Source organism: Algihabitans albus, assembly GCF_003572205.1.
Lineage (GTDB): Bacteria > Pseudomonadota > Alphaproteobacteria > Kiloniellales > DSM-21159 > Algihabitans > Algihabitans albus.
Window position 1 is genome coordinate 1 of sequence record NZ_QXNY01000007.1, and the last position, 55,845, is coordinate 55,845.

50 protein-coding genes, 2 pseudogenes and 1 riboswitch (1 of these 53 only partly in view) are annotated in these 55,845 nt (G+C 68.3%); of the genes and pseudogenes, 31 read left to right on the forward strand and 21 right to left on the reverse strand.

What is annotated here, in order from left to right:
* The 4 genes from DBZ32_RS19280 to DBZ32_RS19295 all read left to right on the forward strand — a co-directional run.
* A partial coding sequence (locus DBZ32_RS19280) for a NosD domain-containing protein (RefSeq protein ID WP_328587496.1) occupies positions 1-2,312 on the forward strand: 2,312 nt, incomplete at its 5' end.
* Between the two features lie 151 nt (positions 2,313-2,463).
* The gene (locus DBZ32_RS19285; protein WP_162906855.1) at positions 2,464-3,864 is read left to right on the forward strand and encodes a TolC family outer membrane protein; all 1,401 of its coding nucleotides are present in this window, start codon (positions 2,464-2,466) and stop codon (positions 3,862-3,864) included.
* A 91-nt stretch (positions 3,865-3,955) separates the two neighbouring features.
* Positions 3,956-6,253 carry a type I secretion system permease/ATPase gene (locus tag DBZ32_RS19290; protein ID WP_208539327.1) on the forward strand — a complete coding sequence of 766 codons (2,298 nt, stop codon included), beginning with the start codon at positions 3,956-3,958 and terminating at the stop codon, positions 6,251-6,253.
* 6 nt (positions 6,254-6,259) lie between these two features.
* Positions 6,260-7,576, forward strand: a complete 1,317-nt coding sequence (locus DBZ32_RS19295; RefSeq protein ID WP_119168903.1) for an HlyD family type I secretion periplasmic adaptor subunit — start codon at positions 6,260-6,262, stop codon at positions 7,574-7,576.
* Between the two features lie 16 nt (positions 7,577-7,592).
* Here DBZ32_RS19295 and DBZ32_RS19300 read toward each other — a convergent pair whose 3' ends face one another.
* Positions 7,593-8,567, reverse strand: coding sequence for a glycosyltransferase family 2 protein (locus DBZ32_RS19300; RefSeq protein WP_119168904.1), 975 nt, complete (start codon positions 8,565-8,567; stop codon positions 7,593-7,595).
* 110 nt (positions 8,568-8,677) lie between these two features.
* Complete coding sequence (locus DBZ32_RS19305) at positions 8,678-10,078, reverse strand: right-handed parallel beta-helix repeat-containing protein (protein WP_119168905.1); 1,401 nt, start codon at positions 10,076-10,078, stop codon at positions 8,678-8,680.
* Between the two features lie 232 nt (positions 10,079-10,310).
* Between DBZ32_RS19305 and DBZ32_RS19310 the strand changes: the two genes are divergently transcribed.
* On the forward strand, positions 10,311-11,267 hold the full coding sequence (locus DBZ32_RS19310; protein WP_162906856.1) for a S1 family peptidase: 957 nt from the start codon (positions 10,311-10,313) through the stop codon (positions 11,265-11,267).
* Between the two features lie 102 nt (positions 11,268-11,369).
* On the opposite strand, the gene glnT is transcribed toward DBZ32_RS19310, so the two are convergent.
* The 6 genes from glnT to DBZ32_RS19340 all read right to left on the reverse strand — a co-directional run bounded on the left by glnT (position 11,370) and on the right by DBZ32_RS19340 (position 17,324).
* Positions 11,370-12,671, reverse strand: a complete 1,302-nt coding sequence (gene glnT, locus DBZ32_RS19315) for a type III glutamate--ammonia ligase (RefSeq protein WP_119168906.1) — start codon at positions 12,669-12,671, stop codon at positions 11,370-11,372.
* Between the two features lie 57 nt (positions 12,672-12,728).
* Positions 12,729-14,060, reverse strand: a complete 1,332-nt coding sequence (locus tag DBZ32_RS19320) for an FMN-binding glutamate synthase family protein (RefSeq protein ID WP_119168907.1) — start codon at positions 14,058-14,060, stop codon at positions 12,729-12,731.
* 17 nt (positions 14,061-14,077) lie between these two features.
* A complete protein-coding gene (locus DBZ32_RS19325) occupies positions 14,078-14,776 on the reverse strand; it encodes a protein glxC (RefSeq protein WP_119168908.1) in 699 nt (232 codons plus the stop codon).
* Positions 14,773-15,690, reverse strand: coding sequence for a class II glutamine amidotransferase (locus tag DBZ32_RS19330; protein WP_119168909.1), 918 nt, complete (start codon positions 15,688-15,690; stop codon positions 14,773-14,775). The genes DBZ32_RS19325 and DBZ32_RS19330 overlap by 4 nt, the downstream gene beginning before the upstream one ends.
* A 103-nt stretch (positions 15,691-15,793) precedes the next feature.
* On the reverse strand, positions 15,794-16,426 hold the full coding sequence (locus DBZ32_RS19335) for a helix-turn-helix domain-containing protein (RefSeq protein ID WP_119168910.1): 633 nt from the start codon (positions 16,424-16,426) through the stop codon (positions 15,794-15,796).
* Positions 16,427-16,541: 115 nt separating this feature from the next.
* On the reverse strand, positions 16,542-17,324 hold the full coding sequence (locus DBZ32_RS19340; protein WP_208539328.1) for a GntR family transcriptional regulator: 783 nt from the start codon (positions 17,322-17,324) through the stop codon (positions 16,542-16,544).
* Between the two features lie 159 nt (positions 17,325-17,483).
* Here DBZ32_RS19340 and DBZ32_RS19345 point away from each other — a divergent pair, with 159 nt between their 5' ends.
* From DBZ32_RS19345 to DBZ32_RS19370, 6 genes are read left to right on the forward strand one after another with little or no spacing between them, the layout of a single operon-like run.
* Positions 17,484-19,070, forward strand: a complete 1,587-nt coding sequence (locus tag DBZ32_RS19345) for an ABC transporter substrate-binding protein (protein WP_119168912.1) — start codon at positions 17,484-17,486, stop codon at positions 19,068-19,070.
* 10 nt (positions 19,071-19,080) lie between these two features.
* The gene (locus DBZ32_RS19350; RefSeq protein WP_235830279.1) at positions 19,081-20,109 is read left to right on the forward strand and encodes an ABC transporter ATP-binding protein; all 1,029 of its coding nucleotides are present in this window, start codon (positions 19,081-19,083) and stop codon (positions 20,107-20,109) included.
* Complete coding sequence (locus DBZ32_RS19355; protein ID WP_119168913.1) at positions 20,102-21,109, forward strand: ABC transporter ATP-binding protein; 1,008 nt, start codon at positions 20,102-20,104, stop codon at positions 21,107-21,109. Before DBZ32_RS19350 ends, DBZ32_RS19355 begins: the two co-directional genes overlap by 8 nt.
* Positions 21,106-22,032 carry an ABC transporter permease gene (locus DBZ32_RS19360; protein ID WP_235830280.1) on the forward strand — a complete coding sequence of 309 codons (927 nt, stop codon included), beginning with the start codon at positions 21,106-21,108 and terminating at the stop codon, positions 22,030-22,032. Before DBZ32_RS19355 ends, DBZ32_RS19360 begins: the two co-directional genes overlap by 4 nt.
* Positions 22,029-22,922: an ABC transporter permease gene (locus DBZ32_RS19365; protein ID WP_119168914.1), complete on the forward strand. Its 894-nt coding sequence runs from the start codon at positions 22,029-22,031 to the stop codon at positions 22,920-22,922. Before DBZ32_RS19360 ends, DBZ32_RS19365 begins: the two co-directional genes overlap by 4 nt.
* 50 nt (positions 22,923-22,972) lie before the next feature.
* The gene (locus DBZ32_RS19370; protein WP_162906858.1) at positions 22,973-24,484 is read left to right on the forward strand and encodes an alkaline phosphatase family protein; all 1,512 of its coding nucleotides are present in this window, start codon (positions 22,973-22,975) and stop codon (positions 24,482-24,484) included.
* Between the two features lie 17 nt (positions 24,485-24,501).
* Here the strand turns inward: DBZ32_RS19370 and DBZ32_RS19375 are convergent, their stop codons facing one another.
* Complete coding sequence (locus tag DBZ32_RS19375; RefSeq protein ID WP_162906859.1) at positions 24,502-25,992, reverse strand: DUF1254 domain-containing protein; 1,491 nt, start codon at positions 25,990-25,992, stop codon at positions 24,502-24,504.
* A 312-nt stretch (positions 25,993-26,304) separates the two neighbouring features.
* Between DBZ32_RS19375 and DBZ32_RS19380 the strand changes: the two genes are divergently transcribed.
* The 8 genes from DBZ32_RS19380 to DBZ32_RS19415 all read left to right on the forward strand — a co-directional run bounded on the left by DBZ32_RS19380 (position 26,305) and on the right by DBZ32_RS19415 (position 35,272).
* Positions 26,305-27,189 (forward strand): alpha/beta fold hydrolase, encoded by an 885-nt coding sequence (locus tag DBZ32_RS19380; protein ID WP_119168917.1) that lies wholly within the window; start codon positions 26,305-26,307, stop codon positions 27,187-27,189.
* On the forward strand, positions 27,189-28,250 hold the full coding sequence (locus DBZ32_RS19385) for a tartrate dehydrogenase (protein WP_119168918.1): 1,062 nt from the start codon (positions 27,189-27,191) through the stop codon (positions 28,248-28,250). Before DBZ32_RS19380 ends, DBZ32_RS19385 begins: the two co-directional genes overlap by 1 nt.
* A 52-nt stretch (positions 28,251-28,302) precedes the next feature.
* Positions 28,303-28,507: riboswitch (cobalamin riboswitch) on the forward strand.
* Between the two features lie 191 nt (positions 28,508-28,698).
* Entirely contained in the window at positions 28,699-30,690 is a 1,992-nt protein-coding gene (locus DBZ32_RS19390; protein WP_119168919.1) for a TonB-dependent receptor plug domain-containing protein, read from the forward strand.
* Positions 30,691-30,698: 8 nt separating this feature from the next.
* On the forward strand, positions 30,699-31,583 hold the full coding sequence (locus DBZ32_RS19395) for an ABC transporter substrate-binding protein (RefSeq protein ID WP_119168920.1): 885 nt from the start codon (positions 30,699-30,701) through the stop codon (positions 31,581-31,583).
* Positions 31,580-32,611: a FecCD family ABC transporter permease gene (locus tag DBZ32_RS19400; RefSeq protein WP_407923509.1), complete on the forward strand. Its 1,032-nt coding sequence runs from the start codon at positions 31,580-31,582 to the stop codon at positions 32,609-32,611. The genes DBZ32_RS19395 and DBZ32_RS19400 overlap by 4 nt, the downstream gene beginning before the upstream one ends.
* Positions 32,608-33,411 carry an ABC transporter ATP-binding protein gene (locus tag DBZ32_RS19405; RefSeq protein WP_119168921.1) on the forward strand — a complete coding sequence of 268 codons (804 nt, stop codon included), beginning with the start codon at positions 32,608-32,610 and terminating at the stop codon, positions 33,409-33,411. Before DBZ32_RS19400 ends, DBZ32_RS19405 begins: the two co-directional genes overlap by 4 nt.
* Positions 33,408-34,289, forward strand: a complete 882-nt coding sequence (locus tag DBZ32_RS19410) for an energy transducer TonB (protein ID WP_162906860.1) — start codon at positions 33,408-33,410, stop codon at positions 34,287-34,289. The genes DBZ32_RS19405 and DBZ32_RS19410 overlap by 4 nt, the downstream gene beginning before the upstream one ends.
* Positions 34,286-35,272 (forward strand): DUF6925 family protein, encoded by a 987-nt coding sequence (locus DBZ32_RS19415; protein WP_119168923.1) that lies wholly within the window; start codon positions 34,286-34,288, stop codon positions 35,270-35,272. Before DBZ32_RS19410 ends, DBZ32_RS19415 begins: the two co-directional genes overlap by 4 nt.
* Here DBZ32_RS19415 and DBZ32_RS19420 read toward each other — a convergent pair.
* Together DBZ32_RS19420 and DBZ32_RS22705 are read right to left on the reverse strand one after the other, a co-directional pair.
* Entirely contained in the window at positions 35,259-35,990 is a 732-nt protein-coding gene (locus DBZ32_RS19420) for a hypothetical protein (protein WP_119168924.1), read from the reverse strand. The genes DBZ32_RS19415 and DBZ32_RS19420 overlap by 14 nt on opposite strands.
* Positions 35,991-36,032: 42 nt before the next feature.
* Positions 36,033-36,164 carry a hypothetical protein gene (locus DBZ32_RS22705; protein ID WP_268877962.1) on the reverse strand — a complete coding sequence of 44 codons (132 nt, stop codon included), beginning with the start codon at positions 36,162-36,164 and terminating at the stop codon, positions 36,033-36,035.
* Positions 36,165-36,199: 35 nt separating this feature from the next.
* On the opposite strand from DBZ32_RS22705, the gene DBZ32_RS19425 reads away from it, so the two are divergent.
* From DBZ32_RS19425 to DBZ32_RS22895, 3 genes and pseudogenes are all read left to right on the forward strand, one after another.
* Positions 36,200-37,441: an iron-containing alcohol dehydrogenase gene (locus tag DBZ32_RS19425; protein WP_119168925.1), complete on the forward strand. Its 1,242-nt coding sequence runs from the start codon at positions 36,200-36,202 to the stop codon at positions 37,439-37,441.
* Between the two features lie 189 nt (positions 37,442-37,630).
* A complete protein-coding gene (locus DBZ32_RS19430) occupies positions 37,631-38,317 on the forward strand; it encodes a PAS domain-containing protein (RefSeq protein ID WP_162906861.1) in 687 nt (228 codons plus the stop codon).
* A gap of 152 nt (positions 38,318-38,469) precedes the next feature.
* Positions 38,470-38,661, forward strand: a pseudogene (locus DBZ32_RS22895) (carboxymuconolactone decarboxylase family protein); the annotation flags it as partial.
* Positions 38,662-38,775: 114 nt separating this feature from the next.
* Here the strand turns inward: DBZ32_RS22895 and DBZ32_RS22900 are convergent.
* Together DBZ32_RS22900 and DBZ32_RS19440 are read right to left on the reverse strand one after the other, a co-directional pair.
* A pseudogene (locus DBZ32_RS22900) lies at positions 38,776-39,315 on the reverse strand (DUF808 family protein); the annotation flags it as partial.
* Between the two features lie 61 nt (positions 39,316-39,376).
* The gene (locus DBZ32_RS19440; protein ID WP_119168927.1) at positions 39,377-39,970 is read right to left on the reverse strand and encodes a LysE family translocator; all 594 of its coding nucleotides are present in this window, start codon (positions 39,968-39,970) and stop codon (positions 39,377-39,379) included.
* Between the two features lie 60 nt (positions 39,971-40,030).
* Here DBZ32_RS19440 and DBZ32_RS19445 point away from each other — a divergent pair, with 60 nt between their 5' ends.
* Positions 40,031-40,873, forward strand: coding sequence for an AraC family transcriptional regulator (locus DBZ32_RS19445; RefSeq protein ID WP_119168928.1), 843 nt, complete (start codon positions 40,031-40,033; stop codon positions 40,871-40,873).
* 63 nt (positions 40,874-40,936) lie between these two features.
* Here the strand turns inward: DBZ32_RS19445 and DBZ32_RS19450 are convergent, their stop codons facing one another.
* The 3 genes from DBZ32_RS19450 to DBZ32_RS19460 form a co-directional block, all read right to left on the reverse strand.
* Positions 40,937-41,329: a GFA family protein gene (locus DBZ32_RS19450; RefSeq protein ID WP_119168929.1), complete on the reverse strand. Its 393-nt coding sequence runs from the start codon at positions 41,327-41,329 to the stop codon at positions 40,937-40,939.
* Positions 41,330-41,498: 169 nt separating this feature from the next.
* Positions 41,499-43,520: a 2Fe-2S iron-sulfur cluster-binding protein gene (locus DBZ32_RS19455; RefSeq protein ID WP_119168930.1), complete on the reverse strand. Its 2,022-nt coding sequence runs from the start codon at positions 43,518-43,520 to the stop codon at positions 41,499-41,501.
* Positions 43,521-43,527: 7 nt separating this feature from the next.
* On the reverse strand, positions 43,528-44,256 hold the full coding sequence (locus DBZ32_RS19460) for a glutathione S-transferase family protein (RefSeq protein WP_119168931.1): 729 nt from the start codon (positions 44,254-44,256) through the stop codon (positions 43,528-43,530).
* A gap of 148 nt (positions 44,257-44,404) precedes the next feature.
* Between DBZ32_RS19460 and DBZ32_RS19465 the strand changes: the two genes are divergently transcribed.
* Positions 44,405-44,980, forward strand: a complete 576-nt coding sequence (locus DBZ32_RS19465; RefSeq protein WP_119168932.1) for a TetR/AcrR family transcriptional regulator — start codon at positions 44,405-44,407, stop codon at positions 44,978-44,980.
* Positions 44,981-44,996: 16 nt separating this feature from the next.
* Here DBZ32_RS19465 and DBZ32_RS19470 read toward each other — a convergent pair whose 3' ends face one another.
* Positions 44,997-45,578 carry a TetR/AcrR family transcriptional regulator gene (locus DBZ32_RS19470; RefSeq protein WP_119168933.1) on the reverse strand — a complete coding sequence of 194 codons (582 nt, stop codon included), beginning with the start codon at positions 45,576-45,578 and terminating at the stop codon, positions 44,997-44,999.
* Positions 45,579-45,654: 76 nt separating this feature from the next.
* Here DBZ32_RS19470 and DBZ32_RS19475 point away from each other — a divergent pair, with 76 nt between their 5' ends.
* Complete coding sequence (locus DBZ32_RS19475) at positions 45,655-46,446, forward strand: crotonase/enoyl-CoA hydratase family protein (RefSeq protein WP_119168934.1); 792 nt, start codon at positions 45,655-45,657, stop codon at positions 46,444-46,446.
* On the opposite strand, the gene DBZ32_RS19480 is transcribed toward DBZ32_RS19475, so the two are convergent.
* Positions 46,443-47,744, reverse strand: a complete 1,302-nt coding sequence (locus tag DBZ32_RS19480; protein ID WP_208539329.1) for an MATE family efflux transporter — start codon at positions 47,742-47,744, stop codon at positions 46,443-46,445. The genes DBZ32_RS19475 and DBZ32_RS19480 overlap by 4 nt on opposite strands.
* Positions 47,745-47,838: 94 nt before the next feature.
* Complete coding sequence (locus DBZ32_RS19485; protein ID WP_119168936.1) at positions 47,839-48,546, reverse strand: SDR family NAD(P)-dependent oxidoreductase; 708 nt, start codon at positions 48,544-48,546, stop codon at positions 47,839-47,841.
* A 120-nt stretch (positions 48,547-48,666) separates the two neighbouring features.
* Here DBZ32_RS19485 and DBZ32_RS19490 point away from each other — a divergent pair, with 120 nt between their 5' ends.
* Positions 48,667-49,266 (forward strand): TetR/AcrR family transcriptional regulator, encoded by a 600-nt coding sequence (locus DBZ32_RS19490; protein ID WP_119168937.1) that lies wholly within the window; start codon positions 48,667-48,669, stop codon positions 49,264-49,266.
* A 69-nt stretch (positions 49,267-49,335) separates the two neighbouring features.
* On the opposite strand, the gene DBZ32_RS19495 is transcribed toward DBZ32_RS19490, so the two are convergent.
* Entirely contained in the window at positions 49,336-50,073 is a 738-nt protein-coding gene (locus DBZ32_RS19495; RefSeq protein ID WP_119168938.1) for an ABC transporter permease, read from the reverse strand.
* Positions 50,070-51,014, reverse strand: coding sequence for an ABC transporter ATP-binding protein (locus DBZ32_RS19500; protein ID WP_119168939.1), 945 nt, complete (start codon positions 51,012-51,014; stop codon positions 50,070-50,072). The genes DBZ32_RS19495 and DBZ32_RS19500 overlap by 4 nt, the downstream gene beginning before the upstream one ends.
* A 261-nt stretch (positions 51,015-51,275) precedes the next feature.
* Between DBZ32_RS19500 and DBZ32_RS19505 the strand changes: the two genes are divergently transcribed.
* The 5 genes from DBZ32_RS19505 to DBZ32_RS19530 all read left to right on the forward strand — a co-directional run.
* Positions 51,276-52,763, forward strand: a complete 1,488-nt coding sequence (locus DBZ32_RS19505) for a 4-hydroxyphenylacetate 3-hydroxylase family protein (protein ID WP_119168940.1) — start codon at positions 51,276-51,278, stop codon at positions 52,761-52,763.
* A 27-nt stretch (positions 52,764-52,790) separates the two neighbouring features.
* Entirely contained in the window at positions 52,791-53,801 is a 1,011-nt protein-coding gene (locus tag DBZ32_RS22940; RefSeq protein WP_208539330.1) for a flavin reductase, read from the forward strand.
* Positions 53,798-54,475 carry a DUF1028 domain-containing protein gene (locus DBZ32_RS19520; RefSeq protein ID WP_119168941.1) on the forward strand — a complete coding sequence of 226 codons (678 nt, stop codon included), beginning with the start codon at positions 53,798-53,800 and terminating at the stop codon, positions 54,473-54,475. Before DBZ32_RS22940 ends, DBZ32_RS19520 begins: the two co-directional genes overlap by 4 nt.
* A 14-nt stretch (positions 54,476-54,489) precedes the next feature.
* Positions 54,490-55,413 (forward strand): LysR family transcriptional regulator, encoded by a 924-nt coding sequence (locus DBZ32_RS19525; protein WP_119168942.1) that lies wholly within the window; start codon positions 54,490-54,492, stop codon positions 55,411-55,413.
* A 128-nt stretch (positions 55,414-55,541) separates the two neighbouring features.
* A protein-coding gene (locus tag DBZ32_RS19530) for a hypothetical protein (RefSeq protein ID WP_119168943.1) crosses the window boundary here: on the forward strand, positions 55,542-55,845 show its 5' portion. Its footprint extends 800 nt past the window's final position; the window shows 304 of its 1,104 coding nt (coding positions 1-304); the start codon lies at positions 55,542-55,544; its stop codon lies off the right edge, out of view.

Genomic DNA, 55,845 nt, shown 5'->3' on the forward strand with positions numbered 1-55,845 from the left:
ACACGGAAGTGGGAATCGAGGCGGCGCTGAAGGCGAAAGCCCGCGGCAACCAGGGCGAGGATTGGAATGTAGAGTCCGAGGGCGCGACCTACTACGCCGAGGCGGGGGGCAGTTCCGGCTCGGCGGGGATCTGGAATTTCGATTACAGCGTGGTCAGCTACGGCGGGCAGGATCTCTCGAACTACGACATCCGGATCACGGCCGACTTCATCGACCGTGACGGCAACCGGACCGAGGACGTCATGGTCTTCGATCCGATCGCGCATCGTGCGGAACGGGAGGCCAACGATCCGAACGAGAACTACTACCAGGATCCGACCGGCAACACCCAAGGAGTGCAGAACTCTCAGAACCTCGGCTGGCACGCCCCGGGTTTCGATCCCGATGCCTCGGGCAGTTACGAATTCAGCCTGACGGTGGTCGACCGCAGCAGCGGCGAGACCGTGGCGCAGTCGGATATGCGGGTCGAAGTGGCCGACGTCATCGTCGCCGAAGACGGCAGCGGGAACTTCACCAGCATTCAGGCGGCCATCGACGCGGCCGAGGCCGGCGATACGATCATCGTCCGGGAGGGGACCTACGACCCCTTCGGCACTTCGTTCGACGGTCCGGCGAACCTGACAATCATCGGCACCAACGGTGCGGTGATCGACGGCAGCGACCTTGCCGCGTCCGGGCGCCTGGTCGACCTCCGTGCGGACGGCACCACCCTGAGCGGCTTCACGATCGAGGGGCCGGGCGCCGATGCGGGTTCCTTCGTCGGAGTCTCCGTGTCCGGTCAGAACGTGACCGTCCAGAACAACACCATCAGCGACGTCTCGACGGGCATCCAGACGACCACACAGCACGAGGTCGGCTCAGCCACGATCACCGGCAACGCCGTGACGTCGAACTACGGCATCAGTCTGCAGAACGACGACAACACGGTGTCCAACAACACGGTGAACGCGGCTGTCGAGGGGGTCGGTCTTCTGCCGGGCGTCAACAGCTTCATCGACAACACCATCACCGTGGGTGCCGATGGCGAGGCGCTCGCCCTCTACGGCGGCGCCGTCGCCTCGGATCTGACCAACAGCGGCAACGAGGTCTCGGTTAGCGGCGACACCAACCTTCAGAACGCGGCGGACCTCGCCGGCGCCGGCGGGACGCTCAAGGTCGGCGGCGGCACCTACACCGAGACCCTTGTGATCGGCCAGCAGGTGACCCTGCTCGGCGCACAGAGTGGCGTGGATGCGACCGACGCGACGCGCAGCGGTGCCGAGAGTGTGATTCTGGGCTCCATTCATCTGCTCGACGGGGCGGACGGCAGCGTCATCGACGGCTTCTCCCTGCTGGAGGGCGGCAACGTTGCCGGGTCCCTTGCCGGCATCTATCTCGATCCGGGCGCGACGGGCATCACGATCCAGAACAACATTTTGAGTCACACGAACAACGCCGATCTGAACGACGGGTCGCGGGGCATCCTGACCACCTTCGACGGCGGCAACGACGACCTGACGATCAGCCAGAACAGCTTCACCGGCTGGTCGACCGGCGTGTATCTGAACCCGGGTGCGGGCGCAGCCGAGATTTCAGGAAACGCCTTCTCCGAAAACAACGTCGGTGTCTCGGTCGACGGTCCGGACGGCGTGCGGCTCGCGGACAACAGCTTCACCGACAATGCCTTCGAGGCGGTGGGGCTGGGGCCGGTGACTCCGGCGGGCGCGGCGACGGCCTCGCTGGAGGTCACGCTCTCGGATAACGAGATCGGTGACGGTAACGGCAACGAGGGCCGGATCGGTGTCTATGCCGACGGCCTGACGGTGACGGCGGAAGGCGAGTCCGACGGCACGGTTCTGGAGCTGCAAGGCGCTTCGGTGAACGACCTGACGCTTGCCGGCGACGGCGATGTCTCGGTGATCGGTAACGACCAGGCCAACAGCTTGATCGGTAACGCCGGCGACAATGATCTCTTCGGCGGGGTGGGGGACGATCAGCTGTTCGGCGGAGCCGGCGATGACCGACTGTTCGGCGGCGACGGCGACGATACCCTGACCGGCGGCGATGGTAACGACACCTTCGTCCTGCTCGAAAGCGACAGCGGCACGGATACGATCCGCGACTTCGGCGTCGGCGACGTGATCGACCTCACCGACCTCGTCGTGAGCGACGGCGAGGCGGAACTGCTGTTCGAGGATGACGGCAACGGCAATGTGACGGTCGCTCAGCAGTCCGCGCCGAACGACGTGCGCGTCGTCATCGAGGCCACGTCCGTGACCAGTCTTAGCGTCGATACCGACGGCAATATCAGTTTCGGCGGTGCCATGAGTTAGACGGGGCGAGGCGTGAGAGATGACGGGCCGCCGGGCAAACAAGGGGGCGGCGGTCCGTCGTTTAGAGGGAGGTGGGGCTGCCTGTGCGGCGCCGCCGAAACGAAGGTTCCAGGCAAGAGTCCTGAGGTGCAAGGAATTGGGGAAAATCTCGATGCAGCGGCAAGAAACTGAGAAGAAGACGCGGTTCGGACGTCTGTTCGGACGCAGCGTAAGTTGCGCGGCGATTGCCACGGCCCTCACGCTCGGCGGCGCGCAGATGGCGGCGTCGCAGAGCCTTCAGGAAGTGGTCGCCCTGGCGATCGATGCGCACCCGGCCGTCCGGGGCTCCGAAGCCGCCTTCCGGGCGGCCGAGCGCGCGGTCGAGGAGGAGCGCGGGGCCTTCCTTCCCGCCATCGACCTGACCAGCGACACGGGTTACCAGAGGAGCGATCAGGAAGACGTCAGTTCCGACGACGAGGATCTGTGGCGTGCGCGCTACCGGCTCTCGGGCACCCAGTTGCTGTTCGACGGCTTTTCGACCAGCAATCGCGTCGACGCCTCGACCGAGCAGGCGGAGGCCGCGCTCTTCGATGTCCGAAGTGCCGCCAACCAGATCGCCAACCGCGCGATTTCCGCTTACCTCTCGGTGGCTCGGGATCGCGAGCTTCTGGTCTTCGCGCAGGAGAACGTCGAATTGCATCGGCAGATTCTCGGCAACGTTGATGCCGCCGCCGAGGCCGGCGGTGGCTCCACGGCGGATGTCGCGCAGGTGCGTACACGCCTCGCCTTCGCAGAGTCTCAACAGCGGCGTCTGCGCGGCGATCTCCGCAACTCCGAGGCCGACTTTCGGGAAGCTGTCGGACAGTCGCCGAGCGATCTTATCCGGCCGACCGCGCCTTTGGGGGCCGTTCCGGACACCCTGGAGATGGCCATCGCCGTCGCGCGCGAGTCCAACCCCAACCGCAGCGCCTCCATCGCCTCCGCCCGTGCGGCGGGCTTCGCCCTGGACGTAACCCGTGGGCCCTTCCTGCCGCGCTTCGATGTCGAACTGGCGCACGAAGGCCGGCGCGGCGTCGGCGGCGAGCGCGACCACGAGACGGACAGCACGGCCCTGCTGCGCCTGAGCTGGAATCTCTACAACGGCGGCTCCGACACCGCCGCGCGCCGCCGCGCGCGGGAAGAGGAGAACGAAGCGCTGCTGCGGACGCGCGAGGTCGACCGCCTGATCCAGGAGGAGATGGAGGTCAACTACAACAACCTGGAGGTCGCGCGCGACCAACTGGAGTTGCTGCGTGATCGCGTCGGCAACGCGGCCCAGGTGACGGACGCCTACCAGGAGCAGTTTCGCCTTGGCCAAAGGACGGTGCTCGACCTTCTGGACTCCGGCAACGAGCTGTTCGTGGCGCGGGTCGATCTGACGCGGGCGGAGTACGAGGTGATCGCCGCCGCCTATGACGTCCTGACGACGGCCGGCACCGTGCTGAGCGCCGTCGGTGTGGCGGCCGAGGTGCGCGACGTCGGAACGGTTCCGCACCTGGAGCTGGGACAAGACGCAGAGTGGCAGAGCCAATAGCCGCCATATCTGCAGGCGTTGCAGCGGTCGGCCGGGCGGCCGGTCGCTGCCGCCGAGTCCCTGATGCCGGACGCTCCCGGCCGAGCTCGGCGTGAGTGGCGTCCCCTCTGCGCCGCGCGGCTGGCAGGCGGCGGCGGAAGCCGCCGGATCGCAAGACCCCGACTCTCCGAATCGGGAGGCGCAGGGAGGGTCGCAGCAGCAGGCGGCGGCGCCTCAGGCGGTCACCGGTCTGGACCCGGCGGCGCTGGGTCGCAGCGAGCCCGACGATCCGCTGCTTGCCTGCCTGGTCTTCCTGACCAAGCTCTTCGGCCGCCCCCGGTCGGCGATGACGCTTCTGGCCGGGCTGCCGCTGACCGGCGCGCGCCTGACGCCCGAACAATTCCTGCGGGCCGCCGAGAACGCCGGCCTCGCTGCCCGCGTGGTTCGCCGCGATCTCGACGCGATCCATCCCTGGACGCTGCCCGCCGTTCTGGTTCTGCGCGACGGCGATGCGTTGGTTTTGCAGGACCGCCCGCCGGAGGGCGATTGCCGGGTCATTCTGGCGGCGACCGGCGGCGGTGAATCGACCATCGGCCGGGACCAGCTGGCGGAGGTCTACAGCGGCTACGCCATCCTGGTCAGGCCGGCCCACCGCTTCGCGGCCGAAGCAGGCGAGGGACCGGCGGCGGCTCGGGCGGCACCGCGTGCGCAGGCCTGGTTCTGGGGCACCTTCGCCGAGAACTGGTGGACCTATCTGCAGGTCGGCCTGGCGTCGGTCCTGATCAACCTCTTCGCCCTGGCGAACCCCTTGTTCACCATGACGATCTACGACCGCGTCCTGCCAAACAACGCGGTGGAAACGGCCATCGCGCTGGCGGTCGGCGTCGCCTCGGTCTTTTTCTTCGACTTCCTGCTTCGGATGCTGCGTGGCTGGTTTCTCGATTTCGTCGGGCGCCGGGCCGACGTCATCCTGGCAAGCCGGATCTTCGACCAACTGCTCGACATGAAGCTGTCCCACCGGCCCCAGTCGTCGGGCGGCTTCGCCAGCACGCTGCGCGAGTTCGAAAGCGTGCGCGACTTCTTCACCTCGGCGACCCTGGCGGCCTTCATCGATCTGCCCTTTGCGCTGCTGTTCGTGGCGGTGATCGCGCTGCTGAGTCCGCAGATCGGTCTCCTGCTGGCCGCTGTGGTCGTCCTGCTGTTGCTCTGGGGCCTGGTGATCCAGATTCCCATCGCGCGCCGCATCCGCGAAAGCCTGGCGCAGAGCGAGCATAAGCACGGCGTGCTGGTGGAGAGCGTCGGGGGACTGGAGACGATCAAGGTGGTCGGGGCCCAGGGGCGCATGCGCCGCGCCTGGGAAGAGCTGGTCGGGCAAAGCGCCGAGCTGGGTCAGAAGATCCGCTTCTACAACAATCTGGGTGTGCAGGTCGTCCATACCGTGCAGCAACTGACCGCGGTCTGCGTGGTGCTGTTCGGGGTCTTTCTGGTGCAGGACGGGCTGCTGACCGCAGGCGGACTGATCGCCTGCGTGATCCTGTCGGGCCGCGCGATCGGGCCTCTGGCCCAAGTCTCTCAACTGATGATGCGCTTCCATCAGACCTGGTCGTCGCTGAAGTCGCTCGACGCCATCATGCGCTATCCGGTCGACCGCCCGGCCGACGGCAGCTTTCTGCATCGCCCCGATCTGCAGGGCGGGCTGGTGCTGGAGGGTGTCGGCTTTCGCTACCCCAACAGCCAGGTCGACGTGCTGCAACGGCTCAGCTTCACGGTACGGCCCGGCGAGCGTGTCGGAATCGTGGGCCGGGTCGGGTCCGGCAAGACCACCGTCGCCAAGCTGGCCGCCGGTCTCTACGAGCCCAGCGAGGGGGCGGTCCGCCTGGACGGAATCGACGTCCGGCAGATCGAGCCGAGCGACCTGCGCGCCAACCTGGGCTTCGTGCCGCAGGATCTGTTCCTGTTCCGGGGCACGATCCGCGAGAACCTGGCCATCGCCGCCCCGCACGCGAGCGACCTCGAGATCATGCAGGCGGCCCGGGCCGTGGGACTTCACGACTTCATCGCCCGGCATCCGCTGGGCTACGACCTGCCGGTCGGCGAACGGGGCGAAGGCCTGTCGGGCGGTCAGCGCCAGGCCGTCGCCCTAGCCCGCGTGTTGCTGAAGCGGCCCAACCTGCTGCTGCTCGACGAACCGACCTCGGCCATGGACAACCGCAGCGAAGAGCAGATCCTGCGCAATCTGCCGCTCTATCTCGAGGGCAAGACCATTCTGCTGATTACCCACCGCGTCTCCCTGCTGCGGCTGGTCGACCGCGTCCTGGTCCTCGACGGCGGGCGGTTGATCATCGACGGCCCGCGCGACGAGGTGCTGGCCCGCCTGGCCGAGGCTCCCGTTCCGGTCAAGGAGGGCTGAGCGAAGATGCGAAGCGACGAAACCTTCATGTCGGAATTGGCGGCGGCACGGCATCGCCGGCCGCGGCTGGCGGCGCAACTGCTGCTCTTCGCCATCGCGGGCTTCGTCGTCTGGGCCGTGATCTGGGCCGCGCACGCGGAGATCGACCAGGTCAGCAGCGGCACCGGCCGCGTCATCCCCTCGCGTCAGATTCAGGTCGTCCAAAACCTGGAGGGCGGCATCCTCTCCGAGTTGCTGGTGCGCGAAGGCGAGCGGGTGGAGGCCGGGCAGGTGCTGATGCATCTGGACGACACGCAGCTGACCTCCGACTTCGGCGAGAACCAGGTGAAGGCGCTGGGCCTGCAGGCGGTGGTCGCGCGCCTTCAGGCGGAGCTGTCGGATGAACCGCTGCGCTTTCCGGCTGCCGTGCAGGATGCCATGCCCCAGGTGACGGAGGCGGAAGCGGCGCTCTACGACGCCCGTGCAAACGAGCTGACCTCTGCCTTGAACCGCTTGGGCGAACAGCTCAATCAGAAGCATCGCGAGCTGGAGGAGACGGACGCGCGCATCGTCCAGCTCACCCGCTCCGTCGATCTGACGCGTCAAGAGATCGGAATCCTGGCGCCCCTGGTCGAACGGGGGATCAACGCGCCGATCGACCTGATCCGGCTGCGCCGTGAGGAGAATCAATACGTCGGCGATCTGGCGGTGGCCGAGAAGACGCGGGAACGGCTGCAGGCGGGGCTGGCGGAGATCGAGGCGGAAACGGCGGAGACGCGCGCGCAGTTCCGCAGCCGCGCGCTGCAGGAACTCAACGAGGCCCAGGTGAATCTGCAGGCCTTGCAGCAGGTGCTGACCTCGCGCGGGGACCGCGTGCAGCGTGCCGTCATCCGGGCGCCGACCACCGGGACGGTCAAGCAACTCTTCGTCACCACCTTGGGCGGTGTCGTCCGGCCGGGCCAGGACCTCGTCGAGATCGTGCCGACGGAGGACACCCTGCTGGTCGAGGCGCGCCTGCGGCCCGCCGATATCGCCTTCATCTATCCCAGCCAGGCGGCCAAGGTGAAGATCACCGCCTACGATTTCACGGTCTACGGCGTATTGCCGGCCAGCGTGGAGCACATCAGCGCCGACACCATCCAGGACGAGGCCTCGGGCGAGAGCTTCTATCTGGTTCGGGTGAAGACCGACGTCGCCCAACTGCAGGACAAGCAGGGGGTGTCCCTGCCGGTCATTCCCGGCATGACGGCCGCCGTGGATATCCTGACCGGCAAGCGCACGGTGCTGCAGTACATTCTCAACCCCTTCCTGAAAGTCGGCCAGCGCGCGCTGCGCGAGGGGTGAGCCGAGCCGGGCGGTCTCAGTCCTGCCGTCTGAAGCCGCTCGATGGCCTGGAGAGAAGGCGAAGTCCGAAGGACCCCATGGTGAGCAGGGCGAGCGCCTTCGCCGAGGCCTTCAGAGGTTTCGGGTGTACGCGCAGGGACTCCCGCAGGAGCGCCAGGTGCCGGAACGGGCTCTCGCCGCGTGTCAGTTGCGCCAGTTGCAGCAGAGCGCCGCCGAGCCATGCTCCCGTGATGTCCCTGTCGGTCTTCCTCTGCGCCTTGGCGTGCAGGTCGCGTAGGAAGCCGACGCGGGCGGCGGTCGTTTCCAGGCCGCCCGAGGGTTCGGCGCGCCCGAGCGCCACGTCGTCGTCCTGGAGCCGCCGAATCTGAGCGACGACCCGTCCGGTCACCATGAAGGGCGTCGACAAGGCCAGGTTGGCGATCAGCTTGGTGTCTTCCTGGCTGCGCAGGCTCGTGTCGAATCCGCCCAGTGCCCTCAGCGCCGCGCGGCGGACGACAAGGCCCTGGCAGTAGGTCGCGTTCCGGAAGCAGAGATACAGCGGTGCCGCGACCGGCGTGCCCTGCCGGTCGGAAAAGACCAGGCCGCGCAAATCGAACAGGTTCTGACGGTAGCCCGACCCGGTCAGTTCGACGTTCGCGAGATGGGTCTGCACGTCAGGCGCCGCCGCGCGCATGTCCCGCTGAAAGACCTCCAGGCGGTCCGGGCTCCAGGTGTCATCCGAGTCAAGGAACGCGATCCAGTCCGACCGGGCGGCCTCGATCCCCTTGTTCCGGGCCGCGCTCACGCCGGCGTTGTCCTGCCGGATCAGGCGAATTCGATCGCCGTACTCTTCCAGAACCGATGCCGTCGCATCCGTCGAGCCGTCGTCGATCACCAGGATTTCGTCGGCCGGCTGCGTCTGCGCCAGGACGCTGTCGACGGCCTCCGAAATGATCTGTGCCCTATTGTAGGTGGGGATCACCACGGATACGGACAGCTTCGCTGAGCTCATCAAAAAGGTCCTACCGGCATCGGTCCCCGCGAAGCGAGGCCGCTATCGGGTATCGTCTCTTGCGCAGGAACACAAGAGGCCGGAACGGGAAGGGCCGGTGCCGTGCAGCCCTACTGGACGAACTCATAGGCGCCGACGTCGGGGGCCCGGTCCGGCGCGCGCGGCTGTCCCAGCAGGTCGACCGTCAGATCGGGACCCGGTTCGGCGCCGGCCTGACCGTACGTGCCGAAATCCGCTGTTCCGGCATCGATCGCGGCGCTACCCGCGCGCAGGCGGAAGTCGCCGCGATCGGGATCCCGGAAGATCTGCCGCGCGTCGTCGAAGCGCAGATTGTGGGTGAAGAGAGTGGCTTCGGGATCGAGTCTGAAATCGCGGGCGTCGAAGCCGCCTTCGTTGAAGGAGGCGGAGAGGTTGTTCGCCACCAGATTGCCCGAGCCGGCCGTACCGTCCTTGTGCGCAACGACGGTGACCCAGGGCGGGCCGGGCTGCCCCGGCCGGGCATCGATCACGGTGTTGTTGAGAACCTTGACCTGACGCGCGCCCATCACGGTGATGCCGTGGAAATGATCGACGACCACGAGATTGTTCGCGATGGTCCAGTTCTCGAACATGCCGTCGAACAGCCCGATGCCCTGGAGATTGCAGCGGAAGGGCTGATCCGGGTCCTCGAAGTTGATGATGCTGTTGCCGGTGATCTCGACGTTTCGGACGACCCCCGTGCCCGGGCTGCCGTCCGGTCCCCGCGACCAGGATTGGAAGCCGTCGTCGTGGTGATAGTAGAGGCTGTAGCAGTTCTTGATGGTGTTGCCGCGATAGATGCCGTCGTCCCCCAGGGCGCGGACGGCGTCTTCCGAGAAGCGGTCGATCGTGTTGCCCTCGACCCTGACCCCGGTCCCGGTGACGGTGATGGCGTGCCGGACGTGCATGATCGTGCTGTTCAGCAGGTGCACGCGGGCGCCCTCGAGAGCGACGCCGTGGTGCGCCCGTTCGATCCACTCGCTCTCGCCCCAGTCGGCGATGCTGGGGGCCGAGCGCACCGTAAGATCCTCCAGCCGGATGTCCCGCGCATCTGCGGCGACCTGCAGCAGGGTGGTCGGAAAACCGGGCGTGCCGCGATCCGGCGTGGTCACCACCGGTTCGATGGCCCGCTGGGGTTCGATCAGCAGGCCGGAGACATGCCAGCCGGAGCTGTCGGCGATCTTCAGTCTGTCTGCCACCGCCTGCGCGCCGGGGGCGGGCCGTAAGCTGACCGGCGGCTCCAGGTGCTGTCCCTGGATCGTGAGATCGCCGTAGTTGCCGCTGTGCAGGAAGATGCGCTCGCCGCCCTGGAGTTGAGCCTCCGCAAGCGCCGCCTCCAGCGAGGGGAAGACCAGGGCCGTTTCGTCGCCGCTCGTCAGCGTGCCGGACGGGTCGATCTGCAGGTCTCGCGCCCAGGCCGCGCCGCCGAAAGGCAGGGTGGCCGCCAGGGTGAGCGATGCGACGGACAGGAGCAGAAGGGTCGATCTCGGCATAACCGGCCAGGTCCTCTCTCGTTCGGTTCCGCCCCGTCGCAGGGCGGTTGTCGCCGCCGTGATACGCGACCGGCCGCGGCCATGCAATCGGGAGTCGGCAAGAGAAAGTGAGCGTACGAACGATTGGTTGGTGCTTGGGCGATTGGCGTTTTCGGCGTTTGTTTCAGCGCTATCTCCCGATAGATTGGCTGCTGTGTTGATTTTTAGACATCGCGAAGAGGATCGTCGCGCCGTGATCGCCGTTCCCCTGTCGGGTGAGGGCCGTCCCAGCAGATTCGGCTTCCGGGCCGGGCGCCGCGCCGCCGGAACTGCCGGTCTGTGCCTGCTGATCTGGTTCGCTCTGGCGCTGCCTCTACTGGTTCCCGGGCCGCTTTCGGCTTCGGATGTGGTGAACTGCCTGGACGCGCAACGCGATCTCGTGGTGCGCAAGGTGCGTCATCGCTGCGAGGGCCGGATCCTGAGCGATGCCGAGGCCGCCGTCTGGCGCGACAAGGCGGCGCAACGCAAGCGCGAGCAGTTCGAGCGGGCGCAGGAGACGGTCCCGCAGGTCGATGCGCGGCCGCAGGGCGTTTCCACCGGGTTCTGGGTCCACGGCGATGGCTATCTTGTCACCAACAACCATGCGGTCGTGGGCTGCGCGCGCTTGAGCCTGCTGCAGGACGGCGTGCCGCTCGGCCCTGCCCGGGTCCAGGCGGCGCGGCCGGATGTCGACCTGGCTCTGCTGAAGGCCGACCGGCGCCCGCAGACCGTGGCGGCCTTCCTGGCGCCACCGACGCCGCCGGACGGCGAGGCCCTGCGTATCGTCGGCTATCCCAGCGAGGGCGTGCCGCGTGTGCGCGCCATCCTTTCGTCGGCCCAGATCGCGGGACGACCGGCCGAGGCCGAAGCCCCTTTCTTCGCGTTCCTGGGCCGCATCAAGTTCGGTAACAGCGGGTCTCCGGTGTTCGACGAAAGCGGTGCCGTGCTGGGCATCGTCATGGCCAAGATCGACTCCCAGGCCGTCTACCGACAGACCGGCCGGCTGCCACCTGACCTCGGGCTCGCCGTCGAAAGCCGCGCAATCGAATCTCTGCTTGCCGCGGAGGGTCTCTCGGGCCGTCGGGCCGTCGCCGGCCCGGCCCTGGACAGCGAGGCGCAACTCGCGCAGGCGCGCTCCCTGGTCGTGCGCGTCGACTGCTGGCGGGAGTGAGCCGGTGCGGCGGTGCGACCTTCCGGCTCTTGCGCGCCTGACGAAACGCGCCGCCTCGGCGGCGGATGGACTGAGTTCGAGAAGATCCTTCGAACGTCCGGCTCAGCAGTCCAGCGTCTGCTCGCGTTCCCAGTCCGTCAGGTGGCGGGCGTAGTCGTCCCACTCGGCCGTTTTGAGCTTGAGGTAGGCGGCGGTGAAGTCTCCGCCCAAGGCTGCCGTCAGGGTCTTGTCCCTGCCGAAGGCGCGCAGGGCGTCGAGCAGGTAGAGCGGCAGCGACCTGGCCTTCACCCTGTGGCCCTCGCTGTACATGTTGAGGTCCAGCCGCTTGCCGGGGTCGGTCTTGTGTGCCAGGCCGTCGAGGCCCGCCGCCAGCACGCCGGCCTGCAGCAGGTAGGGGTTGGCCGCGCCGTCGGCCAGCCGCAGCTCGAGACGGCCGGGGTCGGGGATGCGCACCATATGGGTGCGGTTGTTGCCGGCGTAGGTGATGCTATTGGGTGCCCAGGTGGCGCCGGAGGCGGTGACCGGAGCGTTCAGCCGCTTGTAGCTATTGACCGTCGGGTTGGTCAGGGCGCAGAGCCCCTCGGCGTGGCCGAGCAGGCCGCCGAGGAAATGGTAGGCGCGCCGCGACAGGCCCAGCTCGCCCTTCTTGTCCGCGAAGAGATTGGTCTTGCCATCCGGACTCCAGAGCGAGACGTGGATGTGGCAGCCGTTGCCCGTCAGCTCGGCGAAGGGCTTGGGCATGAAGGTCGCACGCAGGCCGTGGATCTCCGCCACGGACTTGACCATGAAGCGGAAGAAGGCGTGGCGGTCGGCGGTGACCAGGGCGTCGGCATAGTCCCAGTTCATCTCGAACTGGCCGTTGGCGTCCTCGTGGTCGTTCTGATAGGGGCCCCAGCCGAGCGCGAGCATGGCGTCGCAGATCTGCGAGATGACGTCGAAGCGCCGCATCACCGCCGCCTGGTCGTAGCAGGGCTTGGGGTCCAGGTCGCGGGGGTCGGAGATGCCGGTCCCGTCGGGCGTGATCAGGTGGTACTCCGCTTCCACGCCCGATTTCATGCGCAGCTTACGCTTGGCCGCCGCCTCGATCTGGCGCTTGAGCACCCAGCGCGGTCCCTGCTCGACCGGCTGGCCGGCCATGTAGAGATCACTGGCGACCCAGGCCACTTCGGGCCGCCAAGGCAGCTGGATCACGCTGTCCGGATCGGGCAAGGCGAACATGTCCGGGTCCGCCGGCGTCATGTCCAAATGGGTGGCGAAGCCCGCGAAGCCGGCCCCCTCGGCCTGCATTCCGTCGATCGCCGCGGCCGGTACCAGCTTGGAGCGCTGGGCTCCACGCAGGTCGGTGAAGCTGATCAGGAAGTAGCGGATCCCCCGATCCTTGGCGAACTTGCTCAGCTTGGTCATGACGTCCCCCGGTTGGTTGGCCCCCGTTCGTCGGCCCGCTAGTCGATCTCGCGGAGTCTAGTAGCCCTGGCCCGGTATCCAGTCGGTCCCGGCCAGCGGCACCTTTGCCATGGCCGCGGCCTCGACGGTCAGCGCCGCCAAGTCCTCGGGTTCCAGGTTATGCAGGTGACTCTTGCCGCAGGCCCGCGCCAGTGTCTGGGCCTCCAGCGTCAGAACCCGCAGATAGTTGGCCAGCCGTTCGCCCCCCGCTACCGGGTCGAGCCGCCGCTCCAGGTCCGGGTCCTGGGTGGTGATGCCGGCCGGGTCGTTGCCCAGGTGCCAGTCGTCGTAATAGCCGGGCGCCGTCCCCAGCTTGGCGTAGTCCTCGGCTAGCTCCGGCCGGTTGTCGCCCAGCGCGATCAGGGCCGCCGTGCCGATGGACACGGCGTCGGCGCCCAGCGCGACGGCCTTGGCGACGTCGGCGCCGTTGCGGATGCCGCCGGAGACGATCAGCTTGACCGCGCCGCGATGCAGGCCCAGCTCGCGCAAGGCTTCGGCGGCCAGCCGCACGGCCGGCAAGGTCGGAATGCCGACGTGTTCGATGAAGCATTCCTGGGTGGCGCCCGTGCCGCCCTGCATGCCGTCGACCACCACGACGTCGGCGCCGGCCTTCACCGCCAGCAGCGTGTCGTAATAGGTGCGGGTGGCGCCAACCTTGACGTAGACCGGCTTTTCCCAGCCGGTGATCTCGCGCAGCTCCTGGATCTTGATCTCCAGATCGTCCGGTCCGGTCCAGTCGGGATGGCGGCAGGCCGAGCGCTGGTCGACGTCGTGCGGCAGGCTGCGCATGTCGGCGACGCGGTCCGAAATCTTCTGGCCCAGCAGCATGCCGCCGCCGCCGGGTTTGGCGCCCTGGCCGATCACCACTTCGATGGCGTCGGCCTTGCGCAGGTCCTCCGGGTTCATGCCGTAGCGCGAAGGCAGAAGCTGATAGACCAGCAGGTTGGAATGTCCGCGCTCCTCCGCCGTCATGCCGCCGTCGCCCGTGGTGGTGGAGGTGCCGACGGCCGAGGCGCCGCGGCCCAGCGCTTCCTTTGCGTTGGCCGAAAGCGAGCCGAAGCTCATGCCGGCGATGGTGATGGGGATCTGCAGGTGCAGGGGTTTGGAAGCGTGGCGCTCGCCCAGGATCACGTCGGTGCCGCAGCGCTCGCGGTAGCCTTCGAGCGGGTAGCGCGAGACGCTGGCCCCCAGGAAGACCAGGTCATCGAAGTGGGGCAGTGCCCGCTTGGCGCCGAAGCCGCGGATTTTGTAGAGCCCTTCTCTGGCCGCCCGCTGGATCTCGTGAATCGTCGCGGCGTCGAAGAGGGCGGAGGGGCGCAGATGCGCGGGAGGCGAGCGGTCGTGAGACATCGGAGGAAAGGTGTCTCCTAGTAGGCGCCGAGGTTGGAGACCCGGAAGCGATAGAGTTCGCGGGCCGAGCCGTAGCGGCGGAAGTCGGCTGGGTCGGCGGCGATCCCGGCGCGCGCCAGCAGGTCGGTCAGCTGGGCCAGGTGCTCCGGCCGCATCTCCTTTTCGACGCAGTCGGCACCCAGCTCTCCGGCCTGGCCGCGCAGATAGATGCGGGTTTCGTAGAGGCTGTCGCCCAGCCCGGCCTCGGCATCGCCGCAGATCGTCAGCGTGCCGGCCTGGGCCATGAAGGCGCTGTTGTGGCCGACCGATCCGCCCACCACGATGTCGAGTCCCTTCAGCGAGATGCCGCAGCGCGCCGCCGCGTTGCCTTCGATCACCAGCAGACCGCCGTGGCCGCTCGCGCCCGCCGACTGACTGGCGTCGCCGGTCACCCGCACGAGGCCCGACATCATATTCTCGGCCAGCCCGGTGCCGGCGTTGCCCGCGACCGCGATCCGGCCCCCGTCGTTCATGCCGGCGCAGTAGTAGCCGACGTGGCCGCGCAGGGTGACCTCGACCGGCCGCCGCAGGCCGACGGCGAGGCTGTGGCGGCCGAGCGGGTTCAGCACCTCGAAGGCCGCGCCGGTTTCGGCGCCCTGCAGTCGCCGGTTCAGGTCGCGGACCTCCAGCCGGTCGAGGTCCAGCGCCTCGGATGCCGCTGCCAGCGCCGCCTTCATTCCGAGCCCCAGCTATAGACCTGACCGGGCGCCGGCTCCCAGACCCTGGCCTGCTCGACGCCCGGCAGGCGGGCGATGGCGCGGAATTCGCTGGCCATGGCGACCCAGTCGTCGGTCTCGGCCAGCACCGCCGGCTTGCAGGCGATGGGGTCGCGCAGCACGGCGAAGCCGTCGCCGGTGCCGACCGCGAAGGTGTAGAAGCCGTCCAGGTCGGTCAGGGCGGCCTCCAGCGCCTCGGCAATGCTCGCGCCTTCGCTCAGCCGGTAGGTCAGATAGCCGGCGGCCACTTCGCTGTCGTTCTCGGTCTGGAACCGTGCGTCGCCCCGGCGCTGCAGCCAACGCTTGACCTGGTGGTGATTGGAGAGCGAGCCGTTATGCACGAGGCAAAGATCGTCGCCGGTGTTGAAGGGATGCGCGCCCTCGGTCGTCACCGCGCTCTCGGTCGCCATGCGGGTGTGGCCGATGGCGTGGCTGCCGGCCATCTGCGGCACCGCGAAGCGCTCGAGGATCGCCGCCGGCAGGCCGATCTCCTTGTAGATCTCCAGGCTGTGGCCGGCGCTCATGATCCGCACCTCCGGCCGTTCGGCCAGCAACCAGGCGCGCAGCTTCGCCGGGGCGCCGGTCGCATGGAGCAGGGCGTGAGAGGCCAGGCGTTCGACCTCGACGGCGATGCCGGCGGCCGCCCCCAGATCGTGCGCCAGTCCGTCCCAGTCGAAGGCCGGGTCAGCATGGTAGAGCGACAGTTTGCAGTGCCGCGGGTCCCCGGCGGCGTTTCGGCCAACGTCCCTGTAGACCGCGATGCCGGCACTGTCCGGTCCGCGTTCGCTCATCTCGCGCAACATGGGGGAGAAGAGCGCGCCGAGCTTCGGCTGCAACTCCGGCGTCTTGAGAAACAGTCCCGCAATGCCGCACATGGCCGACGCCGCTCCCTGAGATCTGCCGACGGACTCCATCGGTATCCGCGATATAACTATCAAGAATGAGATAGTCGTAAAAGGAATATATGGATTGCGGCGGCTACCCGTCCCGCTGACGGCCGTAGCAGATCACCGAGAGGTAGGTGGCGGGCAGCTCCAGCAGCTTCGAGGGACCATGCGGCGCCAGGGCGTCGAAGAAGAGGGAATCGCCGGGACCGAGCGGGAAGAGGCGTTCGCCGTGGCGATAGACGACGCGGCCGGACAGCATGTGGATGAACTCCATGCCGGCATGGCGGAACTCCTCGTAGGGCTCCGAGTCCCGGTCGAGAGTGATCATGTAGGGCTCGACCGCCAGCTCGCCGCGCAGCGAATGCCCGAGCAGGTGATAGAGATGCCCCGCCCGTGTGCCGCGCCGGTCGATGCCGAGACCCTGGCCGGCCGGAACGTAGGAGACGTCGCGGCTCTGCTCCAGGGTGCCGAAGAAGGCGGAGATCGGCACCGCCAGCGCCTCGGCCAGGGCGGAGAGCGTGGCCAGGGACGGGCTCGTCTGACCGGTCTCGATCTTGGAGAGCATGCCCTGGGACAGGCCGGCGCTCTCGGCCAGCGCCGCCATGGTCATGTCCTGGCGCTTGCGCAGACGCCGGACCTCGGCACCGATGGTCGCCTCCAGCTTGAGCGGCGCGGTGTCTTCGTCGTCGGTCCTGCGGCTTTCGCCGTTGTCGCGCTGGTTCATTGGCACCCGAAGATCCGTTCGATTGCGCCTTCGCGCCTACGATCCCATGGCAAGACCCGAGTCCGCTACAGGTCTGTCGAAGGTACGCGGGCGGCCTGTGGGTGGAGCGCGGTCTCTAAGCGTCGCGCGGTTCCGGGAACTGGCCGACGACGATCTCCAGCGCGTCGCTCAGCCAGTACTCGCGATCGACTTCGACGACACGCCCCCCATGCTGCTTGATGCGGGTGATGTGCAGGCCGGGCGACCCCGCTCTAACCCCGAGCGCCTCGGTCGCGACGCCGAAGAGATTGGTGGGACGTGCCCGAAAGCCGATCATTTCGGTCCGGATGCCATGGCGCCGTTCCAGGGTCTGGGTGAGCGGCGACTCGTACGGCAGGTCGCAGTAGCCCGGGACGGCCTTCTCCAGCAGAAAGAGTTCCCCGTACTCGATACGGCGACCGTTCATGAGCGCGACCGCGCGTTCCAGGATCAAGGGCTCGCCTTCCTCGCAATCGAACATGCGGGCGAGCGAACCGGTCGCTTCGGTCCGGAGCCGTCCAAGGTAAAGCGGCTCGGCGATGTGGCCCTGGGAGGGAATCAAGCGCATGACATTGACATGCTGGGTCGGGTCGTAGCGCAGGCGAGGGGGGCTGACGAAGTAGCCGCGCCGCTCGGCCCGGTAGATCAGGCCTTCTCCCTCCAGCATGCGCAGGGCCTCGCGGATCGTCATGCGTGCCACGCCCAGCTCCGCCGCCAGTTCGCGCTCCGACGGCAGCCGCCCGCCGACCCCGATCGTGCCGGAGCCGATCCGCCGCACGAGGATCTCCCGCAGCTGCAGGAAAAGCGGCAGTTGGCTGGTGTCGCGCTCCGGCGCGGCGGCTGCCGCGGTCGCCCGCCTTTTTTCCTTCCGAATGGCCACCAACTGCCCTGTTCCCTTCCCTTGCCGGTGAAGCGTTACAAAACCTTCACCGTTATGACGTCGTCGCCGGGAGAGTTCCATGTTATTCCCTATTCAATCTGGTCTAGACCAGATTAGGAGACAAGTGTCATTGCCGCACTGAAGGGGAGGAAGCCAGCCATGACCTTTACGATCCTGAACTTGGGGAGGCCCGCACGCGCCGCTGCCGCCGCGCTCGCCGTGGCCGCCACCGCGCTGTTCGCCGGCGGTACGGCCGAAGCGCGCGGCCTGACCGTCGCCGTTCAGAAATTGCCCGATGTCCTCGAACCCGCGATGGAGAACTCGAACGTCCATCTCCGGGTGATCTATTCGATCTTCGACACCCTGGTGAAGACCGACTATCGCAACGGCGGTCAGTTGAAGCCGGCGCTGGCGACGGACTGGGAGATCGAAAGCCCCCGTTCCATCGTCTTCACGCTGCGCGAGGACGTGACCTTCCATAACGGTGCGAAGATGACGGCCGAGGACGTGGCCTGGGCCTTCGGTCCCGAGCGCCTGAACACGCGCGCCGAGGGTACGGGCAGCGGCGGAACCGTCGTGGTCCGGCCCTTCCTGGGCGGGATCGAGTCGGTCGAAGTCCTGGATCGCCACCGGCTGCGCATCACGATGGCTGAGGACGATGCGCTGATCCTGCAGCGCTTCGCGAACTACCCGGCTCAGATCGGCTCCAAGGCCGGGTTCGAGGCCGCCGGCTCCTGGACCGAATGGGCAAAGCAGCCCGTGGGTACGGGCCCCTACGAAGTCGCGGAGTTCGTCTTCGGCGAGCGGCTGGTGCTGCGGCCTTTCGAAGGCTACTGGGGCGAGAGCAAAGCCGCTGCGGAGGAAGTGACCTTCGTCGTCGTTCCCGAGATCGCGACCCGCATCGCGGGTCTGCGCTCCGGCCAGTTCGACATCATCACCGAGGTCGGCCCGGACCATATCGCGGAGATCGAGCAGGCCCAGGGTGTCGGCATTGTCGGCGGGTCGATCCTGAACATTCGCGGCCTGATCTACGACAGTGCGGGCGAGGGCAACCCCATGGCCGATCCGCGGGTGCGTCAGGCGCTCAACCTCGCCATCGACCGCCAGGCCATCGTCGACAGCCTCTACGACGGCAAAACCGAGGTGACCCGGGGCTGGCAGATGGAGGTCTTCGGCGACATGTATCTGGCCGACCGACCGAAGTCGGTCTACGATGTGGCGCAGGCCAAGGCGCTGTTGCAGGAAGCCGGCTACGACGGCGAGGAGATCGTCTATCGCTCGCAGCAGGGCTACTACACGAACCAGGGCCAGACCGCGCAGATCCTCGTTTCGATGTGGAAGCAGGCCGGCCTGAACGTCCGGCTCGATATGGTCGAGAACTGGGATCAGATCTACGAGGACACCGCCGATCGCGGCATCTTCGACGGCTCCTTCACCGCCTACTATCCCGATCCGGTCGGCCAGATCTGGCGTCGCTTCGGCCCGAAGGGCTCCTGGGTCCAGCGGGGAATCTACGACCTCGACGAGAGCTTCGTGGAACTCGGCACGGAATTGGAGACCAATCCGGACGTCCAGGCGCGCCGCGAGGTCTTCGCCCAGATGCTGGATGCGTTCAAGGAGAACCCCCACGGCACGCCGCTGCATGCTCTGACTCAGTTCTACGGAGTTCGCGACGATGTGGACTGGACACCCTATCCGACCCAGTACATGAACCTGACCGACGCCGAACTGTCCTTCGCCGAGTGAGCCGGCGCGCGTGACGGACATCGCATCTTCTCCGGCCGCGCCGCCACGCGATCGCGTGGCGGCGCCGCTGGTCGAGGCGGAGGGGCTGAGTGTCTCCTTCGCTGCCGAATTCGGATCGCTGCCTGCCGTGCGCGGTGTCGATCTCCGGTTGGAGTCGGGTGAGATCCTGGGCCTCGTGGGGGAGTCGGGATCGGGAAAAAGCGTCACCTGCCAAGCGCTGCTGGGGCTCCTGCCGGCCTCTTCGACCGTCACCGGCCGTCTGCGTGTCGCGGGCGAGACGCTGGCCGCGGGAGACGCCTTCGCTTTCGAGCGGCTGCGCGGCGATACGATCTCGATGATCTTCCAAGATCCCATGAGCGCGCTCGATCCTTTGATGACCGGGCGTGCGCATCTCTATCAGCGGCTGCGCCGCCATGGCCTGCAGGGGGATGGCGAGGAGCGGGCGCGGGAGCTTCTGCATCAGGCCGGCATCGCCGACGCGGCGCGCGTCCTGGACGCCTACCCGCATCAGCTTTCGGGCGGGCTGTGTCAGCGCGTGGTCATTGCGCTGGCCCTCGCGGGCGGGCCGCAGGTTCTGATCGCGGACGAGCCCACGACCGCGCTGGACGTCACGGTCCAGGCGCAGGTGCTGGATCTGCTGGAGGAGCTGCGCCGGACCCGGGGGCTCGCGGTGATCCTGATCAGTCACGATCTGGGTGTCGTGGCGGAGATCTGCGACCGCATCGCCGTCATGTACGCGGGCCAGATCGTCGAGACCGGCCCCACCGAGGCTGTGCTGCGGCGGCCCGCCCATCCCTATACTCTGGGTCTGCTCGCGTCGCGCCCGTCCTTGAGCGGTCCGCGCCGGGAACTGCGCGCGATCCGTGGGTCGGCCCCGACGCCGGACGCCCTCCCGACGGGCTGTACCTTCGCGCCCCGCTGCGACCGCGGGACGGCGGTCTGTCGCGCCCCGGCGGAGTTGCTGTCGCTGCGGTCGGGCCTGTCGCAGCACCGCCTGGCCCGCTGCCATCTGCCGCTGACGGAGGACGCGCATGGCTGAACCATCGCGCCTGTCGGTCCGCGATGTCCGGCTCGGCTACGGCCGGCGCGGCCAGCCCCTCGTCCATGCGGTCGACGGCGTCAGCTTCGATCTGCACGCAGGGGAGACCTTCGGCATCGTCGGAGAATCGGGCTGCGGAAAATCCAGTCTCGCCAAGTCGATCACGGGCCTGAACGGGCCGAACGCGCAAGTCGCGGGAGAAGTCCGGCTCGACGGTCGGCGGATCGACGATCAGGATGCTCGCGCCTGGAAGGTCACGCGGCGGCGACTGCAATACGTGTTTCAGGATCCGCTCGGGGCGCTCGACCCCCGGATGCCGGTTCTCGCCCAGGTGCGCGAACCGCTCGACGTGCATCGCGTCGGGTCGGCGCGCGGGCGGGCGGAACGCGCGGCCAGGCTTCTGACCGACCTCGGCGTCGGTCAGAAGCTTCACGGCTATGCTCCGGTGGAACTCTCGGGAGGCCAACGGCAGCGCGTGGTGCTGGCGCGGGCGCTCGCCCTGGCGCCGGATGTCCTGCTCTGCGACGAGCCGGTTTCGGCGCTCGACGTTTCGATCCAGGCCCAGATCCTGACGCTGCTCGGCGGGCTGCAGAAGGACTTCGGACTGACGCTGCTGTTCATCAGCCACGACCTGGCGGTGGTACGTCACGTCAGCCGGCGCGTCGCCGTGATGTATCTGGGCCGCTTCGTCGAGGTCGGCGAGATCGATGCGGTCTTCGCCCGCCCGGCGCATCCCTACACGCGGGCGCTGATCGCCTCCGCGCCCAGCGCCGCGGACAGGTTGGGACGGAGCGGCCACCGCATTCGCCTGGACGGAGAGACACCCTCGCCGGCAGCCCGCCCGAAGGGCTGCGCATTCGCGGCGCGCTGCCCGGTGGCGCAGTCCCTTTGCCGGTCCCACGACCCGGCCCTGACGCCGCTGACCCCGAGTTCGCTAACTCAGGGCGACGGTCGCGCGGTCGCCTGTCATTTTCCCTACGCGCCGGAGGCCGCCGCGTGAGCCCCAGCTGGGTCGTCAGCCGTCTCGGGCGGTCGCTGGTGACGCTCTGGCTGCTGATGAGCTTCACCTTCGTCGCTCTCACCCTCAGCGCCGATCCGGCCCTGCAGATTCTGGGGCCGGAGGCGGACGAGGAGGCTCTGGCGGCCTTCCGTCAGGCCTGGGGTCTCGACCAGCCGCTGTGGCGGCAGTATCTGCAGCATCTGGGGCGGATCGCGGCCTTCGATTTCGGTCTGTCCTATCGCACCGCCGAACCTGCGATCGAGATGGTGATGGCGCGGCTGCCGGCCAGCCTCAGCCTGATGATTCCGACCGGGCTGCTGGCCGTCGCGGTCGGCGTGCCACTGGGCGTGCTGGCCGCGATCCGGCGCAACACGCTGATCGACCGCGGCGCGATGATGTTCGCGATCCTGGGTTTCGCGGTGCCGAACTTCCTGGTGGGCATCCTGCTGATCTACGCCTTTTCGGTCTGGCTCGGCTGGCTGCAGCCCTCGGGCATCGTCGACTGGCGCTCCTGGATCATGCCGGTGATCACCATGGCCTCGGCCGAGGCGGCGATCTTCGCGCGCTTCGCGCGGACCTCCATGGCGGAGGTGCTGGGTCACCCGATGATGCGCACGGCGCTGGCCAACGGCATTCCCTGGCGCCAGGCGGTGCGCGAGCACGCTTTGCCGAATGCCGCCATCCCTATCGTCACCATGATCGGGCTGGTCTTCGGCGGGCTGATCGCCAGCGGCGTAATCACGGAGAACGTCTTCTCCTGGCCGGGGATCGGCCGCTTCCTGGTCGATTCGGTCGCGGCGCGGGACTTCGCGGTCGTGCAGACCATCGTGCTGCTGGTCGGCGTCACCATGATCCTCGCGAACCTGATCGTCGATCTGGCCTACGGCTGGATCGATCCGCGCGTTCGGGACAGCCGGCGATGATCGTGGCGGAGGAGCAGGCCCCGGACCGCGCCACGCCCGCCGTCCCAACGCCGGCGGCGCGCTGGCGCCGCTGGCCGCCGCTGGTGCTGGCCTCGACCGCCGTGATCGCCCTGGCGGTCTTCGTCACAGTCTTCGCCCAATGGCTGATGCCCTATCCGATCGACGAGCTGGACCTGCTCAACCGCTACGCCCCGCCGGTCTTCATGGGCGGAAGCTGGGCCCATCCCCTGGGCACCGACGGGCTGGGCCACGACATGCTGACCCTGCTGCTGCGCGCGATCCAGGTCAGTCTCTCCATCGCCTTTCTTGGCACGCTGATCGGCGCCGTCGCGGGCACCGCGATCGGCTTCGCCGCCGCGCGCTTCGGCGGCTGGGTCGATGCGACCGTCGGCGTGCTGGTGGACTTCCAGGCCGCGCTTCCCTTTCTGGTGCTCGCCCTCGCCCTGCTGGCGGTCCTGCCTGATGCGAACTTCATGACCTTCGTGATCCTGATGTGCATCTACGGGTGGGAGCGTTATGCGCGTCTGGCGCGGGGGCTGGCCATCGCAGCGCAGCAAGAGGGATACGTCGCTGCGCAGCGGGCCATCGGCTCGGGCTGGGGCCGGATCTACCTGCGCCACATCCTGCCGAACGTCGCCGCCACCCTGGTGGTGACCATGACCTGGAACTTTCCCGCCACGATTCTGACCGAAACCTCGCTCAACTTTCTCGGCGTCGGCATCGAGCCGCCGGACACCAGCCTGGGCGTGCTGATCGGGGAGGGACGCAGCCACCTCTACCGCGCGCCCTGGATCGCGATCCTGCCGGGTCTGGTCGTGTTCTTCGTGACCTTCGCGATGAGCATCCTGGGCGACTGGCTGCGCGACCGGCTGGATGCCACGAGCCGCTGAAGATCCGCGGCAGAGACATTCGGGACATCGAAAAAGGATTGATGGAGACGATGACCAAACGGCCAGTTGCGAAACGGGCGGTGATCTGTGTGTTCGACGGCCTGAGGCCGGACCGGGTGACGGCCGAGCTGATGCCCAACCTCTGGCGTTTTGCGACCGAGGGGACCTGGTTTCGCGAGTCCCGTTCGGTCTTCCCGTCTGTGACACGGGTCGCGGCGGCGAGCTTCGCGACCGGGTCGCGGCCGCAGAGCCACGGCATCGTCGACAACGCCTTTTTCGATCCGTCCGTCGTCCCGGACGCTATTCTCAACACGGCCAATGCCGCCCACCTCCGCGCCGCCGAGGCGCGCTACGACGGGCGTTTCGTCGAGGCCGAGAGCTTCGGCGGTGCGCTGGAGCAGGCCGGCAAGCGCTACGCCGTGGTCCACACCGGCTCCGCCGGAACCACCTATCTGGTGAATCACAGGGCGCGCGCGCAAGGGCACTGGACCTTCGCCGTAGAGGGGCCGGAGGCGACGCAAACGCCCGAGGCGGTGGCAGAGGCAGTGGCGCGCTTCGGCCCCTTGCCGGCGACGCCGACGCCCAGGATCGCGGAGATGGCCTATGGCACCAAGGTCTTCGTCGACCGGGTCCTGACCGAGAAGCGTCCCGAGGCCGCCTTGATCTGGTTCTGCGAACCGGACACGGCGTATCACTATCGCGGAATCGGATCCAAGGACGCCCTCAAGGCCACCCGCGCGGTCGATGGTCATTTCGGGGAGATTCTGGACGCCATCGCCGCCGGACCCGACGCGGAGGAGACGGTCGTGGTCGCGATGAGCGATCACGGGCAGATCGCGATGACCGGAGAGGTGGATCTGAACGACCTGCTGACCGAGGCGGGCTTTCCCACCGCCTCGGCACCCGGCGAGGGTATCGAGGTGCTGGCAACCAAGGGCTCGACCTGCGGCCTGTCCCTGCGAGACCCCGATCCGGCGCGGCTTGCCGCGCTGGCCGCCGTGCTGATGGACTTGCCGGAGACCGGAATGCTGTTCTCGCGCAATCATTCGGCGGTGCAGGGGATGGAGGAGGGCAGGGAGGAAGGCATCGTGCCCGGCACGCTGCCCTACGGACGGGTGGGCGTCGATCATGTCCGCGCGCCGGATCTCTTCTGGATCGCGCGCTCCTCGCTGAGCCCCGATGCGCAGGGCTTGCCGGGCACCGGCCTCCACACCGGCGGCACCGGTGTGCAGCTTGGCGGCGGCATGCATGGCGGGCTCCACCCGGTGGAACTGAACACCATGCTGGCCTTCGGAGGCGCCGTCGCTCCGGCGCTGGGTGAGGTTTCGGATCCCGCCGACCTGACCGACATCGTCCCGACCCTACTCCACCTGCTCGACTGTCCGATCCCCGCAGGCATGACGGGGCGGCCCTTGCGGGCCGTGACCGGGGAGGAGCGGCAGGAAAGCGGCGTTCAAACCCTCGCGGCCGGTCGCGGCGGCTTCGAGCAAAGGCTGGTTCTCGCGGTGACGGGAGACCGCTCTATTCCGCTGAGCGGTGGCCCGTCGCGCGGTGGGTTATGAGCGGCAGGCTCCGGGTATCAGTCCGTCCGTGGCAAGGGAACGACGGGCGGCGGGGTCCAGTCGCCGCGCAAAATCGCGGGGCGGGGCTGGTAGGTGCGGAGGACCAGGGAGAAGGAAGCACCGGGCGCAGGCAGCCAATTGGCCGCTTGCCCGTTGGCCGGGGCGTTCTCTTGAATGAGAAGCTCCAGGCCCCCGTCGGCGTCGAAGACCAGGCCGTCCCTGCGGCTGCCGATCGTGTAGCGTCGCAAGTCGTTCTCGAAGGGGCGGTCGGTTCTTCGGTCGGTGAGGGCGAGCGACCAGAAAGCATTCACCGGCGGCAACTCGCCCGGCGCAAAGCGAATCCGGTAGCCGGCCCTGCCGCCGTCCAGGGGTGCGCCCTCACGGTCGGCGACGGCGGTGAAGGCGAGGGCCTCTTCCTTGACGTTGGCAGCGGGGTACAGCCGGCTGGCGGCCGCGCGCTGCAGGTAGTTCCGGCCGTACATGCCCAGATCGGCATGGGTCCAGCCCTCGAGGGTTTGTCCGATCTGGCGTGCGCTTTCCTCGATCATCGCCAGGGCGTCGTCGTAGGCGCGGACCAGGCCGCGCCGGACCGCCGGGGGCAGCGCTTCGGCCTCGAAGCGGCGGTCGAGCCGCAAACCGAAGCGCGCGAAGGCGGACACAAGGCCTTTGTCGCAGTCCGGCAGGCCGCCGGCGCGCAAGGCGTCGGCCAGCAGGCGGTAGAATTCGAGGGGCGGTAGCGGTTGCCCGGCCGCCGGCGCCGGGAGTTCGGCGCTCCGCAGCCGAGCCGTGGCGCCGCAGTAGACGCAGAGCGGCAGGAAGCTGAACTGCTCTTGCAGGGCCTGGACCGCCGGCATGTCCTCCAGGCCCTCGAGGGAAATCTGCAGCAGAACGCGCAGGTAGCGGGTGGAAACGTGGAAGGGTGTCAGCTCTTCCGGCAGATCGCCGGTCCAGCCGGGCGGGACGATGGCGAAGCGCCCGGCGCCCGTGCCGTAGGTTCGGCGGCCGATGTTGGTGGCATTGGCGAAAAGATCCTGAAAACAGGCGGTGTAGTAGCGCCCCGACATCTCCGGAACGGTGAAGACCGCCGGTTCCTCGGAAAGGTCGAGCCAGGCGTCCGACGTCACGATGTCGGGATTCGGCGTCCCGGCGGCCGAATCGTCCGGCGCCGGAGGGTGCCCAACCCGGACGCGCCCGTGCCGGAAGCGATTGAAGCCGATGGACCCAGGGTCGCGGAGCCGGGGGTGGTCCGGGGCTTGCGTCCGCGCAACCATGCCGCGGTAGAGCGCCACGCTGCCGTAGCCGTAGATCATGGCCTGGACGCCCAGGCTATAGGCGTCCAGCTCCTGAAAGCGCTCGCCAGCCGGCAGGATGTCGTCGTGGTCCGGTATGCGGAACTGAGTGATCGCCGGCGCGCCGCGCGGCGCGCTCGCTGCCTGCGGTCGGTCTGGATCCCAGCCCTCGAGACCCAGCATGGTCGCCAGAAACACTGGCCTGCCGGCCTCCGTCATCGTGTCATGGGCCTCCACTGCCCTTAGGAGTCTAAGGGGGACATAGCGCGAAGGCGCGGCCATCCGAATGAAGTTGATGGAACTTATCCGAGACCGGGTTTTCACCCTCTCGGTCTCACCGGTTCTACGAGGACATTACGGCAGGAATTCGGGTGGAACTTAGGGAAGCGGCACCCTCAGCAGCAGGCCAGCGCGAAGAAGCCGCCGATCCAGGATTTTCTGGCGTATCCGACCCGGGTGGCGCCATGAATCGGAATTTCGGCCGAATGATTCCAATTGGACGACTCCGATGATCTCCGACTAGCTGGCCTCATGTTCGAAGGATTCGAAGCGTTCGATATCGACACGGGCGATGCCGTGATCCACGGGGTGACGGGGGGCCAGGGGCCGCCGCTTCTGCTGCTGCACGGGTACCCCCAGACCCATGCCATGTGGCACAAGGTGGCGCCGAGCCTGGCCGCGCGCTTCCGGGTGGTTGCGGCGGATCTCCGCGGCTACGGGCGCTCCTCCAAACCGCCGAGCGTGCCCGATCACGCGACCTATTCGAAGCGCGCCATGGCGGCCGACATGGCAACGGTCATGCGGGCGCTGGGCCATGAGCGGTTCCTGCTGGCCGGCCACGACCGCGGCGCCCGGGTCGCCCATCGTCTCGCGCTCGATCATCCCGAGCGGGTCGAACGCCTGGCCGTTCTGGACATCGCGCCGACTCGCGAGATGTACGCTGGCACGACCGAGGGCTTCGCCCGCGCCTACTGGCACTGGTTCATGCTGATCCAGCCGGCCCCTTTGCCCGAGCGGATGATCGCGGCCGATCCCGAAGCCTTCTGGCGCAAGAAATGCGGCTCCGGTCCGGCGGGGCTGACTGTCTTCGCGGCCGAGGCGCTGGAAGACTATCTGGCGGCCTTTCGCGATCCGGCGACGATCCATGCGAGCTGCGAGGACTATCGGGCGGCGGCCGGCCTCGACATCGCCCACGACGACGCCGACGGCGGCCTGAAGCTGAGTTGCCCGCTGCTGGCGCTCTGGGCCGAGAAAGGTGCCATCGCGGCGCATTTCGACTGCCTGGCGCTCTGGCGACTGCGGGCCGAGGATGTCCGCGGCGAGGCGCTGCCCGGCGGTCACTACCTGGCCGAGGAGCTGCCCGAGCTCGTCGCCGACAGATTGATGCAGTTCTTCTCCGAAGGGTCCCCCGCGTGATGGCAAAGACCTACCGCATCGCGTCCATTCCCGGCGACGGTATCGGCAGGGAGGTGATCCCGGTCGGCCAGCGCGCGATCGAGGCGGTGGCCGCCCGGCATGGTTTCGGGGTCGCCTGGACCGAGTTCGACTGGTCCTGCGAGCGCTATGCCGAGACCGGGCGCATGATGCCGGAGGATGGCGTCGCCCAGGTGAAGGGGCACGACGCCATCTATCTCGGTGCCGTCGGCTATCCGGGCGTAGCGGACCATGTGTCGCTTTGGGGCTTGCTGATTCCACTGCGGCGCGAGCTGGATCTCTACGCCAATGTACGGCCTGTGCGCCTGTTGCGCGGCGTGACCTCGCCGCTGGCCGGGCGCGGGCCCGAGGACATCGACTTCGTCGTGGTGCGCGAGAATGTCGAGGGCGAGTATTCGGAGATCGGCGGACGGCTCTACCACGGCACCGATCAGGAGACCGCGAGCCAGCTTTCGGTCTTCACCCGCCGTGGCACCGACCGCATCATGGACTATGCCTTCGAACTGGCGAAGACGCGGCGCGGCAAGGTCGCCTCCGCCACCAAGTCGAACGGCATCGTTCACACCATGCCCTTCTGGGACGAGCGCTTCGCGGCCGCGCAGGCGCGTCATCCGGAGGTGACCGGCGCGCAGTTCCACATCGATATCCTGACCGCCCACTTCGTCCTGCACCCCGACTGGTTCGACGTGGTGGTGGGCTCCAACCTTTTCGGCGACATCCTGTCCGACCTCGGCCCGGCGGTCGCCGGTTCGATCGGCATCGCGCCGGCGGCCAATCTCAATCCCGAGCGCATGTTCCCCTCGCTGTTCGAACCGGTGCATGGTTCGGCGCCGGACATCGCCGGCCAGGGTATCGCCAATCCCGTCGCGGCGGTCTGGACGGCCGCGATGATGCTGGACCACCTCGGCGAGGCCGAAGCCGCCCGGGCCTTGATCGCCGCCGTCGAGACCTCGCTGGAGCGGCCGGAAACCCGCACCCGCGACCTCGGCGGGACGGCCGATACCCTGAGCGCCGCCGCCGCGATCCTCGAGGCTGTCGGCTAGAGCTAGCGCTCTCTCTTTCGCCTCCCCTCTTTCGCCGTTGAGGGGATTGGAGTAGCGTTCGCGTGGCGATGGTTCCCCGGAGACGGGGAGGCAAGAGGGAACGGGGTGAGGCATGCAGCGCCAAAGCCCCGGCTGTCCCCGCAACTGTAAGCGGCGAGCCCCCGCGTCCACGACGGCCACTGGGAAACTGGGAAGGCCGGACGCATCAAGGGCGAAGACCCGCGAGCCAGGAGACCTGCCGTCGCAAGCGTCACCCTTTCCGCCGATCGGGGTGTATCGGTGGGACGGAAACCCGTTTGCGGTGACGCGGCCTTCGGTCGTGCCGTCGTGGGGGGACTCCGGTGTCGGGGTGTCGGATAGATCCAACAGACCTACCAGCGCCTTTCGCGGCGCTTCCCGCGCGGCGTGACCGGCCAGCAACGGTCACCGAGTCAAGCGGGAGTTCCAGATGTCTCAGTTTAGGGTCCCGGGTGCCGCCCTTCGCGGCGCCCTTGTCGCCGGCACGGCCATGGCCGTGCTGAACCTGTCTTCGGCCGCTGCGCAGGAGAGCGCGGCTTCGGACAACTTGGTCCAGGGTTCCGTTCCCCAAGTGCCGGAGGTGGTGGTCTCGGCCAGCCGCGTGCCCTTGCCTTCGGTGGCGGTCGGCAGTGCCGTTACCGTGATCACCGGCGAGGAGCTGGAGAACAAGCAGAGCCGCTTCGTCGCCGACGTGCTGCGCGAGGTGCCGGGGGTCTCGGTCAACCGGACCGGCGGCTTCGGAGGCCTCACCCAGGTTCGCATCCGCGGCGCCGAGGCCAACCACACCCTGGTGCTGATCGACGGCATGGAGGTTGGCGACCCCTTCAACGGCAGCGAGTTCGATTTCTCGCAGTTGCTGACCAACGATATCGAGCGGATCGAGATCCTGCGCGGCGCCCAGAGCGCGCTCTACGGCAGCGAGGCGATCGGCGGCGTCATCTCGATCACCACGAAAGCGGCGCGGCCGGGCTTCGCCGCCTCGCTGGCGGCCGAGGGCGGCTCCTTCGCGACCAAGAACCTGCGCGGCAGCGCCAACGCCGGCTTCGAGGACTTCGACCTGCGGGTCGGGATCGAAGCCTTCGAGACCGCCGGATTCGATCTCTCGCCGAGCGGCGACGAAAACGACTTCAGCCAAGCGATCTCCGCGAACTTCCGCAGCGCTTACCGGCCGGTCGACGATCTTGAGTTCCGCGTCAACGGCCGTCTCGTGGACCGGGAACTCGAGACCGACGGCCAGGACTTCGTGACGACGGGCGAGGCGATCGACGCCGACACCTACAACGAGATCCGCGACCTCAGTCTGCGGGCCGAGGGCCAGCTCGATCTCTTCGGCGGTGCCTGGGAACAGACCCTGGGCGGCGCCTTCACCCGCTCCGACCTCGACCGCTTCGACGGCGGTGCGCTGACCTCGGGCAGCGTGGGCAGCAAACGCAAGCTGGACTATCAGAGCAACGTCACGCTTGAGACGCCCAACTTGCTGGAGACGGTGCACGGCTTCACCGTCTTCGGCGAGGTCGAGCAGGAGCGCTTCGAGAACATCCAGCCCTTCGTCCCCACCGCCGACCGGGAAGAGCGGACCACCAACTACGCCGTCGTCGGCGAGTACCGCCTACAGGCCTTCGAACGCCTGTTCCTCAGCGGCTCCCTGCGGCACGACGCGTTCGAGGAGTTCGAGGACGCCACGACCTATCGCGTCACCGGCTCCTTCGACGTGCCGGAGACCGGTTCGCGCCTGCACGCCAGCTACGGCACCGGCATCAAGGCGCCGACCTTCTTCGAGCTGTTCGGCTTCGACCCCGGCACCTTCGTCGGCAATCCGAATCTGGAGCCCGAGCGGTCGGAAGGCTGGGACGTCGGGATCGAACAGCAATTCCTCGACGGCCGGGTCGTGGCCGACGTCACCTACTTTCAGGCGGATCTCTTCGACGAAATCTCGAGCGACTTCGCCGGCGGCTTCACCACGCCGGTCAATCTGAGCGGGGAGAGCGAACGCAACGGCGTGGAGACCAGCCTGCGGATCGTCCCCTTCGACGGTCTGACACTGACCGGCAGCTACACCTTCATGAACGCGCGCCAGCCCGACGACCGTTTCGAAATCCGCCGGCCGCGCCACTCGGCGAGCTTCAACGCCAACTGGAGCTTTCTGGATGCACGGGCCAACCTGAACCTGGGTGTCGATTACAACGGCGAGGCGGAGGATCTGGAGTTCGCCACCGCCACCGACCGGACGCGGGTGAGACTGGACGACTACACCCTGGTCTCGCTGGCCGGGCGCTACCGCCCGGTCGAGGGCGTCGAGGTTTTCGGCCGAATCGAGAATGCCCTGAACCAAGACTATCAGGAGGTCTTCGGCTTCGAGACACCCGGCCGGGCCGTCTTCGTCGGGGCCCGCTTCAGCTTCGGCCCGAGCGGGCTGCAGTAGAGGAGACCATGCGCGCGCCGGCCATCTCCTTCGTCCTGGCAGCCCTGACGTTCATGGGCTTGGCGGTACCGCCCGTTTCGGCGGCGCCGCCTCAGCGCGTCGTCTCCCTGAACGTCTGCAGCGATCAACTGCTGATGCTGCTGGCCGCGCCGGAGCGGATCGCCGCCGTCTCCTACCTTGCGACCGACCCTGAGGTCTCCGCCTTGGCCGCCGAGGCGCGCGGTCTGACCAGCACCAGCGGCCGGCTGGAAGAGGTGCTGGAGCTGCAGCCGGATCTGGTTCTGGTCGGCAGCTTCACGACCCGGCCGACCGTTTTCGCGCTCAGGCGTCTCGGCATTCCCGTCGTCGAGCTTTCGCCGGCCCGGTCCTTCGCCGAGATCCGCGCCAACCTGCGCCAAGTCGGCGCGGCGCTGTCGACATCGGAGCGGGCCGAGCGGTTGATCGCCGACTTCGACGAGACCCTGACGGCCGTCACGCAGGCGCAGAAAGGCCGGGCGGAAAGCGACCGCCCGCGTGTCGCAGTTTACGGGGTCAACGGTTGGTCCGCCGGACCCGGCAGCCTGCGGCACGCGGTGCTGGAGGCAGCCGGTCTGGAAAATCTGGCGGGCGAAGCCCTGATCGGCACGCGCTCCCATCTTCCTCTCGAGGTTCTGATCGGGACGCGGCCCGAGCTGATCGTGACCTCCCAGCGCGAACCCCAGGCGCCGGCGTTGGCCGAGGCCCTGCTGAGGCATCCGGCCTTCCTGGAGCTGCGGGGCCGCAGCAGCCTGGTTGCCATCCCGCAGGCGCTCTGGACCTGCGGCACACCCTTGATCGCCAAGGCCGTAACCCGCCTCGCCGATGGCACGCGGGGTGCCCGCTTCACCGACCGGCCGCCGGAGCCCGCGCCTTGAGGCCGCCCTTACCTCAGACCGCCAACCTGCGGCCCCAGGGCTCCCGCGCCGGGGTGGCGGCGCTGCTGCTGGCGGGGGCGGCGGTTCTGCTCTTCACGGTTTCGCTCTCGGTCGGGCCCGCGCAGCTTTCACCGGCGGCGACGTTCGCCGGTCTGCTCGACCCGGCCGACCCGGTTGCCGGCTTGATCGTCTGGGAAATCCGTTTGCCGCGCACGTTGCTGGCCTTTCTGATCGGCGCTGTCCTCGGTCTATCCGGTGCCGCCTTGCAGGGGCTGCTGCGCAATCCCCTGGCGGAGCCGGGCCTGCTCGGCGTCTCTCCGGCCGCCGCCTTCGGTGCCGTCGCGGTCTTCTACTCGGGCTTGGCCGGCAGCTTCGCGCTGGCGCTGCCGCTGGGCGGGATCGCGGGGGCGGGCCTCGCGGTGTTGCTGCTGCAGCTTCTGGCCGGGCGGGGCGGCGTCCTGACCCTCATCCTCGCGGGCGTCGCGGTAAGCAGCTTCGCTGGGGCGCTGACCTCCCTGGCGCTGAACCTTTCGCCCAACCCCTTCGCCACGGCGGAAATCGTCTTCTGGCTGCTCGGCTCCGTCGCCGATCGAAGCTGGCAGCAGGTTGCCCTGGCGCTGCCTTTTCTGGCGCTGGGCAGCGGCCTGCTGCTGAGTGCGACGCGCGGGCTGGAGGCCTTGTCCCTGGGGGAGGAAGCGGCGGCGACCCTGGGTCAACCGCCGCAGCGCACGCGCGGTCTGGTGGTCTTCGGAACGGCCCTGGCGGTCGGTGCGGCCACCGCCGTGTCGGGCGCCATCGGCTTCGTCGGGCTGATCGTGCCGCACGTGCTGCGGCCCCTGGTCGGGCACAGACCCGGCCGTCTGCTGCCGCTGGCGGCGTTGGGCGGCGGCACGCTGCTGCTGGCGGCCGACCTCTGCGTCCGGCTGCTGTCGCCGGGACCCGAATTGAAGTTGGGCGTGGTCACGGCGCTGGTCGGCGCGCCCTTCTTCCTGCTGCTGTTGCTGCGTTTGCGGCGGGAGGTGGCATGAGCCCGCTGCGGATCGAGGACCTGGAGGTGCGGCTGTCCGGCCGTCCCATACTGCGGCAGGTGTCCCTGGAGGCCATGGCCGGCGAGGTGGTCGGTCTGATCGGTCCCAATGGCGCCGGCAAGACGACGCTGCTGCGCGCCGCCGCCGGGCTGTTGCCGCCGACGGCCGGCCGGATCCATCTGTTCGGGCGCGCGCTGGCCGATTGGTCTCAGGTCGAGCGGGCGCGCACCCTGGCCTATCTGCCTCAGGCGCGCGATGCGGTCTGGCGGATCACGGTCGCCGATCTGGTACGGCTCGGCCGGCTGCCGCACCGTGCCGGCTGGTGGCAGGGGCCGACGGCGGAGGACCGGACCGCCGTCGCGGAGGCCCTGGATGCCTGCGACGTCGCGGGCCTGGCGGAACGGCCCATGACGGAGCTGTCGGGCGGCGAGTTGGCGCGGGCGGTTCTGGCGCGGGTCGTGGCCACGCGGCCGAGCCTGCTGCTGGCCGACGAGCCGACGGCGGGGCTGGACCCGGCGCACGGATTGGACGTCATGCAGCTCTTTCGGCGACTGGCCTCGGACGGCCTGGCCGTCGTGGTGACCCTGCACGACCTGAACTTGGCCGGGCGCTTCTGCGACCGCCTTGTCTTGTTGGACGGCGGCGCGCGGGTCGCAGAGGGCGTGCCGGCCAGCGTACTGACGCCCGAGCGGCTGCGCAGCGCCTATCAGGTCGAGGCAGCGCAGGTCACGGTCGCCGGCGAGTCCCTGGTGGTGCCCTTGCGCAGGGCGGGCGGTTCGTCGCGGGCGGCTTTGCGATGATGCGGGCGGCGCTCTCCTCCTTGCCCGGCGGATCGGGCGCCATGGCGATCGCCATCACCGTTTCGACGGTGGCGCATGCCTCGCTGCTCGGCCTTTTCCTGCTCGGCGCCAGCGATCCCGTCGCGCCGCCATCGGCCCACGTGACCGTCGAGCTCTTCGCTGTCCCGGCCGGGGCGCCGGGCTCCGCGCCGAGCCTCGAGTCCGCTTCCGCGCAACGCGCGGCCGAGGCACCGGTCCAGCAGGCGGAGCTGACGGCTCCGCCGGACCCGATCGAGCCGGAGACCGCGACCGAGGCCGCCACCGCCACGCCCGTTCCTCTGGAGGTCGCGGCGGTCGCGACCGCCGCGGAGGCCGAGTTGCCGCCGCCGACCGACCCTCTCGCGGCTGAGGCCGTCATCGCGGCGTCCCAGTCACCGCCGCCGCTGCCGCGACGGCGCCCGGCGGCGGCGCAGATGCCGACGCCCCCCATAACGCCACCGGCCGAGGCGGAGGCGACTCCCGCTCCTGAAGCGAGTCCTCCCGCCGCGACGCGCCGTGCGGTGGCGGTCAGCGACGCCGACGGATCGGCTGCAGCCGCGTCCGCGCCGGGCGGCCCCAGTCAGGGGGCCGAACTGCGGCCCGGCGGCAATCCGGCACCGACCTATCCGGAGTCGGCCCGCCGGCAAGGTCAGGAAGGCCGGGTCATGCTGCGGGTGACCGTCGGTAGAGACGGCCGGACCCGCGCTGTTCGGGTGCTGCGGTCGAGCGGTCATGACAGGCTGGACCGCGCCGCCAAGGAAGCGGTCGAACGCTGGCGCTTCGAGCCGGCGCGTCGGGCCGGGCAGCCGGTGGAGGGTCTGCTCGACATCCCGGTGACCTTCCGTCTCAATAACGTATGACGGAGAGAGATCCGATCCGCCGCACGCTGCGGGAGCACTTCGCCTTGCCGAGCAGCGCGTTCAGCATCGGCAGTTTCGGGGCCATTGCGGAGTTCCATCGCCGGACCGACGAGCCGGTCGAAGGACTTCCCGGCGACAGGTTGGGCATCGCAACGGCGCGCGGAGCCCTGCGCGTCACCCTTCGGCCCGACGCGCGCGGCATCGCCTACGAGACCTTGAGCCGCGACGGCCGCCGCTGGCAGCAGGGCGTGGCCTTCTGCCTGCCCGAGGCTGCGGGCCATAGCCAAGCGCGCCGGATGCTGACGCCACTGGGTCCGGACCAAGAGGCGATCCGCGCAGGCGACCGTGCTGCGCTGCTGTTCGACATGGGCCTGGGGGCCCGCAACATCGATTTCTGCGTGCGCAGTGCCGACCCCGATCTGGTCCGTCTGCTGGAGCGCCATGCTGGCGAGTCGCTGCTGACGCCCGGTCATCCGGCGGCGGCGGCGATTCTGGAGGCGTCGCCGCATCGGATCGCGCGCTCGGCGCTGGGGCGCCTGGAGGTCTATCAGGCGATCGGCCGGCTGCGCACGCCGGAGGGACCGCATACCCATTTGCTGCCGAAGTTCCTGCGCAGCGGCCGCACGCACTCGGCCAACATTCCGGTGCCGCCGGGCTGGCTGCCGGCCCTGATGCTGCATCCGGCCAGCGCGGTCAGCGACGAAAACGGCCGGCCGATCCCCTACCGGCCCGAGCGGCAGGCGGCCTTCGAGGCGCTGCGCGCGCGCTTTCCCGATCCGGCGGTGCTGCAGGTTCGCGCGGCGCTGCAGGCGTCCCTTCGGTCGCGAGAAGGCTTGGAGGGTTTCCCGCCGCCGGCCGACCGGACACAGCGCACGGCGCTGCGCGTGGCCTTGCGGCAACTCCGCGCTCAGGGCGAAGCGAACGGCGAGTTGGCGCCCTGGATCGCCGCCTTCGACCGGGCGGCCACCGCTACTCGAGCGTGATCGCCACCAGCGCGACGAAGACCAGAACCACGCTGCCGAGCAGAACCGTCATGACGGCCGGCAGGCCGAAGATCAGCATCGCCAGCGCGGCGGTCAGCCCGACGTTGAGCGCCAGATAGCCCCAGGCGCTGGCGCCGCCCTGCAGGGCGTCTCGCAGCAGGTGGCCGATCACCGGCACCAGCAGCAGCCCCTTCAAGAGCAGTCCGCCGACCTGACCGAAGGCGACGCGGGCGGCGGTTGCCGCCGGCAGGACCGCGTCCGTGGGCGCGCCGTTGCTGAGTCTTTGGTCCTGGTAGGCGGAGCGGTGATCGGCCTCGCGCGCCGCTTCGCCGGCCCGGATTGCCCAAGCGATCAGCAGAGACATCACCAGCGGCAGCGGGATGAGGATCGGATTCTGCTCCAGCAGGATCAGCGCCGGCAGGCTGGCCAGGCCGATCGTCAAGGCCGCCGGGGCGAGCCAGGGGAGCAGCCGGCGCGCCAGACCGGTCCGTGGAACGTGAAATTCGCTGTGCCCCTCGATGCTGTTCGAGATCTGGCCGAGGTTGGACAGAAAGAACCAAGCGACCAGCGGGATCGAGACCGCGAACATGGACACGGACAGCGGCGAGTCGAAGCCCTGTTTTGGGCCGGGAAAGACGAGGCTCCAGAGCACCAGCCAGATCATGTAGGGCAGCAGCATGAAGCCACCGACGCAAAGCGGGATGTAGCGTGCAGACATGAAAGCTTCGTCCTCCGGGTGACTTCGTTTGGGCGGCTTCGATCACCTTAGGCTTAGCGCGTGACTCGGCTGAATCGGCTCGGTCAGGTTGTCGCAGGGCCGTCCGGCCGGCATCACGACCGCGCCGTAGCCGTTGCGCAGGCTCGGCTTCGCCGGTTTCAATGCCGCAGTCATTTCCTGTGTTTTTCACCTGCCGTCCGGAGCCTTGCATGTCCGCTGCCGACTCTTCCTCTGCTCGGGCCACCGATCTGCCCAGCATGACCTTCAGCTACCCAACCACGATCCGCTTCGGCGTGGGGCAGAGCCAGGGCATCGCGAAGTCCTGCGAAAGCCTGGGTATCCAGCGGCCGCTCTTCGTGACCGACCCGGGCCTGAAGGACCTGCCCATGACCGAAGCGCTGCTCGGCCTGCTCACCGAGGCCGGACTGGAGGTGATGCTTTTCACCGAGGTCGCGCCGAATCCTCTGGCCTCCAACGTGGCGGCGGGGCTCGCCGTCTGCCGGGCGGGGGATTGCGACGGAGTCATCGCGCTGGGCGGCGGCAGCGCGCTGGACTGCGCCAAGACCATCGCCTTCATGCGGCCTCAAACGCGTCCGCTCGCCGATTTCGAGGATGTCGGCAGTAACTGGAAGCGCGCCACCACCGAGGGCATTCTGCCGATCCTGGCGATTCCCACCACGGCCGGTACCGGTTCGGAGGTTGGGCGGGCGGCCGTGATCGCCCTGGACGTGGGAGAGGGGCCGGACGGCCGCGCGGCCGACGGCACCAAGAAGGTGGTTTTCCATCCGCTGATGCTGCCCAGCCTGGTGATCGAGGACCCGGCGCTGACCGTCGGCCTGCCGCCGGCTCTGACCGCGGCAACCGGCTTCGATGCTTTGGCGCACTGCCTGGAGGCCTATTGCTCGCCGCTGTTCCATCCCTTGGGCGACGGCATCGCGGTCGAGGGGATTCGCCTGATCAAGGATGCGTTGCCGCGCGTCTACGCCGACGGCGGCGACCTGGAGGCGCGGGGGCAGATGCTGATCGCCGCCTCCATGGGGGCGACGGCCTTCCAGAAGGGGCTGGGCGCGATCCACGCGCTGAGCCATCCGATCGGCTCGCTTTACCGCACCCACCATGGCCGCACCAACGCGGTCTTCATGCCCTACGTTCTGGCCTTCAACCGTACAGCCATCGAACCAAAGATCGCGCGGCTGGCCGCCTACATCGGTCTGGAGCGGCAGGACTTCGGCGGCTTCTGCGACTGGATCAGCGGCCTCCGGGACGCCCTGGGAATCGAACATCGCCTGGGTGACCTCGGCGTCGGCGAGGACCGGGTCGACCGCATCGTCGAACTGGCGCTGTCCGACCCGACGGCCCCGACCAACCCGGTCGAGCTGACGGACGCCAATCTGCGCGACCTGCTGCGGGCCGCCTTCGACGGCCGCTTACCGGAGGCGGCTACCCTCTGACCCGTTCGCTCTCAGGCACGGTCCGGCCGTGACATGGCTGTGGTAGATGCAACTGGAAGAAGATTTTTAATCTTTCTTGGATCAGAATTGGTGTGCTGTTACGCCTCTGCCTGGAGCCTGTCACGGTCTCAAGCTGCGGTCCGGGCGCTCCGTGAGACAGGGAGAGTGCGAGCGGATGACTGTACCCGAATGACTTCGCCCGAAAATCCGAAGCCCCCGCGTGGCGCCGACAAGCTGGAGAGTCCCTCGCTGACGAGGGAGGAGCTGATGGCGCTGGCCGACCAGGCGACGGCGGAGCTGGCGGAGGGGCAGTCCGCGCTTCTGGACAGCTGGTTCGAACGGGCAAAGCTGCCGTTGCCGCGCCTGCTGCGAGACCCGCCGCGCGAGCGGATCGACCAGCCGCGTCTGCAGTCGCTCCACGACCACTGGATGGCTTTGCCTCGGGCCGTGGACCTTCCGAACATCCGGGACCTGGATCCCATGACTCTACATCCCTGGCTCGGCGATCTCGTCGTCCTGGACGTGCTGGAGGAGGGACGGGACTTCCGCTACCGCCTCTACGGGTCCCTGCTCGCGGAGCACGTCGGGTTCGACCTGACGGGCAAGCGGACCTCCGACATCGCGGCCAAAATGCGGATCGGCAGCATGATTCCTCTGTTCTTTCTCGCGCTTTACCGCCGCGCCGTGCTGGATCGCCGTGCCTGGTACAGCCGGCACCAGCCGCCCCATACGGTCACCGCCTTTTTCTGGCGGCGGCTGATCCTGCCCTTCGCCGGAGACGACGGCGAGGTGTCGCGCCTACTGGTCGGGATCCTGCCCTCCTCGCGGAACGGCCATACCCGTCAGTCCGTGGATCTGGGCCGGCGCGACGCATAGCGGAGGCGCGTCCGCCTTCGCCGCTTTCCGTCACGCCTTCCTTACCCGTCACACCGGACTCTGGCCGATCGTCATAGGGGCATGGAACGGTGACGATCGGAAGGAAGGAATGAGCGATGACGGATCCCAGGAGCGCGGTGGCCCATGAGGAGATGGTTCCGGATGTCCTGACCCATCTGGGCGGTGTGCAAAGGCTGCTGGCCAAACACGGGCTCGGCCCCCCTCTGTCCCACCTGATCGAGCCGCGCGCGTCCCAGATCAACGGCTGCGCCTTCTGCGTTCAGATGCATGCGCAGGCGGCGCGAAAGGATAGCGAGACGGATGCGAGGCTCGACCGGCTGATCGTCTGGCCTCACGTCTCCGAGTTCTCGGAAAGGGAAAAAGCCGTCTTCGCCCGGACTGAGGCCCTGACGACCCTGAACCCCAAAAGAGACTACGGTGCCCTGTTGAGCGCAGACGCCGACCTGCGGGCGGACAGCGGCGAGGGAGATGGTCATGATCTCGGCCGAGAGGATGAAATCGGTCTTGATCGCGCCCTTCACCCGCTCTTGCTCCAGGTGAGCGGCGTCGAGCGTCTCGGCCTTCTGCGCTCCTTGCGCCTCATGGGGGACGACCAGGTGCCAGATTTTCTCCGCTCCCTCGAAGCAGAGATAGGCGCCGCCGAGCATGAGCAGCGGCGTCAGCAGCCAGGGCAGGAAGGCGTTCAGCAGCAGGGCGACGGGAAGCAGGATGACGAGCTTGTTGAAAAAGGAGGCGCGGGCGATCTTCCAGACGATGGGCAGTTCGCGCGCCGCCGGCAGGCCGGCGACGTACTTCGGCGTGACGGCCGCGTCGTCGATGACCACCTCGGCGGCCTTGCTGCCGACCTTCGCGGCCTGACCGGCCACGTCGTCGAGCTGCGTCGCGGCGAGCTTCGCGATTGCCGCCACGTCGTCTAAAAGTGCCAGCGATCCGCTCATGGTCGCGTTCCCCGCCGTCCGCTGCCTGAGTCGAAACATCTGGCGGGCGCCAATCGTTCCCGACTGTATCGTGCGAACCGCTGGATCGCGCAGACTGCCGTCAGCCGAGCAGGACCGGCAGCGTCGCCGCGAGCAGGAGCGCGGCCATGACGAGGTTGAAGGCCCGCGCCCGCGCGGGATCCGACAGGAAGCCGCGCAGGGCGGTGCCGAAGCCGATCCAGACGGGCTGCGTCGTCCAGCCGATCACGCAGAAGATCGCCCCGGCCGACAAAACGGTCGCAAGCGAGGGGTCGGTCGGCAGATAGGTGGTGGCCATCGTCATGGCGGCGGCCCAGGTCTTCGGATTGATCCACTGGAAGGCGACGCCTCCGAAGAAGCCGATCCGGCGGGCGTCACCCTCCGTCTTCAGCGGGCCGGAGGTCGCGATCATCCAGGCGAGGTAGAGCAGAAACAGCAGGGTCACCCCCTTCATGACGACCTGCAGGACCGGCACCTCGCGGAAGGCGACGCCGAGCCCGAGCGATACGGCGATCAGCAGCGAGGCGATGCCGAGGCCGGTCCCGAGCGCGAAGGGAAAGGCCCGCCAGAACCCAAGCCGCACGCCTTGCGCCAGATTGATCATGTTGTTGGGCCCCGGCGTACCCGTGGCGATCAGACAGAAGAGAGCGAAGGGCAGAACGGCGAAATCGGGCATGGTGGCCTTCGAGTAAGCTTTGTACGCTTCGAGGGATTAGTCGGACGGAGCCGCCGCGTCTTGAACGAAAGCGACATGACCGTTTTGGGCGACCCGCGCGCCGGCGACCGCAGCGGCTACCGCGTCTTGCCCGGCTTCGGCGGGACGGCGTTGTTCGACGCCGACTTTCACAGCTTCAGCTTCGCGCCCCATTTCCACGACACCCTGATGATCGGGCTGATCCTGGAGGGGGAGAAGCGCTTTTCCCGGGGGCGGAGCTGGCATCGCGTGACGCGCGGCGGGCTGTCGGTCGTCAATCCGGGCGACATGCATACCGGCGGGGTCGCCGTCCGTGGGCAACGGCTGCGCTACCGCGCGGTCTACCCCGGTCCGGCCTTGCTGGCGGAATCCGGATTGCCCCCGGGCGCGGACTTCGGCGCGGCGGTGGTGGACGACCGCACCCTGGAAGGGCACTTCGCCCGTGCGCTGGACCCGGACGGCTCGGCGGCCGAAGCCGAGGAGGCGCTGCTGATCGCCTTGACGGACCTGGGCAGGCGACACGGCACCGGCGAAGCTCGCTGGAGCTCGGCGAGTTGCGGCAGATCGGTCTCGCGCGCGGTCGATTACATCGAGGCGCAGCTTGAGACCTCGCTGCGGCTCGAACAGATCGCGGCGGAAGCGGGCATCGGCCCGCGCCATCTGCTTCGCGGCTTTCGCCGGACCCTCGGCGCCACACCGCAGCAGTACGTGCGTCAGGCCCGCGTGAGACGTGTCTGCGGACTCCTGCGTGCCGGAGAGGGCTTCGCCCAGGCGGCAAGCGCGGCCGGCTTCGCCGACCAGGCTCACATGACCCGCGTGTTCCGCAGCCTGCTGGGCATGACTCCCTCCGCCTTCCTGACCGCCTGGCGCGCCTCGTTGACGTAGCGACCCGACCTCCCTGAGGTGCCGGCCTGGGCTCGTCACGACGCCTTCGCTCCGTCGTGCGGCCTACTTCTCGAAACGATCCGGGGCGTCGCGATCCCGCTCGTAGCGGTTCCCGAGAGGGAACGGCGGCAACCAGGACTCGCGACGGAGCGTCCAGCTTTCGTAGGTCGGCATCATCTGGTCGGGCGCATCCAGGCAGCCGAGGTGCACTTCGATTTCGTCGGCGCTGCGCGCGAAAACGGACGAGCCGCAGCGAGGACAGAAAAACCGCCCTTTGTAGTCGCGCGTCTCTCCTGCGACCGTCACCGCATCTTCGGGGAATACCGCCGAGGCATAGAAAAGCGCCCCATGGTGCTTGCGGCAATCGAGACAGTGACAAAGGCCGACCCGTTGGGGACTGCCGGACGCCACAAGTCGGACGTTGCCGCAGAGGCAACCGCCGGTGTATGGCTCCATCTTGCGTCTCCTTTGAAACCGAGCGGCCAGACTGGGAAACCGAGTGGCCAGACTGATCAGGGCGTATCTTCTGCCGTCATCTACAAATGAGGCACCGGTCGTTGCGCGGTCAAGTGTCCCGAACGGGGCGGCTTGCCGAGGTCGCACTGCGAGCGCGTGGGATTCGTCTTCAGATGTCCAGGACGAGACCGTCGCTGCTCTTCGGCCGTCCGCAACAGATCAGTTCGTATCCCGCCGGCGGGGCGACGGCCGGCTTCCGGTCGTAGGCCACCGCGCCCGACAGGACCTTGACCGCGCAGGTTCCGCAGTTTCCCTTGCGACAATTGTATTGCGGGGAAAGACCTGCCATCTCGGCCAGGTCCAGGAGGCTGCCGCTCTCCGGGGTCCAGTCTCGCGCGATGCCGGCGCCCTCGAAACGAACGGGAGCCCTTTCGGGTCGAGGCTGCGCGGCGGAACTCGTCTCTTCCTCGCCACGGTTGGCGTCTTCCAGGCTGCCCGCGCCGAAGAACTCGTAGTGGATACGGCTTCGATCCACGCCCGCATCGCGAAGTCCGCGATAGAGACTCCGCATGAAACTCTCCGGACCGCAGAGATAGAAGTGACTGTCCGCGACAGGCGGAAGCCCTTTCAGGGCCGCAAGCGAAATCCGGCCTTCGGTATCGTGGGTTTCGCCGAGCTTGTCCCGCGGCTCCGGATCGGAGTAGCCGATGAAGGTGGTGAGCCAGTCGGACTTCTTACGCAGGTCGTCGAGATAACTCCGAAAGGCCTGCGTTCCTCCGTTCCGAGCTGCGTGAACGAAACAGACCGGCCGGGCCGGCTGCCCGGTTTCGGCGGCGTGCGCCAAGGTCTCCAACATCGCGATCATCGGCGTGATGCCGACGCCGGCCGAGAGGAAGACGACCGGACCGCCGGAGGCGTCGAGCGTGAAGTCGCCGCTCGGCTTTCCCACCTCGACCACATCCCCGATCCGGGTCTTGTCGTGAAGATACCGCGAGCCTTCACCCTGGGGCTCCCGCTTGACCGACAGACGGTAGCCATGACCGTTCGGGGCTTGGGAGATGGTGTAACTGCGCAGAATTCCGCCGTTCAGTCGGACGGGCAGAAACTGGCCCGGGACGTAAGGCTCGACCGGTCCGCCATCGGCGGGTTCGAGGTGGAAGGATGTCACGACCTGGCTTTCCGGCATTTTCTGTACGATGCGGAACTTCCGGTAGCCGTCCACGCGCAGGAGGTTGGCCTCCGCCTCCGTCCAGGTGCCGGTAAGCGCCAGAGCCGGCCAGGGCTCGATCAGGGTCCCGGTCACGGCAAAGGCCTTGGCCGCGAAAAGGCTGTCCTCGACCTGAAGGTCGACAAGCCGTTCCGCGCCTTCGAAGGCGGCTATGCGATCTTCGTTCCAGTTGACGGTCGCGCGTCCGGTCACAAAAAGGATGTCGCCCGTCGTCCAGTTTGGGAAACACAGGCCCACGCGCCCATCGGCCTCGATATTGCCAAGCGTGTTGAAGAAGCGATTGCCCGCGAAGTCGGGGAAGGTCAGAAGACCGTCTCGCTGCACGCGAACGAAGCCGGCGCGGCCGCCGCGATGGGAGGCATCGACACCGCTGCGCGGATCGTCGCCCAGCTCTCCGGTGCGGGAGGCGATGAAGAAGGTGTCGGCCCGTTCGATCAAGGCGCGCGCGTCGGACGAAAGCGTGACGGAGCGCGCCACGCCGGTTGCGCCGGACGCCTCGCTGAATGCGAGCGCCCGTTTCTGAATGTATTGCGGACAGTTTCCGAAGCTCTGATCGACCCGCAGCGTCAGTCCGGTGGCATCGACCTCGGCGATCGTGCCGTTCATCCGGTTGCGCCTGCGGGTTTCCAGCTCGACGCCCAGAAGGCCCACCTTCGCGCCTGCCGAAAGATCTATGCCAAGTGCGTCGACAAAGGGGATCCGAGCCTCGATCCTCAGACTTTTCGGGTCGGGCGACTGCAGGAAGGGAGGACTTCCCCAGACAGGCACGGCCCAGGCCCTCCCGTCCCTGTCCAGCAGCCCGAGGGTAACGAAAGGCAGCCGTTCGAAGAACCGCCGATGTTGGTCGGGCATGCGGTCGCGGATGAAGCCGGCCCGGACCGCCGCCTTGACGTCGTCAGCGACGCCCGCACGGACCTGAACGGCGATTTCGCCGTCATGGAAGGGAGCGACGGGACCCGTCATGGCGGCGTCAGGCGGAGACGGTTTCGTCGGGGAGAGCAGAGCGCGGCATGCCGACGAAGCGGGGCTGCGCCTCGACACGGTCGAGCCAGGCGCGGATCGCGGGATAGGGCTGCAGGCTGACGCCGCCCTCGGGCACGTGCGCGATGTAGCTGTAGCCCGCCACGTCGGCCAGGGTGATGCGGTGGCCCGCCAGATAGTCGCGTGCCGCAAGCAGCGGCTCCAGAACGGCGAAGAGATCGAGCGTCTTGCGGTGGGCGGCGTCGTAATCGAACGGGAGCCCGAACAGCTTCACCAGCCGGACAGCGCAGGGACCGCCTGCGATCTCTCCGGCGGCGATGGAGAGCCAGCGCTGCACCTCCGCGGCTTCGACCGGGTCGGACGGCATCCAGTCGTAGCCGTCACTGTATTTGAGACTCAGATAGACGATGATGGCGTTCGAATCCGACAGGATGGTGCCGTTGTCGTCGATGGTCGGGACCTGACCGAGGGGATTGAGCTTCAGGTACTCGGGGGCCTTGTGCGCGCCCTTGAACATGTCGAGGTCGACCGGCTCGTAGGGCAGGCCGAGTAACCCCATCATCAGCTCGACACGGTGACAGTGACCGGAGAGGGGGTTGCGGTAGAGTTTGATCGGCGCATTGCCTGCGGCGAATTTCGGATTCACGGGCGAGATCCTCTCTGCGAGCTGCTGACTGTTCCAGGTGTCGCCGGCCCGGCGCGCATCGCGGACCGCCATCTTTTAATTATGTAGATCATTCTATATATTAATCTGCGAGTCACGACGGATCTACAGGGCGCCCCGGTCACATCGCCGTGAGGTCTGTCGGCTTGTATCTGGAAAGGCGGCCCTACAGACTGGGGCGCCTGGCGAAGGAGCGCACCCCATGGGCCGCGCAAGTAAACGAGACCTGGTTCTGGATACAGCCGAGGACCTCTTCTCGCGGCAGGGCTTTGCCGCGACTGGGATCAATCAGATCACCCGGGAAGCCGGCGTGGCCTCGATGACGCTCTACAACAATTTCGAGAACAAGGACGCGCTCGTCGCGGCGACGCTGGAGCGCCGCTCGATCCGGCTGCTCGACCGGGTTCTCGCGACGGTCGAGAAAAGCGGAACGGACCCCAGGGCGCGCGTTCTCGCCGTCTTCGACGCCGTCGATCAGTGGGTTGCGGGAGAGCTTGCCAGTCCCGGCGGTTTCTCCGGCTGCATCTTTCTGAAGGCGGCGCAGGAGTACGAGGGACCCTCCTCCCCGGCGCGCCGGGTCGCGCTGGACCACAAGCAACGGATCATCGGTTTCTTCGAGCAGGAGGCGCGGAGACTCGAGGTCTCCGATCCCGCCGCGATCGCCAAGTCCCTTCACCTTCTGATCGACGGCGCAGTCACCCAGGCGCAGCTCTTCGCCGACGGCGAGAGCGTTCGGCGGGCCAAGGACCTCGCCGAATTGATCGTGGATCGGGGTTAGCGAAGGCGGTCGTTCGCTAAGATCGGCGACGGCCGCCGGCGACCAGAGCTTTCGCGGCCCGTCCCGCGGAGTCGACATAGGCGGCGTCGCGATGGACGAGCACCGTCGAGAAGGCGCCATCCATCAGCAGCACGATGTGTCGAGCCAGGTCTTCCGGGTCGGCCAGATTTTGACGGGTGAAGACGTCCGACAGCCAGGCCTCGAACTTCTTCTTGTGCGCCGCGCCGACCTTCATGGCGGGATGTCCCGGCATGTTCGCAAGTTCGGCCGCAGTTCGTAGAAACCCGCAGCCCTTCCATTTCGGGTGACGGGCGGAGACCGCGAGATTGCGGAAGATGGCTTCGACCTTGTCGGCAAGTCCGCCGTCGGCCTCGTCGAACCAGGTCTTGAACAGGGTCAGGTTCGGTTGATCGCGAGACGCCAGATAGGCTTCGATCAAGTCGTCCTTGCTCTTGAAATGATAGTAGAGCGTTTTTTTCGTGATCCCCGCTTTTGCGGCGATGGCATCCACGCTGACGGCCCGGATGCCGTCGCTGTAGAACAAGCGGTTCGCAGCATCCAGAATGCGGTCTTTCGCAGGGCGGCTTCGAAGGTTCATATCTATGTATACTACACAGTGAGTATACGTCAATCCGACGGCTCGCTAGGGTCTCCGAAGTTGAAGGGAGACCTGGATGTCCGATCTGGTGAAATACGAGAAACAGGGTGCCATCGCCCTGCTCACGCTGAACCGCCCCGAAAAGCTGAACGCCCTCGACTATGCGACCAACGATCGCCTGATGACGTTGCTGGATGGGATCGAGGGGGATCCGGCCGTCCGGGCCGTCGTTCTTACCGGCGCGGGCGAGCGGGCCTTCTCGGCGGGCGGCGACATTCATGAATTCGCGCAGAGCGTGAAAGCGGGTGTCGAGACTGCCGTCAGGGACTTCTGCAGACGCGGCCAGAGCATGACGGCCCGGCTGGAGTCTTTTCCCAAACCGGTGATCGCGGCCGTCAACGGCATCGCCTTCGGCGGCGGCTGCGAGATTACGGAGGCCGTTCATCTGGCCGTCGCAAGCGAAAACGCGCTCTTTGCGAAACCGGAAATCAAGATCGGGATTCCTCCCACCTTCGGCGGGACGCAGCGCCTGCCCCGGCTGGCCGGCCGCAAGCGGGCGCTGGAACTGCTCCTGACCGGCGATACCTTCTCGCCCTGGCGCGCCTACGAGATGGGGTTGGTCAACAAGGTCGTGCCGCATGACCGATTGCTGCCGGCCGCCTTTGAACTGGCGGAGCGGATCATTCGGCATTCTCCCCTCGCCGCATCGCGGATCATCACGGCCGTAACCAGGGGCATCAACACCGCGATTGCGGAGGGTCTGTTGATCGAACAGGAACAGTTCGCGCGCATGGCCGCGACCCGCGACGTCCATGAAGGCCTGGAGGCCTGGATCGGGCGACGCGCGCCGCAGTACACGGGAAGCTAGATCGTCGCGCCCGCTTCAATCGCCGTCCGCCGGAAGAACCGCACCTGCAGGGCGACGGCGGCCGTCGTGAGGCCGAGGCCGTAGCCGATCCAGACGCCGGCGGGGCCAAGGTCCAGCCAGAAGCCGAAGAGGTAGGCGCAGGGCAGGGCGATCAGCCAATAGGCGATCAGGGAAATGACGGTCGGGACGCGGTTGTCGACCAGGCCGCGCAGGGCGCCTAGGGAGGTCGACTGGATTCCGTCCACGACCTGCATCAAGGCCATGGTGAGGAACATCGCCGAGGCGATGGCGACCACCTCGGGGTCGTCCGACAGTGCGCGCGAGATATCGGTCCGCAGGATCGTCAGGAGCACCGTAACGACCGCCATCCAGGCCACGACCGCCCCGAAGGCGCCGAGCCCGATGGCGCGGACGCGCTCCGTCTCGCCGGCACCGACCGCCTGGCCGATACGGATGCCGACCGCCGCCGCCATGCCGAGGGGCAGCATGTAGAGGACTGTCGCGATCGAGCCGACGACCTGGTTCGCGGCCAGGGCGGCGGCGCCGAACCAGCCGAGCATCAGCCCGGCGAGCGCGTAGGCGCCGCCTTCGCCGGTGTAGGCCAGGGCCACCGGCCAGCCTTCGCGGAACTGCTGCGCCATCGTCTTGAGCGAAAGGGCGGCCCTTTGCCTGAAGGGCGCCATCGATCTGGATCGGCGCCAATAGAGCCAGACGGCCAGCAGCGCCACGCCCTCGGCCAGCAGGCTGGCGAGTCCGGCGCCCAGCAAGCCAAGGCCGGCCCAGCCGAAGACGCCGTGGATCAGGACCCAGTTGAAGGGAATGTTGACCAGGACCCCCAAGAGGGCGAAGGCGGCCCCGGTCCAGGGCCGGTCGACGGCATCGAACAGTCCCTTGAAGACGTAGAGGATGGCGAAGGGGATCACGACGAAGGCCATGCTGACCCAGTAGGGAAACAGCACGGCGAGCACCTGCTCGGGCTGGCCCAGGTAAGGCAGCAGCGGGAAGAGGGCGATCATCATGCCCGTGCCGGCGGCTCCGGCGATCAGGCCGAGCAGGGCGCCGTTGCGGACCGCCGACGAGACCGCCTTCGGCTCCTGGGCGCCCCGCGCCTGGGCCATCGTGATCCCGATGACCGAGACCAGCCCATAGAGCGCCGAGTAGAGGATCACCAGGGCGCTGGTGGCGAGCGCCGCCGCCGCCAGGGCCTGGGTGCCCAGAGGCGCGATCATGATGGTGTCGACCACGCCGATCAGGGTCGCCGCCGCCAGGCCCACGACGATGGGGACGGCCAGGCTCACGACCCTGGGCGTCTCCCGCAGGCTCGACGCGATCAGCCCGGGCCCGCTCTCGGGCTTGCTCCCGGGCCTCCTCTCCGTGTCGAGCGTCATGGCGCTAGGCGTGGTCCGGCCGCTTCTGCATCAGGTTGATATCTTGCGGAACCGCGTCGGCGGAAAGGGACAAGAGATAGTCGAGGGTCCGAATCAGATCCTCCAGCGGGATCGGGACCTGCGCGCCGAAGGCGCCGCTGGCGATGTCCTCCAGAACCTCCGGCGTCGCGAGGTTGCCGGGATTGATGACCGTGACGCCGATCCCCTGGGGTCGCAGGGCGAGCGCCAGGGCCTGCGCCGCGCCGCGCAGACCGAACTTCGAGGCCGTGTTGGCGACCTCGACCGTTGCCGCGTTGTCGAGGCCGGAGAGGGCGCCGATGAAGACGACGCGCGGGTTGGGCGCCTTGGCGAGGTTGCCGGCCAGGCTTTGGGCCAGGAGGATCGGAGCGGTCAGGTTGACCGCGATCACGGCGCGGATCTCGGAGCGGGGGCTGCGTGAAAAGTCGTAGTCCGCCGTGAAGGCGCCCTTTTCCCAGGTTCCGCCGAGAAAGAGGAGCCCGTCCAGCGGCTGACTGCCGATTGCGGCGCGGAGGTCGTCGAGGCCTTCGTCGGTCGCGACGTCCGCCTCGATCCAGGTGCCATGGGATGCGGGCGAGCGGGAGGCGGTGAAGAGCTTGTCCACACGGGGTGCTAGCCATTCGGCGACGGCGGCGCCCAATCCCCGGCTGGCGCCGACGATCAGGTAGCTGCCCGCAAGATCGCTGTCCGGCATGTCGGCCTCCGTGCGGATATCGCTATTTTATATACATTGCGTATGCATTTACTATTTTTACATACCTTGCGTATGTCGATAAAGTCAACGGCCCTCGCGAGGCCGAGAGGAGGCAACCGGATGAGCCAGGCCGGAAAGGCGCGCACCCATGCGGAGATGATCGCCGAGACGGCGGGGAAGCTGGTCTCGGCCGCGCGCCGTTCCTTCGGTGCGAAGGGCTATGCAGGGACGTCCATGGACGAACTTTGCGCAGAGGCCGGGCTGACGCGCGGCGCGCTCTATCACCATTTCGGCGGCAAGGTGGGCCTGCTGGAGGCGGTCGTGCGCGAGATCGACGCCGAGATCGGCGACCGCCTGGAGGCGCACTGGCGCGGCATCGAAGACCCCTGGGAAGCCTTCCGGGCCTGCAACACCGAGTATCTGCGCCTGGCGCTGGACCCGGAGATCCAGCGGATCCTGCTGCGCGACGCTCCCGCCGTGCTGGGGCAGCGCCTGCGCGAAATCGACGAGGACGGCTCCATCGGTCCTCTGGCCGAGGCCTTGGAGGACCTGATGCGCGCCGGCCGCATCGCCGACTGCGACGCGGAGGTCGTCGCGCGGCTTCTCAACGGCGCTCTGGTGGACGCCGCCCTCTGGATCGCCGCCGGCGCGGACGCGGAGGCCCGCTTCGAGCGTGCCGCCGCCGGCATCGACCTGATCCTGAAGGGATTGGAGCGGTGACGAGACGCATGCGGTGGGGCGAGGGAGCGAAGAGCAGGCTGTGACGATGAGCGGCGGACGGCGGAACCGTCAGGAAAAGCGTGCGCGCCGGTCGCGGCGGTAGGCGATCCAGGTCAGGGCGATGAAGCCGGCGGTGAAGGCCGCGAGCGCGAGCAGGCTGTCGGTCGGAATCGGGCGGGCGCCGACCACGGCCCAGGCCACCTCGCCCATGTGGCGGGTGGGCGTCCAGTGCGAGAGGGTCTCGATCTGCGCCGGCAGGGACTGCGGCGGCACCCAGAGCCCGCCGAGATAGGCCTGAGGCAGGAACACGAGATTGGCGATGGCCACCGCCGAATGGCCCGATGTGAGATACCCCAAGGCGGTGCCCATGAAGGTCGCCGGCACGGCCAGCAGCAGGCAGACTCCGAGCAGACGGAGCTGCAGCTCCGGATCGAGGCTGAGGCCGGCCACGACGTAGGCCGTCGCCAGGACCAGCAGGACCGCCGCCGTGGAAAAGACCAGGGCGGCGCAGAGCCTGGCCGCCCAGAGCGGCGCCGGCCCGCCCGGCAGGCTGCGCTGCCAGACGGCGAAGGCGCTCTGCCGGTCCTCGGCGATGCTGACGCCGAACTGGAAGAAGGCCACGCCCAGCACGGCGTAGACCGCGAAAGAGGCCGCCGCGTAGACGGCCTGCGGCCCCTCGCCGGCGTTGTGGGCGCCGAAGAAGGCGTAGAGCATGGCGGGGAAGAGGATCGTCGGCACCCAGAAACCGGGCAGCCGGATCAGGCTCCGGAAGGTCAGGATCAGGTTGACGCGAAACAGCGGGGTCATGCGGTCGCCTCCTCGCGCAGTTCGGCGATGGTGTCCTTCAGGTCCAGGGGCGTCACCTGCAGGGCGCGGAGATCGGGCAGCTCCCGCAGAACGAAGCGGACCAGGGCGTCGCTGTCGGCGGTAACCTTCTGCCAGCGACCGGCTTCCAGCAGGAAATCGCGCGTCAGCCAGGCCGGCCGCCCGGCGTCCTCGGCCAGCGCGAAGCTGACCCGGCAGCGCCCGGCCCGGCGGCGGATGTCCCGCAGCGTGCCTTCCAGGATCTGCCGGCCCCGGTCGATCATCACGATCCGGTCGCAGACCTGTTCGATCTCGTCCCAGTGGTGGGAGGTGAGCAGGAGGCTGCCGCCGGCGTCCGCATAGGCCCGCGCGTAGGCCCGGAAGAGGTCCTGCCCAACCGTGTCGAGGCCGGAGGTCGGTTCGTCCAGAAACACCAGCGACGGGTTGCCAACGAAGGCGAGCGCCAGCGCCACGCGGCGCTTCTCGCCGCCCGAAAAGCCGCCCATGCGGCGGTCGATCAAGCGGTCCAGGCCGAAGGCCGCGATCAGCTCCGCCATCGGCTTCGGTCGGGTGAAATGCCCGGCCGCATAGCCCAGCAGCTCGCGCGGGGTGATCTGCTCGGGAAAATCGGCGTTTTGCGGCGTGATCCCCACAAGCTGCTTGGCCGCATGGCTGCCCAGAGGATGCCCGAAGATCCGGCCGCCGCCGCTGTCCGGGCTGCGCAGCCCCTGCAGCAGCTTCAGGACCGTCGACTTGCCGGCGCCGTTGGTTCCGATCAGCCCCAGTGCCTCGCCCGGCCGCAAAACCAGCGAAAAATCCCGAAGCGCCTGCAGCGTGCCGAAGCGCTTGCCGAGACCCTGGGCGTCGATGGCGAGGGCGGTCTCGGTCCCGCGAGCGGAGCGGGGGTCGGACAGGGGGCGATCTGTTTGGTGGCGGACTTGCATGCGGGTCCCGGTACCACGCCGCCGCCGGTTCCCCGCAAGCTCCCTTGCGCAAAAGCGGTGGAAAAGGCCGTGAACGACATCCCGATGCCGTCCACGCTTCGTGAAAGGCAGCCCTCGCTCAGGACTTGCGGCCCACAGTCTTCGGATTTTCCGATCCAAGATGATCAAAAGAGATATTTTGCCGAAGATGCTGCCGGAGTCACACTGGGAGCACCCCATCCTATGGCACACCCGCCGCCTCCGGCCTCCGGGAGACCCGTCATGATCCGCACCGGCGAGCAGTACATCGAGTCGATCCGCGACGGCCGCGAGGTCTATATCGGCGGTGAGCGGGTGCGCGACGTGCCCAGCCATCCCATGTTCAAGCCGCTGGTCGAGATCCGCGCGCGCATCTACGACATGGCCCATGCGCCCGAGACGCGCGAGGTCATGACCTATGCGGAAGAGGCCGGAGGCGAACGCCATGCCATCGGCAACAAGCTTCCCGTCACCCAGCAGGACTGGTGGGACAAGCGCCGGGCCACCGATAGCGTGCTGGAAACGGTGGGCGGCATCGTCACCCGCGTCGGCGACGAGACGGTGGGCGAGGTCTGGAGCCTCTACGACGGCCAGGAGGTGCTGAACGAGGTCGATCCGCAGTTCTCGGCCAACATTCGCCGGCACGTGGAGCAGGTGATCACGGGCGATCCCTTCCACGTCTCCGCCAACACCGATCCCAAGGGCGACCGCTCGAAGCGACCGCAGGACCAGGACCCGGACATGCTGCTGCATGTGGTGCGGGAAAGCGACGCGGGGATCGTGGTGCGCGGCGCCAAGTACGAGACGGCGGCGGCCTACGCCAACCAGGCCTTCACCAAACCGACCATCGCCAACTGGGGCGACGCGGCCCTGTCCGACTACGCCGTCGGCTTCGTCTGCGACCTGGGCTCGCCCGGCCTGAAGTTCATCTGCCGCGAGGGCTTCGCCGGCCGCGCCTCGCCCGACGACTATCCCCTGGCCAACCGCTTCGACGAGGTGGACACGCTGGTGGTCTTCGACGACGTGCTGATCCCCTGGGAGAACGTGCTGTTCTACCGCCACACCAAGGCGGCGACCTTCATCCGCGCCACCCTGCACCGCTATTCGGCCTTCGCCTTCGTGCAACGCAACCTGCGCCTGGCCGACCTGATGATCGGGGCGGCACTGTTCAACGCGCGCCAGACCGGCCTGGACAAACAGCAGGCGGTGCAGGAGAAGCTGTCCCAGCTCGCGGTCTATCGGGAGGGCATCAACGCCCACCTGACGGCGGCCATCGCCCTGGCCGAGCCGAGCCCCGCCGGCCTGCTGATGCCCAACCAGTCGCTGCTCTACAGCGGCCGGGTGCTGGCCTGTTCGCAGTTGCACGAGATGATGCACATCGCTCGCGAACTCTGCGGCGGGCAGGTCTGCGTGACGCCGAACAAGGCCGACTTCGACAATCCTGCGACCAAGCCCTGGCTGGAAAAGTTCTACACGGTCAACGAAAACTGGATCGCCGACGATCGGCGCAAGCTGCTGGCCTTCGCCCGCGACCTGCTGAATTCCGACTACGCCGGGCATCGGCTGACCTTCCAGCTCTTCGCCCAGTCGCCGCCCTTCAATCACCTGGCGGCGGTCTACCGCAGCTTCGACTGGGACGGCCCGCTGGCCTTCGCCAAGGACGCCGCCGGCTTGTCCGACCGTGTTCTGGGTGCCAAGAAAGACCCCGGCAGGCAGAACGCCGCCGAATAGAGTCATGGGATGAGCAGGTAAGAGGGCATGGGCCTGGCCGAACAGAACGAGACGAACGATCCGGACCTGCGCCTCCGTTTCCTGGAGGGCATGAGCCGGGTTGCCACCACGGTCAGCGTGGTGACCACCGACGGACCGGCTGGCCGCGCCGGCGTGACGGTCTCCGCCATGTCGTCGGTCTCGGCCGACGGGCCGCAGCCGGTGCTGCTGGTCTGCGTCCATCGCGACAGCCCGGCCGCCGCGGCGATCCGCGCCAACGGCGTCTTCTGCGTCAACCTGCTGCGGGACGCGCAGTCGGGCGTTTCCGACGTCTTCGCGGGGCGGATCAAGACGGTCGACGGCGACAAGTTCTCCTGCGCGCTCTGGACCACGCTCGCGACCGGAGCGCCGCTGGCCGAGGACCGGCTGGTCGCCTTCGACTGCCGCCTGTTACAGGAGCAGGCGGTCGGCACCCATCACGTCTTTTTCGGCGCGGTCCAGGCCGTCGCGCCGGAACCCGGCGAGGCGGCGGGCGAAGCGCCAGGCCGGCCGCTGCTCTACACCGACCGCGCCTACGGCACGCCGGCCCGGCTCGAGGGCGGGCAGACGGCCCCGGCCCACCGCCGCCTGCGGCCCTTCAACACCCGCGATACCTACCCGGATCAGAAGCTCGACAACGATCTCAGCCAGGTGGTGGCGGCGCGCGGCACGACGCTCTACCTGCGCGGCCAGGTCGGCCAGGGCCTGGAGGACAGCGCCTCGGTCGCGGTCGGCGATCCGGCCGGGCAGGCGGAACAGGCCATGGCCAACATCGCGCAGCTTCTGCGCGAGGCCGGCAGCGACCTGAGCCATGTCTGCAAGATCGTCATCTATCTGACCGACCCGCGCTACCGCGAGCCGGTCTACCAGGTCGTCGGCAGTTGGCTGCGCGGCGTCTATCCCGTCTCCACCGGTCTGGTGGTCCAGGCCCTGGCGCGGCCCGAGTGGCTGGTCGAGATCGACGTCACCGCCGTGATTCCGGACGGAAGCGATGATGGCGACAGGGCAGTTGGGCCGTGACCTTCTCGATCGCCGCGCGCTGTCCGGCGACCGGCCAGTTCGGCCTGGCCGTCACGTCCTCCTCGCCCGCCGTCGCGGCGCGCTGCGCCCATGCCCGTGCCGGTGTCGGAGCCGTCGCCAGCCAGAACGTCACCGACCCGCGCCTCGGTCCGCGCGGGCTCGAATTGATGGCGCTCGGCGCCTCGGCGCGTCAAGCCTGCGACGCGCTGCTGGACTCTAGCCCCGGGATCGAGCATCGCCAGCTCACGCTGGTGGATGCCAAGGGTGGCACGGCCCATTGGTCCGGCCTCCAGACCCTGGGTGTCCATGCGGTGGCGGAAGGCGCGGGGGCCGTTTGCGCCGGCAACCTGCTGGCCAATCCCGAGGTTCCCGAGGCGATGCTCCAGGCCTTCGCCACGGCCGCGCGCGACCCGCTGGGCGACCGGCTGATCGCCGCGCTGCAGGCCGGATTGGTGGCGGGCGGGGAAGCGGGGCCGGTCCACTCCGCCGGCCTGCTGCTGGTGCGCGACGTGCCCTGGCCGGTCGCCGATCTGCGAATCGACTGGCGGGACGAGGAGCCCATCGCCGCTCTGGCCGCGCTCTGGCGGCGCTACGCACCGCAGCTTGACGACTACGTGACGCGCGCGCTCGACCCGTCCGCCGCGCCCGGCTACGGCGTGCCGGGCGAGGGCTGAGCGCCGCCCGCGCCATGCGCTTCACCTTCCGCCAGTTGGAGTACTTCGTCGCCGCCGGCGAGGCCGGCAGCATCCGGGGTGCGGCTGAGGCCATCGCCATCTCCCAGCCCTCCATCTCGGCGGCCATCGCCCATCTCGAGCGCGAGCTGGGTCTGCAGCTCTTCGTGCGCCACCACGCCCAAGGGCTGTCGCTGACGCCGGCGGGCCGCCGCCTGCTGCACGAGGCGCGGCTGCTGCTGGAGCGGGCCGAGGGGCTGCATGCCGTCGCCGCCGAACTCAACGAGCAGCTGGGCGGCCGCCTGGCCCTCGGCTGCTTCGTCACACTGGCGCCGATGATCCTGCCGGAACTGATGCAGGGCTTCGCGGCGCGCGTGCCCGGGGCGGAGATCGCGCTGTTCGAGGCGGATCAGGAGCGCCTGGTCGCGGCGTTGCGGCGGGTCGAACTGGACCTGGCCCTGACCTACGACTTGCAGATGCCCGAGGACCTGATCTTCACGCCTTTGGCGGAGCTACCGCCGCATGTCCTCCTGCCGGCGGCGCATCCCCTGGCGGGACGGTCCGAGCTGAGCCTGGCGGAGCTGGCCGAGGAGAAACTGGTGCTGCTCGACCTGCCGCTCAGCCGGGAGTACTTCCTTTCCCTCTTCCTGCGCGAAGGTTTGGAGCCGCAGATCGCCCAACGCTCGGCCCAGCAGGAGGTGGTGCGCGGCCTGGTCGCCAACGGCTTCGGCTACAGCATCGCCAACGCGCGGCCCCGCGCCGGCGCGGCGCTGGACGGCCGGCCGCTGGTGCGGCTGCCCTTGGCCGGCGACCCTCCGCCGCTCCGCTTCGGCCTGGCTCGGGCCGAGAGCCTGCAACCCTCGCGGCTCTCCGCCGCCTTCGCCGAGCACTGTCGTGCGGCGATTGGCGAAGGCGGCGTTCCGGGGATGGATCTGTCGTAGAATTCGACAATTCCAGGCTGCCGACTGCCGGGCTTTGCACGTTTAGCATGAGATAGGTCAAGGCCGGCCCTGCGGGCGGGCGTTCAGACTATGGCTTCGCATCCAGCAACCGGGCAGGAGCCACGGACATGTTGAGCCTTCGACTCGCCGCCGCCATAGCGCTGACCGTTGCCTTGCTGCTGGCCCTGGGGCCGCGTGTGGCGAAGGCGGAAAAGCTCGAGAGTTTCGAGGTCGCCGGCTGGGTCGGCGGCGCCTATGCGGAGGACGACGGCCGGTTCAGCCACTGCAGTCTCGGCGCGACCTACAACAGCGACATCACGCTCGTTTTCCTAATGGACGACGCGGGTCTTTACCTGATGTTGGGCAAACCGGGTTGGCGACTGCCCTTGGGCGAGCAGTACCAGCTGACTCTCCGCGTCGATCAGTCCTGGC

What these genes read in the sequence shown, in the direction of transcription:
- DBZ32_RS19285 (WP_162906855.1), top strand. Translation starts at nt 2,464, where the DNA reads ATGCAGCGGCAAGAAACTGAGAAGAAGACGCGGTTCGGACGTCTGTTC.
- DBZ32_RS19295 (WP_119168903.1), top strand. Translation starts at nt 6,260, where the DNA reads ATGCGAAGCGACGAAACCTTCATGTCGGAATTGGCGGCGGCACGGCAT.
- DBZ32_RS19300 (WP_119168904.1), bottom strand. Translation starts at nt 8,567, where the DNA reads ATGAGCTCAGCGAAGCTGTCCGTATCCGTGGTGATCCCCACCTACAAT.
- DBZ32_RS19305 (WP_119168905.1), bottom strand. Translation starts at nt 10,078, where the DNA reads ATGCCGAGATCGACCCTTCTGCTCCTGTCCGTCGCATCGCTCACCCTG.
- glnT (WP_119168906.1), bottom strand. Translation starts at nt 12,671, where the DNA reads ATGACCAAGCTGAGCAAGTTCGCCAAGGATCGGGGGATCCGCTACTTC.
- DBZ32_RS19320 (WP_119168907.1), bottom strand. Translation starts at nt 14,060, where the DNA reads ATGTCTCACGACCGCTCGCCTCCCGCGCATCTGCGCCCCTCCGCCCTC.
- DBZ32_RS19325 (WP_119168908.1), bottom strand. Translation starts at nt 14,776, where the DNA reads ATGAAGGCGGCGCTGGCAGCGGCATCCGAGGCGCTGGACCTCGACCGG.
- DBZ32_RS19330 (WP_119168909.1), bottom strand. Translation starts at nt 15,690, where the DNA reads ATGTGCGGCATTGCGGGACTGTTTCTCAAGACGCCGGAGTTGCAGCCG.
- DBZ32_RS19335 (WP_119168910.1), bottom strand. Translation starts at nt 16,426, where the DNA reads ATGAACCAGCGCGACAACGGCGAAAGCCGCAGGACCGACGACGAAGAC.
- DBZ32_RS19345 (WP_119168912.1), top strand. Translation starts at nt 17,484, where the DNA reads ATGACCTTTACGATCCTGAACTTGGGGAGGCCCGCACGCGCCGCTGCC.
- DBZ32_RS19355 (WP_119168913.1), top strand. Translation starts at nt 20,102, where the DNA reads ATGGCTGAACCATCGCGCCTGTCGGTCCGCGATGTCCGGCTCGGCTAC.
- DBZ32_RS19365 (WP_119168914.1), top strand. Translation starts at nt 22,029, where the DNA reads ATGATCGTGGCGGAGGAGCAGGCCCCGGACCGCGCCACGCCCGCCGTC.
- DBZ32_RS19370 (WP_162906858.1), top strand. Translation starts at nt 22,973, where the DNA reads ATGACCAAACGGCCAGTTGCGAAACGGGCGGTGATCTGTGTGTTCGAC.
- DBZ32_RS19375 (WP_162906859.1), bottom strand. Translation starts at nt 25,992, where the DNA reads ATGACGGAGGCCGGCAGGCCAGTGTTTCTGGCGACCATGCTGGGTCTC.
- DBZ32_RS19380 (WP_119168917.1), top strand. Translation starts at nt 26,305, where the DNA reads ATGTTCGAAGGATTCGAAGCGTTCGATATCGACACGGGCGATGCCGTG.
- DBZ32_RS19385 (WP_119168918.1), top strand. Translation starts at nt 27,189, where the DNA reads ATGGCAAAGACCTACCGCATCGCGTCCATTCCCGGCGACGGTATCGGC.
- DBZ32_RS19390 (WP_119168919.1), top strand. Translation starts at nt 28,699, where the DNA reads ATGTCTCAGTTTAGGGTCCCGGGTGCCGCCCTTCGCGGCGCCCTTGTC.
- DBZ32_RS19395 (WP_119168920.1), top strand. Translation starts at nt 30,699, where the DNA reads ATGCGCGCGCCGGCCATCTCCTTCGTCCTGGCAGCCCTGACGTTCATG.
- DBZ32_RS19405 (WP_119168921.1), top strand. Translation starts at nt 32,608, where the DNA reads ATGAGCCCGCTGCGGATCGAGGACCTGGAGGTGCGGCTGTCCGGCCGT.
- DBZ32_RS19410 (WP_162906860.1), top strand. Translation starts at nt 33,408, where the DNA reads ATGATGCGGGCGGCGCTCTCCTCCTTGCCCGGCGGATCGGGCGCCATG.
- DBZ32_RS19415 (WP_119168923.1), top strand. Translation starts at nt 34,286, where the DNA reads ATGACGGAGAGAGATCCGATCCGCCGCACGCTGCGGGAGCACTTCGCC.
- DBZ32_RS19420 (WP_119168924.1), bottom strand. Translation starts at nt 35,990, where the DNA reads ATGTCTGCACGCTACATCCCGCTTTGCGTCGGTGGCTTCATGCTGCTG.
- DBZ32_RS22705 (WP_268877962.1), bottom strand. Translation starts at nt 36,164, where the DNA reads ATGACTGCGGCATTGAAACCGGCGAAGCCGAGCCTGCGCAACGGCTAC.
- DBZ32_RS19425 (WP_119168925.1), top strand. Translation starts at nt 36,200, where the DNA reads ATGTCCGCTGCCGACTCTTCCTCTGCTCGGGCCACCGATCTGCCCAGC.
- DBZ32_RS19430 (WP_162906861.1), top strand. Translation starts at nt 37,631, where the DNA reads ATGACTTCGCCCGAAAATCCGAAGCCCCCGCGTGGCGCCGACAAGCTG.
- DBZ32_RS19440 (WP_119168927.1), bottom strand. Translation starts at nt 39,970, where the DNA reads ATGCCCGATTTCGCCGTTCTGCCCTTCGCTCTCTTCTGTCTGATCGCC.
- DBZ32_RS19450 (WP_119168929.1), bottom strand. Translation starts at nt 41,329, where the DNA reads ATGGAGCCATACACCGGCGGTTGCCTCTGCGGCAACGTCCGACTTGTG.
- DBZ32_RS19455 (WP_119168930.1), bottom strand. Translation starts at nt 43,520, where the DNA reads ATGACGGGTCCCGTCGCTCCCTTCCATGACGGCGAAATCGCCGTTCAG.
- DBZ32_RS19460 (WP_119168931.1), bottom strand. Translation starts at nt 44,256, where the DNA reads ATGGCGGTCCGCGATGCGCGCCGGGCCGGCGACACCTGGAACAGTCAG.
- DBZ32_RS19465 (WP_119168932.1), top strand. Translation starts at nt 44,405, where the DNA reads ATGGGCCGCGCAAGTAAACGAGACCTGGTTCTGGATACAGCCGAGGAC.
- DBZ32_RS19470 (WP_119168933.1), bottom strand. Translation starts at nt 45,578, where the DNA reads ATGAACCTTCGAAGCCGCCCTGCGAAAGACCGCATTCTGGATGCTGCG.
- DBZ32_RS19475 (WP_119168934.1), top strand. Translation starts at nt 45,655, where the DNA reads ATGTCCGATCTGGTGAAATACGAGAAACAGGGTGCCATCGCCCTGCTC.
- DBZ32_RS19485 (WP_119168936.1), bottom strand. Translation starts at nt 48,546, where the DNA reads ATGCCGGACAGCGATCTTGCGGGCAGCTACCTGATCGTCGGCGCCAGC.
- DBZ32_RS19490 (WP_119168937.1), top strand. Translation starts at nt 48,667, where the DNA reads ATGAGCCAGGCCGGAAAGGCGCGCACCCATGCGGAGATGATCGCCGAG.
- DBZ32_RS19495 (WP_119168938.1), bottom strand. Translation starts at nt 50,073, where the DNA reads ATGACCCCGCTGTTTCGCGTCAACCTGATCCTGACCTTCCGGAGCCTG.
- DBZ32_RS19500 (WP_119168939.1), bottom strand. Translation starts at nt 51,014, where the DNA reads ATGCAAGTCCGCCACCAAACAGATCGCCCCCTGTCCGACCCCCGCTCC.
- DBZ32_RS19505 (WP_119168940.1), top strand. Translation starts at nt 51,276, where the DNA reads ATGATCCGCACCGGCGAGCAGTACATCGAGTCGATCCGCGACGGCCGC.
- DBZ32_RS22940 (WP_208539330.1), top strand. Translation starts at nt 52,791, where the DNA reads ATGGGCCTGGCCGAACAGAACGAGACGAACGATCCGGACCTGCGCCTC.
- DBZ32_RS19525 (WP_119168942.1), top strand. Translation starts at nt 54,490, where the DNA reads ATGCGCTTCACCTTCCGCCAGTTGGAGTACTTCGTCGCCGCCGGCGAG.